Here is a 57671-nt window from a genome sequence, read left to right as displayed (position 1 = left end):
TGCTTCGCAATTGGTCAACTCCCGGTTTTTTCAAATGTTGGTTAAGGTTTACTGATTGTGTTGCCGCATTCAGGTTGATTTCAAGATTCTCGACTAGAATGTACTCTGTATTATCCCAACCGGTTATATAAATGGTAGAAACAACTCCTGCAGCAGTATTGGCAGGTTGTTCAGGTGTTGCATTTAATGCAACATCCAGAAAAATTCCTTCAACCATAACATCCGTAATTTCGCCATCGGTTTCAAGGTCTCTTATGGCATCCTGGATTTCTCTCACATCAATATCAGCAGATTCTGCAAACTCACCTTCATGATAAACAAAAGCAGTACCTGATTCGGTAAATGAAGGATAAAGGAAAACATCCTTATCTCCACAGCCAGCAAGAAGTAAGGCTGTGATAACTATTATAAAATTTATTTTCTTCATATTGTTTTGGTTTTAATTGTTACTTATATCCAAATCCAATACCTAAACCGGCAGAAATCGTACTTTGTTTAGCCAAATTGTATTCTGCATGCAAATTTACCGGACCAAGATTAAATCCAAACCCTGTGGTTAAGCGGATGGTGTTTCCGGGAGTCAGATCAAACCTGATTTCCTCGGTTTGACCATTTTCAAGGTTCTCATATTCATAGCTGATTTTCATGCTTCCCATTTCGTAACCCAGACCTCCGTATAATGTAATTACCTGAATTGAGAAACTTCCCTGAAGACTTATAATGGATGAGGAGGCATCCAGGTAGTCTCCAAACTTAAATCTCTGATTGTAAAAACCAATGGCGGAGCTGAAAGGAAGGGGAAGATATTGATCAATACTGTGCCTGAGTCCCCATCCAAAGAGTGAAATATCGCCAACATCTTCGATTTTTTTGGTTCCTGCAAATCGTATGGTTAAATCAGTTCCATAAACCGATCCTACAGTAAGTTGAGGGGTAATCATGGGCACATAGTTGATGTCCAAACCTCCGGGGAAAACGTAAACCAACCCGGTGTTTGGATCTTCAATTCTCTTTCCTTCTGACGGTCCAAATACGGTGGGAACATTTTCCACCCGTGTGGAGGGAAAATAGTCACCTTCGGTGGTAGCGGTCATAAATTTCTGACTAGAAGGAATAACTGCCAATTGCGTTTCAATTCCAAGATAAATCTGAAATCCAAGTTTATTTATCCCTGCATTATGAAAAAGACCGCTGTTCAGATTTGCCGAAAAAGCATCCGCAAATGGCTGCATATATTTCTGTCCGTTTTCTGATGTGTATTTCGAAACCAGTTCTTCAACATTTTGCGCATTTGAACTAAATGATACAAACCATCCAAAAAGACAGAAAAGAGATACAATCTTTATTTTTTGCATAGAGAATAGTTTAGATGAATAATAATTAGTTGGCCAATTGAGACGACAAAATTCCAATCCAATCTCGTCATGGCGCTTCACAGAGGCAATTTACCACCAAAATCAAATAATGGGAATAATATTTTGACCAAGGAAAGAAATGTGGTGTTGGTTGATTTAAAAACCGGGGGGAATTATTGTTCCTCAAATGCATACTTCACCGCCTTATTCAACCAAGTGTTAAAAGCAACGGTTTTGCTGAATGCTTCAATGGCATTGTCCAGAAGTTTTTTGTCCAGAATGAACTCTTCATTCACCTGTTTGCAAAGAATGGGGTTTTTAAGCTTGAGATATTCAGCGTATGGGGAGTCGGCAGGATATCCGCGTGGTATTCGTTTCAAAGGCTGATCGTCATCAAGCACAAAACCTTTGGCTGCTTTGATGGTCTCTTCAAACTGGTCGCCATTGAGATAGATTTCCTCCCGAATGCTGTTGATTATCTTTTGTTCGGGACGATAAAGTCCCGTATCAAGTTGCGAGCCACCCAGAAACCCTTCTCCTTTGGGTTCAATGTGGAAATAGTAACCTGAGTATCCCGATTTTTTCCCATGAGGACAGATATAAGCTCCAAAATGCGTTTTGAATGGCATTTTATTGGCCGAAAAACGAATGTCCCGATAAAAACGGTATGTACAATCCTTAACCGTCAACCCCTTAATTGATGGGTCAAAGTCGGCAATACCGACTATCAGTTTCTCTACAAAACTGTTAAAGATGTCCCTTGCTTCCAGATATTCATCTTTGTTCGCCTCGAACCACTCTCTGTTGTTGTTTTCGCTTACTTTTCTTAGAAAATTCAGGACTTTTTGCATTTTGGTATCTCAATTTGATGGTTGGTTTTAATTTCAAAGGTAAAGATTATTTGGTTTATTGGGGGGTTGTTTTTTTTGTTAATTTTCTGGGGCATATTCATTTTTTTTCTCCAAATCCTCGTAATTTTAGCAGACTATTCGACAATATATGGATATGAATTCTAAAACCAATAACCGTGATATGACCCATAACATTGCTCTTGTGCTGGAAGGGGGAGGATTCAGAGGGATTTTTACTGCTGCTGTGCTTGATGCTTTTCATGAATCGGAGTTGTTTTTCAATTATCTGATTGGAGTATCTGCCGGTGCCGCTTACAGCGTATCATACGTGGCTCGGCAGTACCGGAGGAATTTGGAAGTCAATCGTTTTGTTAATGACCCCCGATACTGTAGTTTGGCCAATTTTGCCAAAACCGGCAATTACTTCAACTGGAGCTTTATATACCATGAAATTCCTCTTCAATATGTTCCCTTTGATTATCAGGTTTATAGTCAATCAGATTCACGATTGAAGGTGGTGGTTACCGACATAGAAACCGGACTTCCTGAATACTATGAGTTGCGCACAGATTCACCCGAAGAGTTTCGCGACTGGCTCTCTGCCACCTCAGCATTGCCGATGATTTCTAAACCCATCCGTATTAACGGTCATCGATATATGGATGGCGGACTTTCGGACTCCATTCCTGTTGCCAAGGCTCTGGCTGATGGAAACGATCGGGCAGTTGTTGTTCTGACCCGTCCCAAGGGTTATCGTAAAAAACCAAGCCGATCTTCATGGCTTTTGCGTTTTAGGTATCGCCATTACCCTAAACTGATTGAATGCATTCATAAGCGAACAGAAGAGTATAATGCCACCTTGGATTTGATTGACCGCTTGGAAGTAGAGGGGAGGATTTTTGTCATTCGTCCTGCCAATGGAAATTTAGTCTCACGATTGGAGAATAATCCACAAAAGCTGGAATTGTTTTACAATTCCACTTTAAAGCAGATGAAAAGTGAATTGCCAAGGCTTAGGAAGTGGTTGGAGGATGGAGTCTTGTAGGCAGATAGGAGCATTCAAAATATTTCTTTTATATTAATTTTTTCTGAGATCTCTGGAAAGTTTTGAAAGCAAAAAGGGGCCCAATGCCCCTTTTTGTATTTACTGTAAATGCTCGTTCCAGCTTGTGATACTTTGCGAAGCAAAGTATTCAAATAACTCACACAAATTATTCTTAGAAATCATTTTTCTTCAATCATCAATATCCTGACCAAAATCCGGGAAGCCATCTTCTGTCCAAGTGATTACACGAGCACGAGTGTGACGATTAGGATCGCTTAATGGATTTCCTTGTAATTCCATATAATCTCTGGCATGATATATCATAATGTCTGTTTTACCATCCTCGGCAACAGTAAAACTGTTATGCCCTGGCCCAAACCTGTTAAATTCAGGGTTCGTATAGAATACGGGTTCTGGTAACTTATTCCATGACGCTGGATCAAGTAGATCAGAATCTTTATAGGCCCATAATAATCCTATCGCATAGTTATGGTCGGTGGCACTAGCTGAGAAGGTTACAAAAATCCTGTTGTTTCTTTTTAAAACAGCTGGCCCCTCGTTTACCCAATGCCCTTGTATTTCCCAATCATACTCAGGCTTGGTTATGATTACCTCGCGCTCATCAATTGTTACGTGATCCTTCATTTCAGCAATCAACAAGCCTGTACCTCTAAAATCGTTTAGCCCGTTTTCAGTCCAGATTAAATAGCGCTTACCACGATGTTCAAATGTTGTTGCATCCAAGGCAAATGCGTCTCTTTGAGTGTGAATTTGTCCTTCTTCAACCCACTCGCCTTGGGTAGGATCTTCAGAATCATTCGATAAAACCCACATTCGAATTCTCCAAACATCTTCTGATCTTCCTGCTGCAAAATAGATATACCATGTATCGTTGAAACGATGAAGTTCAGGTGCCCAAATATGATGACTCATGGGCCCGCTGGCGTGCTTGCTCCATACTACATGTGCTTCTGCATCAGCAATTCCGTTAATTGTTTCGGATTTACGGATTTCAATTCTGTCAAATTCCGGTGAGGTTGCTATAAAATAATAGATTCCATCATCGGTCTTATGAACCCAGGGGTCGGCTCTTTGCAATACCAGAGGATTGTTAAAACGAATTTCCTCCTTCTTTTCGGTGCAAGATTGAAAAAACGCAGCAATAGTAAGCGTAACTATTACAATTCTAAATTTCACAAATGTATTCATACTCTTAATTTTTATTATTGTTTGATCATCATCTACAGCAACTAATGTAACTCCGGCATCCCATCATATTTATGAATGAGCTCTGTTTTTCCTGCCAAAAAGAAACTGTGATTCATATGGTCACGCTCATCCAAAGCTATACGACGAAATACATCTGCCCAGTTTTCGACCTCAATATAATACTTTTTTACAAATTCATTGTTCATGGGCTGGTTTTCCCACTCCGGATTATCCTTAACCATATTGGCATAAACCAGTTCTGCATGATTTTCGAATTCAGCATTGAAAAGATACGCACCTTTTTGACTAAAGAAAGCCGTTATTTTGGCAATGATAACATACGACAAAACGATGAAAAACCTCATAAATGCTGAAAGATACCACGTATCTTTCATTCCATCTTCCACCATTTTCTGATGGATAACCAACAAATGCATATACTCATTATCCTGTGCATCCCTCGACCAGTCTATCACTTCCTGATAATCCCTTACTCTTGTCAACTCTTTATACTTGCGTGTTTGTTTGGTATAATGTCGAACTTCCCAGGCACGGTAGGGAATACTGGCAAGAATCTCCAATAGTTTGGCTTTGGGCAGAGTGTCTTTTTTTCCAGCTAACAAATCCATTGAAAAAAAGAAAAATTTTGCTGCCAGACTATATTTATATCTTGGTGTTTCAATTGAGCTTTGCTGCTCCGCTTTTAAGTCAATCTTTGATTTTTCCATATCTTCAGGTTATTAAAACAATTTCAATCTTTTAAACTACTCCGCCTACAAAAATACTTTTTTACGGAAATTCACAACAATCAACGTCTTATATTCGGTTCGGAACTCATTAATATAGACCTATTCTATATAAAACTCTTATCAACGGAGCAGTTTAGAAAAATTTATTACTGTTAACCAACGAATTTAATACAGATTTCTCGCTCTGCTCGAAATGACAAAACTTTAAAGAGGCGAAGATGGGTGATGGCGGCGAAGCCGCCATCACCCTCTCAAATCGCAACAGCCTTTTATTTCGAGCGAAGCGAGAAATCTATTACATGATTATCATTATAAAAAATACTGAGTCGGACAGAAGTGAAACTTTTTATTATATTGCATGTTGAATATATAAAAAGCTTTATAGCATGATTATTAAATTGAATATTCTTCTATTGGCTTTGATTCTTTTTTTTTTGTACCGGTTGTAAACAACAGGTACAAAGAAGAGAATTAGCCCGAATTCTGAGTGAGCGCATAGAACTGATAGCAGACTCTGCAAATATTGAATTGCTTGATGCCTATTATCAGCCTGATTTAATTTCGGAACTCTACAGAAAGAGCGGGAAGATGTTCTCTCCTTTATGGAGAGAAAGAGAAAACATAGACCAACTGATGGATTTCCTCAGAGAGGTTCATCTCGAAGGACTAAATCCCGAAGACTACCATATGTCGAAACTGGAGTTGTTGATGGAGAAAATAGTGGATAGTAGAACCCCAGATACGGAAGATTTGGCAGAACTTGAGCTTCTTCTTACAGACTCTTATCTGCTTCTGGCTTCTCATTTGGGGAGCGGTAAAACCGATTCAGAAACCATTGACCCTCAATGGCATGCTATACACCGAAACCCCGATGTTGACTGGGTCAGTTTTGTGGATAGTACATTAAGGCACAGAGTGGTGAAAGAGACGTTACAATCTTTAACACCCTCACACAGAGAATATTCGAACCTTAAAAAAGCACTCGCAAAATATGTGGCCATTGAAGAAAAGGGAGGCTGGGATTCATTTAATACATCGTTAAGAAAACTCGAAAAAGGCATCAATCATCCGGATGTGGCTTTGTTGCGCACACGACTATCCGTTACTCAAGGGGATATTACGTTTGACAGCATCAATGAGAATTATTTTGACGAAGCGTTGCACCAACATGTCGTTCTGTTTCAGATGCGCAATGGATTAACAGCCGATGGCGTGGTTGGAAGAGGCACCATTGATGCTTTAAATATTCCTGTAGAAGAAAGAGTAGCCTCAATCAGAGCCAATTTGGAAAGATGGAGGTGGCTGAGTGATGATTTGGGCGACAGACACATTTTAGTGAACATTGCCAATTTTGAATTATTACTTATTGAAAATGGTGAAACCATTTTCAAAACTGAAGCAATAGTCGGCCGGCCATACAGAAGAACACCTGTTTTCAGTTCCAGAATGACATACCTGGTGTTTAATCCGGACTGGACCATCCCCCCAACCATTTTACGAAATGATGTTATTCCAGCTGTCATTAACAACCCAAATTATTTGAATCAACGAAGAATGCGAGTAATAACCAGAAGTGGCGAAAACGTTGACCCATCCGCAATTGACTGGCAAAGAGCTGCCACTAGTGGTTTTCCATACATGATTCGTCAGGATCCGGGACCGGATAACGCATTGGGTTTGGTAAAATTCATGTTTCCCAATCATCACAATGTATACATTCATGACACTCCATCGCGTGAGTTGTTCAGGCAAACCGAACGGTCATTCAGTTCGGGATGTATTCGTATAAACCAACCCATGAAATTGGCTGAAATCCTATTGGACACAAATCCGGGATGGGATATGCAAAGAATTAATCAAACACTGGCTGAAAAACGGTCAAGAACGGTTCATTTGCAAAGACCTGTGCCGGTACATCTGTTGTACCTAACCGCATGGGCCGATGACGAAGGCATTGTCTATTTCAGACGAGATATTTACAACAGAGACGAACCATTGCTGATTGCACTCAGACAAAGTACAAAATCGGATGAAGAGATTTGAATACCTTATTGTAACAATTGAGCCAATAATGGCCACATGGTGTAATCGCGCGTAAATAAAGGAGATTCCTCGAGGAACTTAATCATTCCGGCCATTGCGTTTTCAGAGGTTAGCAGTGCGGACTTTTTGGTGTAGCTTGCTGTTGGATGGTAGATAAACAAACAAGTACCGCGAGCCAATAAGCGAATCACATCCTCATGATTCTCCATAGGAATGGCCGGGCATCCGTGACTTCTTCCCAAACGGCCATGTCTTCGAACAAAATCATGGCTCACGTAATCTGCGCTGTGCATCACGATGGCTCGCTCCCGGGCTTTATCATTTATGCCGGGTTCCATGCCGTTTAAAAAGAGTGACATGCCGTGTCGGCCATAGTAGATGTCACCAGTAACGTAAAACCCGAGACTGCTCTGATAGGATGATGGGATATTACTGAACCGGGTAGCGAACAGCTCACCGCTGTTCTGTCCGTGAGAGACAAGCATCTGGTCAGTGATTTTCATTTTATCCAAATCAATCACCCACATGCGTTCATGCTTGGAGGAAAGTGAGAAGTCAATGACAACCAGAAGGTTTTTCTTAGTTTGTGATTCTTCTTTTAATTTAAAAAAGCCTGTAAGTGCTTTTTTAAATACTTTTCGTTCAGGTTTGTCAAATGAGTTAATATCCAGATTATCATAAAACCAATTGATGTAGGTTTCGAAATAAGTATCATTGAAAGAAGTCTCTGATGAAATTTGCTCATCGGAAAGATGAGTATATCCGGTAGGAAATATAAAAAAAACAGCCGCACAAATAAAAATCCACCTCTTCAGCATATATTCCGGTTTTAAAATAAGTTTGCAATATAACCATAATACGCTATATATCAACTTAAAGTTTCAAAAATAAAAGTTAAACATACAAGACACATAATTAGCCCCTTGCTTCAATCAACTGATGACATAAGGTCATCAGTTGAGATAAATACTTATCACATCATCGTGAACAAAATAAAATATAATGTGTTGATTAGTATATATAAAGCAAAATAATTTTAAATTTTAAACCCTACAAACATATGAATATGAAAAAATTAAATGCAGCACTATTATTACTGGCTTTGATTTTTGCCGCATGTGCAACACCTGCAGCAGAATCTAACGAAAAAGAGAAAGAGAAACCATTAAAAGAGTACACTGGAGAACCAGTTGAACACGTTTTTCCAGACCTTCCGTATGCTTTCGATGCGTTGGAGCCTTATATTGATGCGAAAACCATGGAGATTCATTACGACCGGCACCATAGAGCATACTACAACAACTTCATCAATGCCATTAAAGGTACCGAGTTGGAAAATGCCTCTTTGGAATTTATTTTCAGTCAGATGTCGAAGCTAAGTGCCACAATTCGCAATAATGGAGGAGGATTATACAATCACAACCTGTTCTGGGAAGTGATGGCTCCGGGTGGACAAGGTGAACCATCCGAAGAACTAAAAAATGCCATTAACCGCACCTTTGGAACGATGGATGCCTTTAAAGAGAAGTTTAACAATGCGGCACTTACGCAGTTTGGTAGTGGATGGTCGTGGCTGCTTGTGAAAGAAGATGGTTCACTTGCCGTTTCAGGCACAGCCAATCAGGACAACCCGCTTATGGATACTGAAAAAGTGAGAGGAACTCCAATTCTTGGGCTTGATGTATGGGAGCATGCGTATTACCTTAAATATCAAAACAGAAGAGGTGATTACGTGCAGAACTTTTGGAATGTTGTTAATTGGGACGAAGTGAACAGAAGATATAGCAAGGCAAAGAAATAAGATTTAAAGTTATTGTTTCAGTTTATGTCCAAATGAGAAAGCCGGTTGAAAAACCGGCTTTCTTTTTGCTTTTAAAGCAATATTATACGGAGAATAAATTTCATATTTTTAAAGTGCTCAAGCCGCACGGGCTCTTACTTTTTTTACTCATTTTGTGTTTTCTTTTTAAGGTATTGCGTGATCCGCTTCGCTCCGCAACAGCAAAAAAAAGTAAGCAAAAAATGCCATCGCTGTCATGAAAAAGGCTAAAAATCGATATCTTTTTAACCTCATTATCACAATTGATTTAAATTGCATTCGGTTGAACACGTCATAAGCTGTCTCAATACTAAAGAATCAAATTACAATAATGACTCGTTTCTAAAAACCGTGAACTCGCTTCGCTCAAACAGCACGGTTTTCTTAACGAAAAAAACATAGATTTTCTTAACGCCTTTTTCCTGAGGCGGAAAACAAGCCCTCCTTTTCAAAAAAGTCATATAACTTAACACTCGCAGCGCATACGGGACTTTTTAAAAGTTCTTACTGGGCACTAATGCTTTTAAATAAAGTCTTATGACTTTATTTATTAATTCGCTCCATATACATTTTTCGGACTTCCATTAAATACTCCAAATCCATCTTGGGATTATAAATCCTAATCATGTCCTGAATGCCAAAATTTACATGAAAATGTCCAATGGCCGCATCAAACATCGGTTTCTCCCAATTGTACTTGATCTTTTTGGTAATATCCTCAAAATATTTCCATGTTAAATACTTTGGAATGGTGAAATAACCATGGTCCTTTTCGGTTACATCGAAGTAAACACCGGGATGCTTCTCTTCGAGGATAAAGAACTTTTTGATGCGAATAACTGCCGGCCCGGCAGGTTTCCCTCCGGGTTTCTTACGAAACTCAATGCCTTCATCCATGTAACACGCTTGAAGCTCGGGTATCAGATTGTAATCATTAAGGTGTCGCACCCTGATTACGTGAAACTCCTTATTATAAATATTTACAACACCGGCAGCAGCATTAAATTCCGATTGAAAATACTTTCTGATGTTTTGTGTTGCACGAGTAACCTGCTCCACCGTGTAAAGTTGCTTCAACACGAAATAAAGGTAGAGCGGTTTGGTGTCAATTGGATGGTCAGAGTAATAATCATAAAATCCCGGAAATGGTTCCGGAGCCTCTAACACAAAAGTGTTGGGCATAATCTGCTCATCCAGTGTCTGGAGAGTCTCCTGCTTCAGAAGATTCCCATAACGTTCAATGTAAGGTGACGGGCTCATAATATATGGTTTTTATTTATTGTTTCATTTTTGAGAAAGATAGCCATAATCGTACGCTAAATCAACCATTCAAAGTTTTTTATCTCAGCTACCTGCGGGTAAAAACCAATTCTTTTCCTTTAGACAATTCATTATTAAAAACATAGCCATCCAGATCAAAAGCTTTCAAATCCTCGGGATTTGTAAGCCGGTTTTCAACAATGAAACGGGTCATTAACCCCCTTGCCTTTTTGGCATAGATGGAGATGACTTTATATTGTCCATTTTTGAATTCTTTAAATACCGGTGTGATGATTTTTCTCTCTATTTTTTTCTCATCAATGGTTTTATAATACTCCTGACTGGCAAGATTAACCAATGCCTGATGATTTTCTGACTGCAAATCATCATTGATGGCTCTGGTTATTTTATCTCCCCAGAACGAATATAAATCTTTTCCTTTAGAATTCAGCAGTTTCGTTCCCATTTCGAGCCGATAGGGCATAATGGCATCAAAAGGACGCAAAACGCCATATAACCCTGATAAAATCCTCACGCTTTTCTGGGCGTACTCCACTGCTTCAAATTTCATGGTATCCACTTCAAATCCGCTGTATACCTCACCTTTAAACGCATATATCGAAGCACGAACGTTGAAATCGTCAAAAGGCCAATGCCAAAGCAAAAACCTCTCTGCATTGAGTTGTGCCAACTTATCACTGATGTGCATCAACTCCCTCAAATCCTTAACAGATTTGGTTTTTAGCAAACCTGCCAACTCCTGTGCCTCAGCTGAAAAGTGAATTTCCGTGGTATTTACATCAGGAATTCTACGTTCAAAATCCAAAGTTTTCGCAGGTGATAGAAGTATAAGCATATTTATTTCAGTTAGCAAATGGGAATATAATTGATGGTTTTGAACATTATTTTTGCCTTAATGGTGATATACTCTCCAATAAGAGTAAGTTTTATCTGTTTATGTTTTTTGGTGTTCCCGAGGTCTCGGGACGAGTTTCATGTCACCACTCTTTAGACAAATATGCAGATTTTAATGCTATTGTCGATTATTCTTGTATTAAAATAGTTCGTTAAACTTTATAATTTACTTGATTTTTAGGTGGACGTATTCACTCTTGTTGTGTATAAGTGTCAAAAATTCAAGGATATGCATATGTCTTGTATCTAATCCCGAATGTCTTGGGAAAAGTTTAACGATCTAGTTAGTTAAAACTCTTAAGTTTAATTTTAATTTGAATATTGATTTTCTATTCTCCCAACATTTGCCACTTACGATGGCTGTATCTGATTTTCCTAAAACATTGGAAGTACGTTTTTCTCTGTTTATTGAATTAATAGTCACTTAACCTAACAAGCCTTAATCCGCCTTGCGTAATTCCGCTATGCATTATCTCCTGTCTCCGATTTCCGATTTCCGATTTCCGGTTTCCTGTCTCCTGTTTCCGTGTCATATCCCCCTCGCAATCACCAGCCGTAGAATTTCTGAAGTTCCTTCTCCAATTTGCAGAAGGCGTTGGTCCCGGTAGAATCGCTCTATGGGATTGTCCTTGAAAAGCCCTGAACCACCAAAAACTTGAACAGCTTCATCGGCAATTTCTCTTGCAATTTCTGAAGTATATAGTTTTGCCATGGCGGCTTCGCGGGTATAAGGCTGGTTATTATCCTTCAGCCAGCATGCTTTGTACAGAGTATTTCGTGCCAGTTCCAGTTTCATATCCATATCGGCCAGTTTAAAGGCAATGGCTTGGTATCGGTTAATGGGTTTGCCAAACTGTTTCCTGGTTTTGGCATGTTTTGCTGCCATTTCAAAAGCTCCCTGTGCCAGTCCAAGTCCCATGGCTGCTACCGAGAGGCGACCGCCATCCAAAGTCTTTAGCATATAGCGGGCTCCTTGTCCTTCCTGACCCAGTAAATTTTCTAAAGGTACACGGCAATTGGTAAAGGACGCTTTTCCGGTGTCGGAAGCGCGCCACATCATTTTTCCCAGCAATCGCTGAGATTCAAAGCCCGGTGTCCCTTTCTCTACCAAAATGGTAGTAAGCTGTGATGGTTGGTCCCCGTTTTGTGTCATTACCTGAAGCGTAACCCCCAGTGTAAGAGGGTTTGATATGTTGGTAATATATCTTTTACTGCCATTGATAACCCACTCTTCGCCTTCGATTATTGCAGTGGTTTCAGTTCCTCGTGCATCCGAACCTGCATTCTCCTCAGTTAAACCAAATGCCCAAAGATGCTCTCCCGTGGTCAATTTTGGCAGATACTTCTCTTTTTGCGTATCGGTTCCGTAATCCAAAATGGGAACCAGTCCCAGACTGTTATGAGCTGCCACTGTCGCTGCCTGTGAACTATCCACACGAGCCAGTTCTTCTACGGCAATGATGTAAGATAAAGTATCAAGTTCGCGACCACCGTATTTTTTGGGAATATTGATTCCTAATATTCCTTCTTGTCCCATTTTTCGGGTTAACTCCGGGGAAAAGCGTTCTTCGCTGTCAAGTTTCTCTGCCTCCGGTGCAATTTCTGATTCTGCAAAGTTTCTGATTCTTTGACGCAACTCTTCGTGTTGCTTCTCTGTAAATGGGTTCATTTATTATTTATATAAATATTAATTAGAATTTATTTTATCAGATAAACACCAGTTTTCGGTTCTTGTTTAGTTTTTAAAGGTGAAAATATTAACAAAAAAGGGTTGCCATTCGGCAACCCTTTAAAATAAAGTGTTTTGGTAATTTTTGGCTTATTTCTTTCCGCCACCAATTTCAAATCCAAATTTGAAAGAAAGGTAGTTTCTTGATTCAAGAGCTGAATCAATACCGGTTATTACATTATATTCCATCCCAACACGGAAACTTCCTAAAACAACTCCAACACGTGGTGCAAAACCAAATTTGGTACCGTAATCCAAGCTCATCCCTAACTCATCTCCCCAAATATCATTTGGATCGTTTACATCGGCTTTGAAATCAACACTACCTAATGAATACAATCCTACTCCTAATCCGGCAAAGGGACGTACTCGGTTAGTGTTGAAATAGTAATCACCTGTTAACTGATATGTTCCAATTCCTGATACAGACACATCCATTCCTTCCACATCACTTGAACCAAGAATGGCCCATTCCAATTTTAAACCTAAGGCAATGTTGTCGGTGTAGTTGTATTTTGGTTCAATGTAGAAACCAATACCTCCACTTACGTCATCTCCACCCATTGGGCTTGCATAAAGAAAACCAACATCAACTTTAAATGGCTTGTAAAGTTCGCTTTGCGAAAATGCGCTGGTAACTGATACCAGGATAGCAATTACTAAAATTCCAATTTTTCTGTTCATAATAGTTTGGTTAGTTATTAAATAAATGTTACGCAAAAATAGAAATATATCATTAACAAAATTATAATCATGGTAATTTGTAATTTTTCTAAATAATAATTCAGAATTCTGTATGAAATGCTTTTTATTACGACAATATCGCATCAGGGTTACAAAAAAAATAATTTATTGTAGTATTATTAGAACTTTCCACTGATTGTCTGGATTGTGTTGTGTGATTTAACTGCCAGTGTTTCAGAAATAAATGAATGTTACTGTTAAGCAGGAAATTTGATTAGTTGAAGTATTTAAAACTTGTTGTTAAATTTAAAGTTTGAATGCAAAGTTAAAATATGCTAAAATCCGGTAGTTAACTGAACTAATTGTTTGCTTGACCACAACACAACACGGCAGCCAAATTGCAATGAAATGAGTTTCCGAACTTATTGTAAATTTTTTAAAGTTTTAACTCCATAATTACTTCATTGGCTTTAACTTGAGTTCCAGGGAGTGTTCTTATTTTTTCAATAACTCCGTCATGTGTTGCTTTAAGCAGATTTTCCATTTTCATGGCTTCAAGAATGGCCAGTGTATCTCCTGCTCTAATCATATCGCCTTCGGCAACTTTAATGTCGGTAATTTTTCCGGGGATGGGGGCTGTAAGGGTGTTGCCAAAGTTTAGGTTTGTGGATTTTTTTCGGGCACAATCCTGTTTGTTGGGAAGAATCCATGATGGGATGACATGCAGCTGAGAAGCCTCATAACGCAGAATAAAACTGCCATCGGGCAGTTCTGTTGAATTGAATTGGAGCTGTTTTTTATCTGAAAAGAAACTTATTTTCTTATGGTCATCATTAATGTCTCGAATCTCAATGGACGATTGTCCGTTAACTTCAATTTTTAATATATCATCTACATCTTGCCATTGAATTTGATACAATTGTTGATTTATTGAGAATGAGATGTTTTGTTGCAGTCTGAAATATCCGATTTTTTGCCACGTGCTTTGATTTTTCGTTTGATTAGGGCGCAGAATGTGAAGCAATGCAGCAGCGGCAATTGCTTTTTCATCAGGTGATTGGGGCTTGGTGTAAAAGAAATTGTTGCAGAATCCGGTTGTGGTTTCACCTTTAATAAATGCTTCGCTTTTTAATACCTCTGAGAGATAGTGAATGTTGTTGGTAATACCAAGAACAGCTGTGTTATTAAGTGCGGCAATGTTTTTTCGAATGGCTTCTTCGCGATTTTTCCCATGGGTGATTATTTTCGCCATCATTGGGTCAAAATCGGGTTTTATTTCCACAGGTTTCTCTATCCAGGTATCAGTTCGAGCCAATTCCTGTTTCGGCCAGTTTACCTCATATAGTTGTCCCGGGGCGGGGGAGAAGTTGTTGCCGGCATCTTCGGCATAAATGCGGCATTCAATGGCGTGGCCATTGAATGAGATGTCATCTTGTTTAATCTGCAACGGCAAACCTTCAGCTATCCTAATCTGCTGTTCTACAATATCTACTCCAGTAATTTCTTCAGTAACCGGATGCTCCACCTGAATACGGGTGTTCATCTCTAAAAAATAGTGATTCCCCTTATTATCAACCAAAAACTCAATGGTTCCTGCATTGTAATAGCCAATTTCTTTACAGAGTTTTATGGCGTCGTTCGTAAGGGTTTTTCGGAGTTCTTCCGTGAGAAATGTGGATGGTGCTTCCTCAATAATTTTTTGATATCGTCGCTGAATGGAGCACTCACGTTCAAACAAGTGGATATAATTATGGTGTTGGTCACCTAAAATTTGCACTTCAATGTGACGGGGCTCTTCCAAATATTGCTCTGCATAAACGGTTTCGTTGCCAAAATAGCTAACGGCCTCTCTCGATGCGCGGGCTATGATTTCAGGCAGTTTTTCGGGCTGGTTAACTTTGTACATTCCTTTTCCACCGCCGCCTGCAGCAGCTTTTACAACGATTGGGAAATTAAGTTTGCTGATGTTTTCCAGTACTTCATTCGCACTCCCTGAGATGGATGGAGTTATCGGTATTTTAAGTCTTTGAGCAATTCCACGGGCGTTTAATTTGTTACCCATTTGATGAATTGCCTGATGAGAGGGGCCGATGAAAATCATTCCGGCATCCTCCACGGCTTTGGCAAACGTATGGTTTTCCGAAAGAAAGCCATAACCGGGATGAATGGCATCAGCCTTAAAAGCTGATGCCAACTCTATGATGGCATCAATATTCAGATATGTTTCAGCGAGCGTATGGCCTTGAAGAAATGATTTTTCGTCTGCATCACACCAATTGTCCATTTGAGTGGTTAAACCGATGGTTGTGATACCCATTTTTCGCGCGGTTTTGACTATTCGTGAAGCTATTTCACCACGGTTAGCTATAAAGATTCTCTGTATTTGCTTTGGTTTAAAACTTTTTGTCATTCCAATTTGGTTTTCGCTTTTCAAAAAACGCTTTAACCCCTTCTTGTCCGTCGGCCGATATGCGTGCTTTGGAGATGAGTTCAGCGCAAAGTTCCTGCATGTTTTTATCAACAGAAACAAGTGAATCCCCCAACCGGTTCAAAAGAAGTTTGGTTTGCTGAACAGCCTCGGGGCTGTTGCGTGCCAGTTTAACGGCCAATTCTCTGGTTTTTACAGCAATGTGCGTGGCCGGGAATATTTGTTGAACCAGATTGAAGCGATAGGCATCTTCTCCATTGAAGGGAATGCCACTCAGCAATAGATATCGTGCATTGGCCAGTCCGGTTTTTTTAACGATGTATGGGGCAACAGTTGCCGGTACCAATCCCAAACCAACCTCACTGAATGCAAACAGGGCATCGGGAGAGGTAATGGTTATATCGGCACAGGCCAGAATTCCAATGGCGCCGCCGTAGGCGCCTTTGTCGGCTCTGACAATGATTGGTTTGGGGAATTTTTCCAGTTCGTGATACAGTTGATTGAACAGGCGTGCGTCCTCCAGATTTTCTTCATAGGTTTGTTCCGTGGCTTTACGCATCCAGTCCAAATCGGCACCGGATGAAAAAAAACCATTTTTCCCCGACAAAACCAGTGTTTTGTATTGTTTGGATTCTGCAGTATCCTGCAAAAATGCTATCAGTTCCAATATCATGGAACGGTTCAGTGCATTGCGCTTATCCGGCCGGTTTAACTCCAGATAGCAAATGTTTTCGGCAAATTTCTTAATAAGGGTCATAGATTCTATATTTACTTACATCCTGAAAACACCATATTCAGCTTTTCTGAAAGGTGCATTTAGCGAGGTTTCGATGGCCATTCCTAAAACCGTTCGGGTATGAATCGGGTCAATGATGCCATCGTCCCATAATCTGGAGGTGCTGTACCATGGTGACCCCTCGTTTTCATACTTATCAAATATACTTTTTTCAATCTCTTTTGTTTCGTTTTCGGTCAGAATATCTCCTTTGGCTTTTTTCTGCTCTGCTTTAATGGTGCATAAAACTCCGGCGGCCTGTGCAGCACCCATCACTGAAATACGGGCATTGGGCCACATGAATAAAAAGCGAGGTTCGTAGGCTCTTCCCCCCATGGCGTAGTTGCCAGCTCCATAAGAGCCGCCGATGATAACGGTGAAAAACGGAACACCTGAATTTGCCAGTGCGTGTACCATTTTAGCACCATCTTTTGCAATTCCTTTGTTCTCATACTCTTTACCAACCATGAACCCGGTAATGTTCTGAAGAAAAATCATGGGAATCCCTCTTGAGTTGCACAGTTCAATGAAATGTGTCCCTTTTAATGCCGATTCTGAAAACAGAATGCCGTTGTTGGCTAAAATTCCTACCTGGTAACCATGTAACCGGGCAAAGCCTGTGACCAATGTTGTTCCGTAGTTCTTCTTGAATTCCTGAAATTCGCCGGCATCGGTGAGCCGGTTTATAATTTCTCTTACGTCAGGCCATGGTTCTCCATGTCCCGGAATCAGATGATATAAATCTTCGGGAGAGTAATCTGGTTCAGAAAACTCTATTTTATCCAGATTATGTTTTTGAGGTTTGGGCATATTGGCAAAAATATCTCTGCAAATGTGCAATGCATGGTCATCGTTTTCGGCAATGTGGTCAGCCACTCCCGATATTGAAGTGTGAACTTCGGCACCGCCGAGTTCTTCGGCGGTAACTTCTTCCCCGGTGGCTGCTTTAACCAGTGGAGGTCCGGCCAGAAAAATGGTTCCCTGGTTTCTGACAATGATGGTTTCGTCGCTCATGGCAGGAATATAGGCACCTCCGGCAGTACATGAACCCATTACGATGGATATTTGTGGTATTCCGGCAGCAGACATGCGTGCCTGATTGAAGAAAATTCTTCCAAAATCATCTTTATCTGGAAACACATTGGCCTGTTCGGGCAGAAAAATTCCTCCTGAATCGACCAGATATACGCATGGGATGTTGTTTTTTTCTGCAATTTCCTGAGCTCTAAGGTGCTTTTTGATGGTTTCATGCACATATGTACCTCCTTTAACGGTTGCATCATTGGCCACAATCATCACTTCCCGGTTGTGGATAAGACCTATGCCGGTAATAATTCCGGCTCCGGGGAATTCGTTGTCGTATTGGTTAAATGCGGCTAAAGCAGAGAGTTCCATGAATGGAGTACCGGGGTCAATTAGCCTGTCGATTCTGGTGCGGGCAGGGAGCTTTCCTCTTGCAATGTGCTTTTCCATAAGAGATTCAGAGCCCCCCTGGCTCTGTTTTCTTAGGTTTTGAAGAAGCTCTTCTGCCAGAGCTTTATTGGATTGATGATTCTTTATATTTGAGGTTGTCTTTTTTGAATTGGCCATAATCAGCTTTTAATGGTGTTGGTTATTTTTAATGATACAGCAATTAATCTCGTTTTGTTAAGCTTGAAGTACTTAAATTCCAACAAACTCCGATGTAATTGGAGGGGGGTAACTTCATATTATTAAGAACCCTGAAGGTTCAACCTCATTCGGGGTTGAATATCTTGGGTGTGTATTAACCGTGAGTGAAACTCACGGTTATTCACATATAACCCCTATCGGAGTAATTTATATTTCATAAAATTTTAACTCAACGACATTAATTCATAAATTGAAATAACTTCAAATAATGCATATTGTTTAATTGAGGAATCAAATGTTTTCTGATTTTTCCATCATAAATTACGAATATTTTACCAATACTTCCTTAATTTTGGAGAAACATTTATGAAACGAGCCATGAGAATCGTCAGATCGACGAAGTCAAAAAGTTCTCACACAGGAGGATGATTATTGGCGAGTTCCATGTGATTACTTAAAAACAAATTTTAGACACATGAAATTGTCTGTATCACCAATAAAGCAATCCAAAATGGGATATTTTAGAATAAAATTACTTCTCATTATCATAAGTTCATTTTGTATCGCTTCATGCGCACAAAAATCAGCGGAATCAGAAGGACCCTTGATTGATTTTGAGGTTTATTCAACCTTACAGGATACTGTGATTTTTAATGAAGTGATGGCAGAGTTCAGATTGGCCGGGGACACATCCGGAAATTGTGCTTCCCGCATCATTGCAGTGGCTGAGTTTTTTGCCGGAACCGAGTATGTGGCCTCAACACTGGAGTTAGAAGGGGAGGAGCGATTGGTGGTTAACCTGCGAGAGCTGGATTGTACCACTTTTGTTGAGTATGTTTTGGCCATGGCCTGTTGTCAGTCTTCCGGACGTTTGGATATTGACGATTTTTACAGAAATTTGGCTTTAATCCGCTACCGTCATGGAAAACCGGAGGGTTACCTTTCGCGGCTTCACTACTTTACCGAATGGTTAAAAGTGAGAGAAAAACAAGGGAGTCTGATTCTTATCAGTGACTCTATAGGAAATGAAGCGTTTAATTCAGAGGTGCATTTTATGTCTACAAACCCCGGGTTTTATCGTCAGCTGGAGGCAAACCCGGAGTATATTTTCCCTTTGCAGAGAATTGAGGGCAGAATTGCGGGGTATTCTATGAAATACCTCACCAAAGATATTATTAAGGATAAAGAATCACACATCAATAAGGGCGATATCATCGCCTTTGTCACCACCATCGAAGGACTTGATGTTTCGCACACAGGGTTTGCCGTGCATCATAATGGAAGGGTTCATTTGCTGCATGCCTCCACTCGCAGCAATAAAGTAGAATTAACACCCGTTCCGTTGCATGAATATCTGGCAGGTTTGCCTCGGGTGAGCGGAATTCTTATTGGTCGGGTGGTTAATTGTGAATAATTATAACTCTGAAATGGCTTTAAGTTTTGCTATCATAGGTTTGTTTGGTATAACAGCTCATTATATTTTTACAAAACTGCGTTTACCCGGATTTCTGGGGATTCTGTTTTTAGGTATTGCCATTGGTCCGCATGCGCTCAATTGGATTGATGAAAGTATATTGATTGCTTCGGAGGATTTAAGAAAAATCGCACTCATCATTATTCTTCTTAGAGCAGGGATGGGATTACACAGGCAAACCTTGAAAATGGTAGGTGCTCCGGCCATTCGACTTGGATTTATACCTGTTCTTTTTGAGGGATTTATGGTTCTGTTTGTTGCCTGGTATTTTTGGGATTTGGGTTTTGTGGAAGCTGGTATGCTGGGTTTTATTCTTGCAGCCGTTTCACCGGCAGTGATTGTACCCAAAATGTTATCGTTTATTGACCGTGGCAAAGGAAGTGAAAAGGGAATTCCAACCATGATATTGGCAGGAGCTTCACTGGACGATGTGGTTGCCATTACCATATTCTCTGCATTTGCCGGCTTTTATGGCGGACAACAAGTTAATATTACGGTGCAGGTTTTGTCCATTCCCGTGGCAGTGATTACCGGAGTTACACTCGGAATTGTGATTGCATTCATATTGTTATGGATTTTCAGAAAGTTTGAAACCCGCAATACGAAGAAGGTTTTAATTATATTGGGTGCAGCCATTCTGTTAACAACTCTTGAATCCGTTCAGTCGCTTATTCCATTGGCATCTTTGCTTGGTGTAATGGTCATTGGCTTTATTATTCTTGAAAAAGAACAAAAAACAGCGGTCGATTTATCTTCCAAACTCAATAAATCCTGGATTTTCGCTGAGATTATTCTATTCACACTGGTAGGTGCGGAGGTAGATATCTTTCTTGCTTTGGAGGCTGGAGTAGCGGGACTCTTAATCATTACCGCCGGCTTGTTAGCGCGTTCAGTTGGCGTTATGGCATCGCTTTTTAAAACCGGATTCAGTTTTAAGGAACGGTTTTTCTGTATTCTAGCATACAGTCCAAAAGCTACGGTACAGGCAGCAATTGGTTCAGTTCCAATGGCTATGGGGGTTCCGGGAGGAGATGTTATTTTGACCATTGCTGTACTTTCCATCGTTGTTACTGCACCATTAGGCGCCATTGCGACCAGTTTTGCAGGGGAACGAATATTAAAATAACCCCCTTTTTTCTCAATTTGACGATTCCGATAGATGGTTGTTGTAAAATCTGAAAGATTTTACCTAATTTAACTTCGGAAAAAGATTCTCTTAGATATGAAACGAGCCATGGTAAAATATGCTTATACAGAGAATGATTCTTCAGGCGAGTTGCATGTGACCTCAATAAACAAATTAATAAGCACATGAATTTTAAAAACGATATAATTGCCGAAGCTTATTCTTCATATATATCAGCAGTTTGGCCTGTTGTTAAAGATTTTGTAAATTCTCAAACCGGGCGGCAGGAAAAGTTGGTTGAGGAGTACTTCCATAGCTATCATCGTTTAAAGAAAGAGCTAAAAGAACCCGATGAAAGTGCTAAGTACGTTGAGTTACAACGAAACTTCCGGGTAGAAATATTTAAGATGCTCGAAGAGCACCTTAAAACCTGCAACAATGATGGTATTCATAAGCTTTCAGAAGTTTTTGAAAATGAGTTTCAGAAATGGATAGCCGAATTTCCTAAAAGAGTGACCGTAAGAGAACCATATACTTGGTACGAACTTTCTCTTCTTAAAAATCCGTTTTTATATCCGGCTGCAGTTTTTTGTAATTTCCGAGCATCTATTCTTCAATGGTTTAGGGGGATTTATAATGGTTTTCGGAAATTATTCCGAAAACCGCTTAGAGATAATACCGTTTTCAGAGTGCGACGCATTCCTCTTAATCAGATGCTGACACATCACATTTATGGCTGGTTGTATCAACAACAAATAGAGCTGTTAGAGGAATTATTGACTCATTATACCCATGATTTCTTGGAACTATGGGAGCAGGATATGTCATTGAGCCAGCACTGTAACGCAACTTTGAAAAAAAAAGAGGATAAATCTGCGTTGGATATTAAAGAGGTACTGCCTGAGATAATTAATGCTACCACAAAAAAAGAGCTTTTGCTGAAATTTGAACGCTCAGTTGAAGAGAATTTGAAGGATGTATTTTTACAAATTGATGCACTGTATAATTTAGCGGATACCTTATATATTTCAGGCGGCAAATACAAAAACAGAAAGGTTGATGCATATTGTAACCGCGTTCATAATCATTGTAATCGAATTCTTGGGGGATGGAACAGGTCGTGGTGCACACTTTTGGATGACTGGACGCTGGATGTTGAGATTTCATTGCTCTATCTGAATGTTTTTCATATATATTTTGAATTTGAAAAGGTTACCCATAATTACATACATGGGGAACTTGAAGACGGTTTTGCTGTGGTAGAACAATTTATAATCAAAAGCGGTAACCGCTTTGATAATTGTGAAGGACAAAAGAAAACTGTGCTTCAATTGGCGGCAAATGAGAGGAAATTAGCTGAAAGCGAATTTGTAGATAAACACATTGCAGGCTTAACTGAAAAATTGGCCATTTGTTTTAAAAGCGACTACAGGCGACTATTACAGAGTTTTAAAGCAGAATTAAATAAAGTCTCGGAAAAACGCACGTTTGTTTCTGAACGTAAATATGCAGCTCCGATACAGGAAAAAGATGTAAATACCATATCTCCCCTTGGTTTGTTAAGCTTTGAAGCACTGCCGGTATTTGTTACCGATGCCGGGAAAATAATGGCCACCGTTGAGCAAAATCTTGAAGAAGCAAGAATAAAATTGACAGGACTTGGTACTGTATGGGATTTTAATCTGGAGTCGGTTGCGATGATGCTGAATGAAAAAAAGGGAACCGCTCGCGAGGCATTAATCAGTGCGATGGAAGGCACGGTTCGTTCTTTGGAGTTGCTTTCCGAATCTCATAGGATTGTTAATAATACCGGGAAAACTTTTAGTGCCGATTTTGCTGTCACCATTAACCGTTTTAACGACCAGATTCAGAAACTCACCAACAGTGAATCCATTTTTGAACTCAATCTCAAAATAGCTCGTATTAAAGCCCTTGAAAGGTCAAAGGAGTTTCAGGAAAAATTATTTAAAGGATTTAAAACAGCTATTCCTCTGGCTTTTGAGTATGTGAAAAACAGCTATACAAAATTCAAATCCGGAGCTGATAAATTTCAGTATAAAATAGGGTTAAAACATGAATCGGCAAGTCTGGCTTTCGAGTTATCTGAATTCATAAATGAGACAGCTGATGCCTTGAAAAAACTGCCATTTGTCTACCAAAGGCTTTACCAGTTAACGCCGGTTAATGAGTCGCGTTTTTTTGTTGGCAGGGAGGATGAACTGAATGAATTAACTGAAACCCTTAATCATTGGCGAAAAGACCGTTTTATAACCATTGCTGTGGTGGGTGAAAAGGGCAGTGGGGTGACTTCCTTGCTCAATCGTTTTTTGAAAAAGGAGAATCTGGAGAATGATATATACAGGGTTACTTTAAGCGAAAAAATACATACAGTAAATCGGTATTTAGATTTTTTTAGCGAGTTGTTCGCAGTTAAAGAGCACTTTGATTCTAATGAACAAATTATTGAATATCTTAATAATAAAGATAGCCTGAGTGTAGTTGTTATTGAAAACCTACACCATTTTTATTTAAAAAAGGTAAATGGGTTCGATGACCTGATGATGTTGTTCGACCTGATGTCGAACACCATGAAAAAAGTATTATGGATTGGTGCATTTACCCGGCATGCCTGGAAATATCTCGATAAAACCATTCATATTTCCGGATATTTTACTTCAACAGTTCACTTGCAGGATATGCAACCAGATGCCATGGAAGAGATAATTTCAAGGCGCAATAATATCAGCGGATACCAACTATCTTTTGAAGAAGATGATGATGTGGTTCATCAAAAACAATTTAAACAAGCTGACGCAAAAACTCGTCAGGAGATGCTAAGAAAGAACTTTTTCAGAAAGCTTACACGGTTAAGCTATGGAAACATAAGCCTTGCGCAACTCTATTGGTTAAGACTTACCCGCGAGGTGACCGAACGAGAAATAAAAATGGGAAAAGTGAAAGAGATAGATTTTTCCTTTGTTAATAATTTGTTCGCCGACGAATTATTTGTGCTTCAAACCATCGTGTTACACGATGGCTTGTCGTTGCATGACTATGTTCAGGTTACTGGTAAATCGGAAAATTCCGCTAGAAACATTTTAGTGCCCATGCTCGAGAAAGGACTGCTTATCCGGCCAAAAACAAAATACAACGTGAATCCCATAGTTTACCGGCCGGTTGTCAGGCATCTTCAGTCCCGAAATTTTATAAGTTGATTCAAAATATACGATAATGTCAAAATATATCATATCCATTATTTTCTTTCTGTCTGCTTCGCTGATATTAGCTGAACCTGATACGTTGCCAGCCCGCTTTCCAAATATTGACACATTAGAGGTTGCACTTCCCGATACATTCACGGTGGTAATTGGTAAAGCCCAAGTTGATACCGTATCATTAATTACGAAGGAGAAATCTAAATCAGAAACAGCAGCTGACTCCGCTCAAAAGCGAGTGCATGTCCTCCAGGAGATGGGAACCCCGGGAGAGGTCATCAACGTTATCTCTTTCAGCAAAATTTTCTGGACACTTGTGATTATTGTGCTTGGCTATCTTATCATACGGTTTGTGATAAGAATTCTGGAAGCCATCGCTGAAAAGAGCAGCAAATTAAGAATAGGATTGAAAAGCATCATTCCGGTGGTGCGAATTTTACTATGGATGCTTATTGTATTTGTTATTATTAAAGGCATTTACAATCCGCCTATGGAAACCTATCTGGCCATGTGGGCCTCTGCAGCCATTGCCATTGGTCTGGCTGCACAAGATTTGCTTAAGAATGTTTTTGGTGGGATTATGTTGTTGTTCGACAGACCTTTTCAGGTTGGGGATAAGATAGAAACTGGAAAATATTACGGTGAAGTCATTGAAATTGGCCTGCGAGCCACTCGAATTGTTACACCCGATGATTCGGTGGTATCAGTTCCAAATATGGAACTGATGAATTCATCAGTTTCAAATGCCAATTCCGGAGAGCTGAATTGCCAGGTGGTGGCCGAAATTTATCTTCCCATTGATGTGGATACACAAAAAGCCCGAAAAATAGCCATTGAAACCGCCCAGATTTCACGTTTTATCTATCTTGAAAAGCCCATTGTAGTGGTGTTTTTTAACGAAGTTAAAGAGAGGCGTTCATACCTCAAAATGCGCCTGAAAGCTTATGTGATGGACATCCGGTACGAGTTTCAGTTTAAAAGCGATATGACAGAAATAGTCATTCGCGAATTGTTGAAGCAGGGAGTTATTCGTAAAGGAGATTTGTTTTAGTTTGTAAAAGATTGCTTGGTTAATGTATATTAATACACATAAAAAACTCACATATTTGTCTTAGATTTTTTTCTTAATTTATATGTCAAAAAAATTACTCATAGAAAAAGCTTCAGGTGAAATGCAACCCTTTTCGGTTGAGAAACTGGAGCAATCATTAAAACGTTCAGGAGCCGATGGCGCATTAATTCAGGAAGTGGTTGAAGATGTTGAGTCGTGGCTGAAGGAAGGAATGACCACAAAGCGAATTTACAACCGTGCCTTTTCTTTGCTTCGGCGAAAGCGGCGAAGCATGGCCGCAAGGTATAGCCTTAAGAAAGCCATTATGGAGTTAGGTCCGTCTGGTTATCCATTTGAGCATTTTATCGGGCAGCTCTTTAAATATCAGGGTTTTGAAGTGAGAGTTGGAGAGGTCTTAAAAGGGCACTGCGTATCGCACGAAATGGATGTGATAGCAACCAGCCAAACGCATCAGCACTTGGTCGAATGTAAGTTTTACAACAGTCCCGGAAAATTTGCCAGCGTACAGGTGCCTCTGTATATCAAGTCTCGTATAGATGATATTGTAAGAGAAAGGCAAAAAGATACTGCATATCAACGTTTCAATTTTCAGGGTTGGGTGGTTACCAATACACGCTTTACAACCGATGCCATAGATTTTGGATTATGCAGCGGGTTAAAGCTTTTAGGCTGGGATTTTCCTGAGAAAAGAAATTTGCGTCAGTTGATTGAAGAGATGCGGATTTTCCCCATTACTGCTATTACCCAGCTTTCAAAAGCCGAAAAAGCACAATTACTGAATCAGGGCGTGGTGCTTTGTCGCCAGTTGCTTGAAAAACCTGAGGTGTTAGACAATTTGCGCCTAAAAGGAAATAAACGTGGAAAAATTCTGGATGAGGTGGATGACCTTTGCCATGGATGAAAATTGATGTAAAAAGTTTTTTTATCAATTAAATCTCATTAAATAATGATTTGCTTACTGAGTAGTTGCATGTGTTTGCAATATACGTGTTTTTTGAGGTTTAGTATAACTACTGCCTGACTGAGTTTTTTTCATTATGATAATCATATAATAGATTTCTCGCTTCTCTCGAAATGACAAGATGTTACGTTGTGTGAGGTGAAGGGGTTATTGCGGCGAAGCCGCAATAACCCCTTCACCTGTCTTGACTTCCTGAAAGTTTTGTCATTTCGAGCAGAGCGAGAAATCTAAATTAATTATCAGGTCAGCAGTGTTATTGAGTAAATACAAGTAATACTCCATGTCAGAAATATCATAAATGACAGGCTTTTCTTCCCCTACTTACTTTGCAAAAACTTTTAGGGAGTTCTATGGGAACCCTTCTTCTTATTACTTATCTTAAAAGCAATATCTGAAATTGTTTTATTAGGAAGGATAAAAAAGTCTGGAAAATGAAAGAATTCAACACCAAAATTTTATAGCATAGAATGATTGCATAGACTTAATTGATAGCAATATTTCTTCATGAAAATAATTGTATAATAAGCAGTTGTCGTTTTGTGATATTTATTGGCGAAATAATTACAGGCATTATTTCTATGGATTGATATTTTGGTGCAAATGTTTAAGAAGCATTCTACTAAATCTCAACGATAGTTAAACATGTAAAACACATGTTTAACTATCGTTGATAAGTGTGTAATATGCATATTATCAGTTGTATAACGGTTAAGCCTTTGCTTAAAGGCAAACTTTTTTTGTAATTCATGTAATAACTTATTTTATAGTTTGTTAGGTCGGATTTCCAGACTGTCAGAGATTATCAGATAAATACCAAAAGAGAATTAATTATCATTATCACGCCTTTTGGGTAATACACCTTCTTGTGTTTAGGATTTATATACATTATTAATAATTAGTGAATTGGAATGATCTAATCTTAAACTGTCTGGATTTTTTAAATTAAAATTAGAACTATGATTAAACATCTATTTTTATCAAGTTGTAAGTTAACGTTTACATTAGTATTTCTGTTGTTTGTAACAAATATTAATGCAACAAACTATTATGTTTCAACTACAGGGAGTGATGATGGAACAGGTGCTATTGATGATCCATTTTTGACAATAGCAAAAGCAGCATCAATGGTCGATCCTGGTGACACTGTTTTTGTTAATGAGGGAACATACATTGAGCATAACATTATACCTAAATCATCGGGTACCGAAAATGCCATGATAGTTTTTAAGCCCAAACCAGGCACAGGCGATGTGATCATCACGCACCCTGGAACTTCCATCACAGACAATACTGCCGTTTTCGAATTGACGAACAGAAGTTTTATCTGGATCGAAGGATTTCAGTTTAAAGATTTTCAGTTTGGAAGAGCAAGTATTTATATCAGGTCTGGCCAAGGCAATGTGGTGATCAACAATCGATTTGAAAACCTGGGGAATAGCCAGGTAGGCACTTGGAATGGCAACCAGATGGTGGCACTGTTCCACTCATCTCGAAATGTGGTTTCCAATAACTATTTCAAAAACATTACCGGCGACGGTATTAATGTTAACCAACAAACCTCGCAACACAACCTGATAATTAACAATACTTTTATCGATTTCAAGGGAAAACAGCGCAGCTGGGGTGGTACTTGGTTGTTTTCTAGGGCTATTGATATTCAAGACATGTCGAATGGGAATAATGTTATTGCATTTAATTATGGAGAGGATGTTGTAAACCATATTTGGCTAGATAGGGATGGAAGTCGTAATATCATCCTACGAAACTTTGGGAATGGTGGTGCCGGCAATGTATTTAACGAATCGCGTTGTAGAGCCAATGTTATTCAGGAAAACATTTCTGTTGGAATGCAATCCGGCTACATGTCTTCATATTATTCTGGAACTAATTGGACTTATTACCCACGATATATCAATAATGTGGCCTTCAATAATAGGGATGGTTTTGTTATTCATAAATCAGTGGAAGATGAATTAAGGAACAACATTAGTTTCAACAATACCAGGCACAATATTCAGTTTTCTCGTGCTGCAATGGATCATGGTCCTGATATCTTTCGAAACAACTTGTGGTTTTCTACTTCTATAACTAATTCCGTTTTGTATGATCACATCCCTGAAACTACCCCAACGCAAGAATTTACGGATAAAAATGGGATATTGGTAACCTTGCCTGCCTATAACAGCACGTCGCCGGGTAGTCAAGTAACGCCTGAAGCGTTCCATGATGCGATGGGAGATACCAATGGCTTGTCTACGGATCCTCTTTTTGTAAGCACCACCGACTTCAGACTTCAAGCATCAAGCCCTGCAAAAGGAGCCGGAGATAATGGTTTGGATTTAGGTGCATATGCGTATTATGGACCAAGTCTTTTCGGTTGGGAGGCTGACAGACAAACAACAGGCACATTGGTATATTTTGATAGAGTTATTTCGACTGCAAACAGAGGAGAAACATTAGAAATAACCATAAAGCTCAACAAAGCACATTCACAAACCATAACAACAGAATTAGTACCTGTTGCTGGTGATGGTATTCCTGGCATAGATTTTAATATTCAATCTACAACAGTAACATTTGCACCTGGTGAAACTTCTAAAACAATCGGAATTGAGTTTATAGGCGAAGCAGATTTTGATGAATTGGTAGCTTTTCGTTTGGAAAATTCAACAAACGCAATTGCAGGAGCCAGAGACCTTCACATAATAAGAATTAATAAAACCCTTAAACTAAGAGCCAATGCAGGAAACAATCAGACTGTATGGGATAATAGTAATGAAGAACCTAATGTTTTCTTAGATGGTTCCTGGAGCGATAATCCTTTTGGAGAGATTGAAACTTATGAATGGAGTGTTTCAGGAGATCAGATTGCAACAGGCATGAATCCTTCTCTATATATGCCGACTGGTGAATACGTTGTAGTGCTAACGGTTTTTGATGAAGAAGGAAATTATGCAAGTGATGAAGTTGTTATAACCGTGAAGGAAGTATCCGGTATTTGGATCGAAGGAGAATGTGGAACTGTAGGTTCAATGTGGAATATCGTGTCTGACGAGAATGCTTCTGGTGGTAAATATGTAACTGTACAACCAGGAAATAATGCCCTCAATAGTGTCCCATCAGTTGAGTCAGGAGGATTAATAACCTATACTTTTGATGTGGAGGAAAGTGGTACTTACAATATGTATCTACGTTTAATATGTCCGGATGCAAACGCAGACTCTTTTTGGATAAAAATGAACAACGGCTCATTTTTTAATTGGAATAATATCGGGCCTTCTTCTTCTTGGACTTGGTTTCAATTCCCTAATACATTTGATTTGGATGAAGGACAAAACATTCTAACCATCGGATATCGAGAAGATGGTGCAAAACTGGATAAAATCTATCTTACATCAGGAAGCACTCCTCCTACAGGGGAAGGTCCTCCAGCATTGGCTTGTGATATCACAAACGTAAATTATCAAGAAGCCAAAAAGGTTAATATTTATCCAAATCCTGTGGCAGATAGCTTCACCATAGAACTGCCCGGATCGCAAGTAAGCATAAGTGTTTACAATAGCATTGGCCAACGTTTATTAAATCAGATTGGAAGCGGTTCATCGCATACAATTGATATGACAGGTTTCAATCAGGGTATTTATTTCGTGAAAATAGAATGGCCAGATGAAGTTATAGTGAAAAAAATAATTAAAAATTAGCAAATAGTTAGTTATAAACGAATTAAGAGCTGATTTCTATTAGGATTTCAGCTCTTAATTTATAGTTTTAATAGAAAGATTCAGATTTTTGTGTTTTCGAGAAGAATATTTTCTATGTTTATTTCTTCAAAATTAGGATTGCGGTAAGATATTTTTGAAGTCTATTTGTAAAATTGAGCCTCTAAGTAGTTGATAGCAGTTAGTATAATGTTAAGCTATATTCTATTTTGAAAAGGATGCGAGTTAACAATTGTTTAAATACAAATCACATCAGTACAATTACTTATATGCTTATTTGGTTGCTGCAATGTAGCGAATTATTCTTGTATTGTTTTTTTTTATAAATTTGTCTACATTTTGTGAAACTTGGTAATATGAACATTATATCGGGTATAAGTTTCTTTGTTTACTGCCGCTATTTATCTCTTTTTTTATTGAGTTGTATAACACATTCATATGCAACTTCTGCTACCTCCATTAGCTTCAGATCAGTTAATGCCACAAATACACTATCTCAATCATCTGTATTATCCATGCTTCAGGATAGCACAGGTTTTTTGTGGGTGGGAACGAAAGACGGATTGAACAGATTTGATGGGTACGAATTCGTGAGCTATAAATACGATCCTTATGACAGTAATTCATTGTCGAGCAATGAGATTAGTGCTTTGGAAATGGAGGGAGACCGATATTTATGGGTTGGGACCAGGAGCGGAGGTTTAAATCGCCTTGAGTTGCATACTGGAATCATACAGCGTTTTAGTAATCTGACATATGATGATCTAATCAGGGATATATATTGTGATTATGATGGTAATTTATGGGCAGGAACCTCTGAAGGCCTATTTTTAAAGGAAGAGGTTAACGGTCAGATTGTTTTCAGAAACCTTACACCGAATGCCATATATAGAAGAGATACCAATGAGCCCTTCATTCCAACCCGAAAGAATATTTCTGTAACGGCTATTTATCATCACGAGCCAGGATTTATGCTGATTGGCGCCGAAGAGGGATTATTTGTGTATGATCTTGAACGTAACGAATTTAAATCGCTTTCACAACAAACTATAGGGTTTACAGTTGTCACCAGGTTTTTAAGAGACAGTAAGGGGCGTTTGTGGGCAACAACTTATGATGGTCTTTTACAAATTAGCAAACGACCAACTCCATCACTTTATGAGGTTGTTGTATATGATTCCAATGCACCCATTGAAAGACGTCTGCCGGTTGATTGGGTAGAAGATATTCGAGAGGATCATCGTGGAAATCTCTGGTTAGCAACACGTGGAGCAGGTATGGTATTGATATCACCTCAGGCAAAAGTTGAAAGGGTTTTTAATTACTCTGTGATTGAATCCGGAACCATTCCCGATAACATTATCAATTGTTTACTAATTGATCGAACGGGTGTTTTGTGGATTGGGACTGAGAGTAGAGGACTTGTTTTTTCTGATTTATACGCCAAACAGTTCAGGTCCATAGTTCCAGGCGTTTCTCCGAATTCAGGTTTGAGTGACCATCTTGTATCAGCAATTGTGGGTGAGGATAATGTTTTATGGGTAGGCACTTCCTCTGCTGGAATAGATGTATTTGATATTAATGGAGGCGATATAACTAAAAGAATAAATATCCCAAGAATCATTTTGTCACACGGTCAATGGAAAAGTGAGATTCTTGCACTTGCAATAGACGAACAAGGAGCATTGTGGATTGGTTCTGCCACCAATAGTTTGGTGCGCTATACAGAAACCAAAGGATTTGAAAGCTATATTGTAGAGGGTTTTGTTTTTGCATTAATGGAAGATAACCGTGGAAACATTTGGTTTGGAACCTGGGGGCAGGGGTTGGGATATATTAATAAGTCGACGCGGGAAATTATTCAGTTTAATGAAGAATCCGGTGAGTTACTGGGTTTAAGCAGTGACAAAATCCTTAGTATATATTTAGATTCCAATGATTTTTTATGGGTCGGCACTAAAGGTGGTGGCGTAAATGTTGCACATATTGATGATGTCATCAATCAAACTGCTGACTTTACAGTTTATCGTCATATACCTGAAATTGCAGGATCCATTTCTTATAATGATATTTACAGTGTGTTTGAAGATGAGGCCGGAAACATTTGGCTGGCTTCCGGGAGAGGCTTAAACAGGCTGGACGTGAACGAAACTGAGAGTTTTCACAGAATGGTGCTGGAAGGTGATGCCCAATTTTCTGTTATAAGTGAAAGGAATGGGTTACCCGGTGGCTTGGTTTATACTATTTTAGAAGATGAAAATAATCATTTATGGCTGGGAACGAATAACGGTTTAAGCCGTTATTCTCCATTTGATCAGAGCATTATAAATTATGGGGAGAATGATGGACTTCCATCCGTTCAATTCCTTCAAAACAGTGCATTTTATGATAAAGGTTCGGGGTTGATGTATTTTGGTGGAGTTGGTGGTATAACACTCTTTAATCCCGACAGTATATCTATTAATCCGTTTCACGCCAAAGTACGAATAACTGACTTTCGATTACACAATCGTTCAGTAAAACCAAAACAACGAGTTGGAGGTCGAAGAATTCTGGAGAAAGACATTGCGAATACAAAGCAGTTAAGGTTGGCACATTCTGATAATGAGATTTCCTTTGAATTTTCGGCCATGCATTTTTCGAGCCCTGAAAAAATCCGATACAGTTACCGACTCTTAGGATTTAATGATGAATGGCAAAATGTTGGAAGTCAAAACAGAAGAGCCACATATACCAACTTGAGTTTTGGAGAATATGTTTTTCAGGTTCGTGCAACGAATAACGATGGAGAATGGGCACCCGAATTCACTGAGTTACACATTATAATTAATCCACCTTTGTGGTTAACCAAGTGGGCCTATATTTTTTATGCAGCGCTGTTTCTTTTTCTCTTATATGTGTTCAGAAAATACTCTCTTATTGCTGTAAAAAAGAAGAATCAGCTAATTATTGAGAGTCTGGAAAATAAAAAGGAGACTGAGATTGCCGAGGCAAAAATGAGATTCTTTACCAATGTTTCTCATGAAATACGAACCCCTTTAACGCTAATAAATGCTCCCCTTCAGGAAATGATAGGCAATAAATCTTTGCCTACTGATGTTTCCGAATCGCTTAATATGATTTATAGAAATGTCAAAAGGCTTCTGAATCAGGTAAATCAGTTGCTGGAACTTAGGAAAATGGAGAAGGGGCAGTTCAAGTTAAGGCCATCGAGGTTTTCTCTTGATGTTTTGATCCAGGAGGTTTTATTAGATTTTGAATCCATTATTAAACAAAAAGAGATAACGGTTTATCATGATCAGGGAGATGAAGCTTTTATTCATGCTGACAAGCGCCTAATTGGGACGGTTTTATACAACCTTCTTTCCAATTCTCTAAAGTTTACACCGCAAAAGGGTGAATTAAGGATCTCAATTAATTGTTCCGAAAATGCTGAGATTAATGATTTGAGTGAGCAGAGAGTCATTCTTCGGGTATGTGACTCCGGTCCCGGAATCCCCGAAGGTGAACTGGAAAATGTCTTTAACCGGTTCTATCAATCAAGAAACCAGCAGTTTGAATATATGGGCGGATCTGGCATTGGCTTATCGATCGTAAAGGAGTTCATTGATCAGCATAAAGGCACTGTAACTGCATGGAATTTGCCTGAAAAGGGTTGTTGTTTTGAGGTTGTCCTGCCAGTTAGTCAGAATGAAGCAATCGATTCTTATAAAGATACACTGTTAGGAAATGATTTCGATCAGCCAGAAGTTGGGGCTGATGTTATTTCTGATTCCTTGATGATTAAAGACTCAGGGTCAGATTCAGGTTCAGATTCAAAATTGCCCGTTTTAGTTGTGGTGGAGGATGACCTAGATCTTTCAGGTTATTTGAAATCATTTTTCAGTAAAAAATTTGTCACTCATCTCTTTATGAATGGAAAGGATGCGTTTGATGAAATTGTTAATATCATGCCTGATTTGGTCATTTGTGATGTCATGTTGCCAGGAATGGATGGCGTACAATTGACTGGAAAACTCAAAAACAGGGAAGAGACCAGCCACATCCCTATTGTAATGCTTACGGCGCGGTCCGGTGAAGATAATATTGTAGAAGGATTGTCCATTGGAGCAGATAGTTATATAACCAAACCTTTTAGTATCAGCGTACTGGAGGCTCAGGTGAACTCTCTTTTGAGCAGTCAGAAGGCATTTAAGTTGAGATTTAGCAAAAAAATGGTTCTTGAACCAACCGAAGAGTCCATTACTCCCATGGACGAAAAGTTTCTCAAGAAGTTGATTGAGGTTACTGAAAAGAATATGGCTGATCCTATGTTTGATGTAACCACACTGATTGACGAAATGCATATGAGTCATTCCATTATCCTTAAAAAAGTCAGGGCATTAACTGGCTTATCGCTTGTGGAATTCATTCGGTCCATGCGCATTAAGAGAGCTGCACAAATCTTTCGTCAGGATAAACTATCCGTTTCTGAGGTCAGTTTTATGGTAGGATTTTCAGATCCCAAGTATTTTAGTCGCTGTTTTTCCAAAGAAATGGGAATGAAACCAACCGATTTTTTAAAGGAAATCCATGGGTAGTTTTCATAGCTCTTTCATGTGTCTATAATTTGTATTTTAAGGATCCCGAGTACTCGGGAGAACTCGCCAATCCAGTCATTCTTACTTCGACTGGGCTCAGTACTTCGCCTGTGTGAGAAAAGCTTTCTCATGGCTCGTTTCATCTCAATTGAAGTTTATTTGCCTTTTCAGCTAGGCTTGAAATAATTTAAAAGTAAATTAGGGTCAATTGCCTACATCAAATTGATCATACTCGTTTACTTTTTTTAACAATGCAGGATTGTTTTTTTGAATGATAGTGTAAAATTCATCCAATTCAATGAATTTTTACTGTTTTTGATATAAAATTACACCTTTTCTGCAAAAATATACTCCATTTAGGGTGTCGACTTTATTATTTTTACATTATGCAAAACTATGTTTAACAAGGTATTCAGAATTTCTGTGATGGAAACTCCTGATATGGATTTCTAATATTATATAGAAATAGACAGTCCAAATGTTTGTAAATAGTTTAAGCACATTTGATTCATATTGCTTCAAAACCATGTTTTATAATAAAAATCGATATATTAAAATTAGAAATGCAGAGTCAGTTTATTTTAACATGGCGTTTTGAACTTTAAAGTAATGGCAAGGTATTAAGTTGAGTGAGAATTATTATGTAAACATAGCCTTATTAGAAATTATGGTCGATTCTTTAAACATTGGACAAATCAGGGGGAAAATCTGCATCATCATATCATTTTTGATGATATTTTTTTTAAGTTCCTGTAATCAAGAAAAAATGGCGTTTATGGATACTTCATTAGACAATGAAGAACGCGTGAAAGATTTGGTTTCCAGAATGACTCTGGAGGAAAAAGTTTTTCAGATGCTACATGAAGCTCCCGCTATTGAAAGACTCGGCATTCCGGAATATAACTGGTGGAACGAGTGTTTACATGGAGTCGCAAGAGCAGGATTGGCCACAGTTTTTCCACAGGCCATAGGGATGGCTGCAATGTGGGATGATCAAATGATGTTTGATATTGCAGATGCAATATCTGATGAAGCAAGAGCTAAGCATCATGATTTTGCTAAACAGGGAAAACGCGGTATGAATCAGGGATTGACTTTCTGGACACCAAATATTAATATTTTTCGCGATCCCAGATGGGGCAGAGGCATGGAGACTTATGGTGAATGTCCGTATCTAACAGGAGAACTCGCCGTAAATTTTATTCGTGGCCTTCAGGGTGATCACCCTGATTATCTCAAACTGGTGGCAACAGCAAAGCATTTTGCTGTTCATAGTGGTCCTGAACCCGATAGACACAGTTTTAATGTCCATCCTTCGCAACGAGACCTAGTTGAGACCTATTATCCTCATTTTAAAAAGGCTGTTAAAGAAGCCGGTGTATATTCTTTTATGTGTGCATATAACAGGCTATTCGATGAGCCTTGTTGCGGGAGTGAGTATTTAAACAGTTTACTAAGAGATGAATGGGGGTTTGAAGGTTACGTAGTTTCTGATTGTTGGGCAATACTCGACTTTTACAATCCGGGTGATCATGAGGTGGTTGACAATGCTGCACAAGCATCTGCTTTGGCTGTACGATTTGGAACAGATCTTAACTGTGGTAGTTCATATCCGGCCTTATTAGAAGCTGTTGCAAATGGTTATATTACAGAAGAAGATATTGATGTAAGTGTTTCCAGACTTATGCTTGCCAGAATGAAGTTGGGTATGTTTGATCCTCCGTCAATGGTTCCTTTTGCTCATATACCGTATGATGTTGTAGATAGTGAGTCGCACCGAAAATTGGCATTGGAAGCTGCCAGAAAGTCTATGGTGCTTCTTAAAAATGATAATAACACTTTACCATTCAGTAAAAATGTAAGCAATGTGGCAGTAATTGGGCCAAATGCCCACAATATTGATGCTTTATTGGCAAACTATAATGGTTATCCCTCTGAACCAATTACTCCTTACAAGGGAATTTCCCGGAAACTTCCATCTGCGAATGTACAATATGCGCTTGGTAGTCGTTACGCTGAAGAGTTTCCGTATATGACCGTAATACCATCGCACATACTTTTTACCGATGAATCCCTGTCTGAAAATGGGTTGCAATCAGAATATTTTAACAACATTGATTTTCTTGGAAATCCTGAATATTCAGGATTCGATCAAAAAATTGACTTTCAATGGTGGACTGACAGCCCAAAACCGGGTGTTTCAAATGATGAGTTTTCAGTACGTTGGAGCGGTTATCTTGTGCCAGATGTATCAGGGAAGTATGCACTTGGTGTTGAAGGATTTTCCGGATTTCGACTCTATTTAGATGATGAGTTGATTGTTGAAAACTTTAGTCTTTACCATTCAATGACTGATTTTAAATTCATACAATTGGAAGCTGGGAAAAAGTACAAAATCGTTCTGGAGTTTTATCAAGATAATAATACTCATCCTATGGTTAGGCTTTTGTGGGATAAACCCGGGCAAAACTTAAAACAGGAAGCCATCGAACTTGCAGCTCAATCAGATTTGGTTATTCTCTGTATGGGATTAAGTCCATTGTTAGAAGGTGAGGAGATGGCTGTTGATATTCCTGGTTTCTTTGGTGGTGACAGAACTGATATTGTTTTGCCTGCTATACAGACAGAGTTGGTAAAGGCCATCATGGAACTGGGGAAACCGACTGTACTGGTTCTTTTGAATGGAAGTGCCCTGGCATTTAACTGGGAAGCTGATAATGTTCCTGCCATTTTAGAAGCCTGGTATCCGGGACAAGCAGGCGGTCAAGCAATTGCTGATGTTTTGTTTGGGGATTACAACCCTGCCGGACGACTACCAGTCACTTTTTATAAAAGCATTAATCAAATCCCTGATTTTTCTGATTATTCAATGGATGGACGAACATATCGTTATTTCAAAGGAGAGCCTTTATACGAATTTGGATATGGGTTGAGCTATACCACTTTTGATTATTCTGATTTGAATATTGAGACCCAGGTAATGGCAGATGAAAACTTTGATGTATCCGTATTAGTTTCCAATACAGGAGATATGGATGGAGAAGAAGTCGTACAATTGTATGTTTCATATCCGGGTAATCATATGGCTCCACTTCGATCGCTTCAAGGATTCAGAAGAGTGTTTATCCCTGCTGGTGAGTCGCGTGAGGTGAAATTTAATATATCTCCCGATCAAATTGGGCTATTTCATCCAGAGTATGGTAAAGTTGTTTCTGCTGGCAAAATACATATTTATGTTGGAGGTAAACAACCCGACAGTAATTCATTGAGAAATGGAAATGTTGTGATGAGTGAAGTTGAAGTACTTGGCGAATTTATTTGTAGATAATTTTCCATCGCAATATATTAAAACTAGGGTCAAGGCAATTCCGATTTGACTTGACACTTGTTTTAATGAGGTTAGATCTGTTTTTGTATTCGTTGTACGCTTTTATATGGCTTTATAATTTAATTTAAACGCTGATTACAAGATAATTATAATAATCTATTTGAATATATTTTAACATTCAATTATAAATAAAAAATTATGAGTGGAAAGATTTGTAGTTTGCTAGTACTGTTTTTTCTATTGCCAAATGTTATCCTGGCTGAATCGGGTGAAAAGCTTTGGTTGCGGTATTTGCCCCTTGACAATGCTAAAGTAGTTGATTATACCAATGCTATCCGGTCTTTAATTGTGGCAGGAGATGATGCTGTTATATCAGCTGCTGCCGAAGAGTTTCAAATGGCTTTTAATGGTTTAACCGGCAATGACCTTAGAAAAGTTAATCGACCCGGTGCAGGAGCTCTTCTAATCGGGACAGCAGAGAACCGGCTGATTAGGGATCTCGAACTTTCTAAAGATCTTGAAAAATGTGGCCCGGAAGGCTATATCATTAGAACGGTTCCTGTGCGTAATGGCCAGATGACTGTAATAGCCGCAAATACATCGGCAGGCGTTTTGTATGGAACTTTTGATTTGATCAGAAGAATGCAGACAGGTGAATCCATCGCTAAACTGGAAGTAATCGAGTCCCCGGCTTTTAAAATAAGAGTACTTAATCATTGGGACAATTTAAATGGAACAGTTGAGCGTGGTTATGCTGGTCATTCCATTTGGTTTAACCGTCCTGAGGATTGGTCGGTCAGAAGCGCTCAATATAAGTTTTACGCCAGAGCTAATGCTTCAGTAGGAATTAATGGAACCGTGATAAACAATGTTAATGCTGATCCAAATGTACTCACTGCTGAGTATATTGAAAAATATGCAAGAATTGCAGATATTTTCAGACCGTATAACATGAAAATTTACATGTCTGTAAATTTTGCTTCACCCGCTGTAATAGGGGGGCTTGAGAATTCTGATCCTTTTAATCCTGCAGTGCAACAATGGTGGAAAGATAAAGCAGCTGAGATTTATCAATCAATACCCGACTTTGGCGGATTTTTGGTTAAGGCGAATTCTGAAGGACAGCCAGGTCCAATGGATTATGGTCGGACACACAAGGATGGAGCGAATATGATGGCTAAAGCGTTACAAGCTCATAATGGTATAGTTATGTGGCGAGCTTTTGTTTATGAGCCTGGTGATGATGAACGCTCAGTTCAGGCCTATAATGAATTTATGCCGTTTGACGGGGAATTTGAAGATAATGTAATTGTTCAGGTTAAAAACGGACCGGTCGATTTTATGCCTCGTGAGTCATTTAGTCCTCTGTTTGGTGGAATGCAAAAATCACCGGTGATGATTGAGTTTCAGATAACACAGGAGTACCTTGGTCACTCCAATCATCTGGCTTATTTGTCAACTATGTGGAAAGAAGTTCTTGATGCCGAGACATTTGCAAAAGGTGTCGGTTCTTCCGTCGCGAAGACAACAGACGGAACTCTTTTTAATCACGAATTAACTGCCATCTCTGCTGTATCAAATATTGGTAGGGACATTAATTGGACAGGGCACCATTTCGGACAATCTAACTGGTACGCTTTTGGTCGCTTAGCCTGGGATTATGACTTGCTTTCTGAAGATATTGCCGAAGAGTGGGTAAAGATGACCTTTGCACATGATCAAAAGTTTGTTGAGCCAGTTGTGGACATTATGATGCGATCCCGAGAGGCTGTTGTTAATTATATGAATCCGCTGGGACTTCATCATATTATGGGATGGGACCATCATTTTGGACCTGAACCATGGACTGACATTCCGGGAGCACGTGAGGATTGGTTACCCAGATACTATCATAATGCAAGCGAATTTGGTATCGGATTTGACCGAACAACTAATGGAAGTAATCTGGTATCCCAATATCATAGTCCTTTAAATAAAATATACAACGATCCACTTTTAGTTCCTGAAAACCTGTTGTTGTGGTTCCACCACTTGCCATGGAATTACAGATTGCAGAATGGCCTTAAGTTGTGGGATGCTATGGTATATAAATATTATGAAGGTGTGGATGAGGCCCGGTTATTTCAAAACATATGGGATCGGTTGGAAGGATATATTGACGATAGAAGATTCAAGGAGATACAATTTAAATTGAAATTACAAACAACCGAAGCTATTTGGTGGAGAGATGCTTGTGTTTTATATTTCCAGACTTACTCTAATTTGCCCATTCCATCTGAACTTGAAAGACCCATTCATGACCTGGATGAGCTTAAGGAGTTAAAATTTGATATGAAACATCATAATTAATAAAGTATTATTTACTATATTTAAACAGTGAAACCACGGATGAGAAATAGCTCAATATAAATGTTAGGTGTGAAATTGTGTTTATATGCTCTTTATAGGTGCTAATGAGATTATTTCACTCCGTGGTTTTCTTATTTTTATGTTGTTTTTACCCCTTCAGTCCTTTTAAACATTTCTGTTATGAAAAGTTTTTACTCCCTGATTATCCTTTTTTTTCTGCTTGCTCCCCTTTTTGCAGATAATCCATTGTATTTAGATCCCAATCAAGAGATAGACGTAAGAATCAACGATTTGCTATCACGAATGACACTGGAGGAGAAGGTTTCGCAGATGGCAAATACCAGCCCTGCTATTCCTCATCTTAATATTCAGGAATATGAGTGGTGGAACGAAGCATTGCATGGGGTTGCTCGAAGCGGTATAGCCACCGTTTTTCCACAGTCTATTGCTATGGGTGCAACCTTTAACCCGGAGTTGATAGAAAGAGTTGCCACAGCAGTATCCGATGAAGCACGAGTTTTGCATCACGCTGCGGCTCGTCGGGATATTCGTTTGAGATATGGCGGTTTAACTTTTTGGGCACCTAACATCAACATTTACAGAGATCCCAGATGGGGGAGGGGTATGGAAACATATGGAGAAGATCCTTTTTTAACAGGTCTCATTGGGACTGCTTATGTAAAGGGATTACAGGGTGATCATCCCCGATATCTTAAAACTGCTGCTGGAGCAAAACATTACGCTGTGCATAGCGGGCCAGAGCATGGAAGAAGGGAATTTAACGCCATAGCTTCTACAAAGGATTTGTATGAAACATATCTGCCTGCCTTTAAGACCTTGGTAGATGCTGGAGTTGAAGCCATAATGTGTGCTTATAACAGTACCAATGGAGAACCTTGTTGTGCGCATAACTATTTAATCAATGAAGTATTAAGAGATAAATGGGGGTTCAAGGGACATGTTGTTACAGATTGTTGGTCTCTTAACGATTTTTTTACCAGCATAAATGTTGCAGAAGATGCTGTTGAAGCAGCAGCATTAGCACTGATAAATGGTGTCGATTTAGAGTGTGGGTCAGTATATAATCCAAATCTAGTAACTGCTGTAGAACGAGGATTAATCACAGAAGATCAAATTGATGTGGCCTTATCACGGCTTTTATCTACCCGTTTTCGGCTTGGAATGTTCGATCCTGAAGAGATCAACCCTTATGCCAATATCCCTGATACCGTTTTAAATTCTTCAACCCACAGGGCTTTGTCTCGTGAGGTCGCAGTTGAATCAATGGTTTTGTTGAAGAACAATGGCATTTTGCCTTTGAGGGATGATTTATCGCGCTATTTTGTCACAGGTCCCAATGCAAGCAGTATACATGCTCTAATAGGTAATTATTATGGAGTAAACGACCGATATGTAACAATTCTGGAAGGCATTGCAGGAAGGGTCCAAATCGGTAGCCAAGTACAATATCGACCCGCCATTCTTCTGGACAGGCCTAATGTGAATCCAATTGATTGGTCAACCGGCAGTGCAAGTGTTAGTGATGTAACAATATTAGTTTTGGGTATAACAAACTTACTGGAAGGAGAGGAAGGAGAAGCTATCGCTTCACCCTATTACGGTGATCGTTTGGACTATTCCATCCCGGAAAATCAGTTGGACTATTTAAGAAGACTTACCCGAAATGAGAATAATAAAATCGTCGCAGTCATTGTTGGAGGGAGTCCAATGAACCTTAAAGAGGTTCATGAACTGGCTGACGCAGTTCTGTTGGTCTGGTATCCCGGGCAAGAAGGAGGAAATGCTGTTGCCGATGTTTTGTTTGGCGATGCAGCACCTGGAGGGAGACTTCCTGTTACATATCCAATGTCCCTGGATCAACTGCCGCCCTATGAAGACTATTCAATGGAGGGGCGCACATACCGATATATGAAAGAGTCACCTATGTACCCCTTTGGTTATGGCCTTAGTTACACCAGTTTTGAATATTCTGACATTAGCCTTGCGGACCGTCGCATCAGACGTGATGGAAAGACAACAGTAAGGGCTACTGTTACAAACATTGGAAACATGGCTGCTTCTGAAGTTGTACAACTTTATATAACAAATCCGCCTTCCAGGGTCACAAGAACGCCATTGTTCTCCCTTAGAGGATTTGAAAAGATCTTTCTTGAGCCTGGAGAGTCGCGCGAAGTAGTATTTGAAATAGACAAAGATATGCTTGTTTTAATTGATGACTACGGGAAGGAAACTATAGATGCCGGTGATTATACAATAGCTATTGGTGGTGCTTTGCCCACTGAGCGGAGTGTGGAATTGGGAATGCCGGTGCCGGTAAGAACAACTTTAAATGTTCGATAGAACTCTAAATTCTTTTAAACATTCTTTTTTGAAATATAAAAAGAATGTTTTTTCTTTTTTAAACTTATTACATGGCACGTAAAATCGTTATCATACTTTATGGGCTAAAAAAAATATAGAATTACTCACGTCTGCGAAACTTAAAAACTATTTGTTATGATATTTAAGAAAGCTAAAACATTCTTGTCGTCATTGTTAATTATTATTGCGTTTACAATGTGTACATCACCATTTGAAACGGTTGAGGTAAACAATCCAATTTTACCTGGGTTTTATCCCGATCCCAGCGTATGTAAAGGCCCTAATGGTTATTACATGGTACATTCAACTTTTGGATATTTTCCGGGGATACCAATTTTTTACAGTCCTGATCTGATCAATTGGGAACAGATTGGTCATGTAATGCACAGACCGGATCAGATGAAACTTGATAGCCTTAGTTTAGCAGGTGCTGGAATGTTTGCGCCAACCATTGAATATCATGACGGAACATTTTATGTTGCTTGTACTGAAGTTTATGGACGTGGGAACTTTGTAGTGACTGCCACAAATCCAGCCGGCCCATGGTCTGACCCCTATTTTTTTCCGGAAGTAATAGGAATTGATCCATCACTTTTCTTTCATGAAAGTGGTAAAACTTATATGATTTATAACAGCGATGCGCCTGATGATCAACCTCTGTATGAGGGTCACAGAACAATCAGGATGTTTGAGATAGATATTGAAAAAATGCAGGTGGTAGGCGATCAATCGATTCTTGTTGATGGAGGCGTGGATATTTCCGAGCAACCGGTTTGGATTGAAGGGCCTCACATTTATCGAGTTGGAGATTATTACTATCTCTCTGCTGCCGAAGGTGGAACTAGTGTGAACCATCGTCAGGTGATTTTTAGAAGTGAAGATATTTGGGGGCCATACATCCCTTGGGAAAACAATCCGATTTTAACCCAGATGCATCTGGATCCAAATCGCCCAAACCCCATAACTTCCACAGGCCATGCAGATATGATTCAGGACTTAAAAGGAAATTGGTGGGCCGTTTATTTGGCTTGTCGTCCTTATGATGGTAACCACTACAACACAGGACGCGAAACATTTATGTCTAAGGTGGAATGGACCGAAGATGGTTGGCCGGTTATCAACCCTGAATCGGAAGTGATTCCTTTCCAATTTGAGTTTGATGCAGCTTTGAAGGATAAACGCGTCGCCAAACCTTTACATGGAAATTTCACGGTGCGTGATGATTTTGATCAACCAAGTCTGGGCTTCAAATGGGTGCAAATTCGCACACCAAAGTCTTCATGGTTTAATTTAATCCCTGAAAAAGGAGTTTTAAATATGAGCCTTTTACCTGCATCAACAATAAAACATTTCAACCCTTCATTTCTGGGAAGAAGACAACAACATATGGTTTGTAAGGCAACCACATCACTTGAATTTAAACCGGAGGGTGAGGGGCAGCATGCAGGTTTGGCTGTTTTGCAAAATGAACATCGTTATTATTATCTTGCTCAATCGTTGAAGGACAATCAACCTGTTATTAGCTTGTATAAATCTGTACCAAATGCCATTGAAGACGAGATGGTCGTTCTGGCCACACAAACACTGTCTGACTCTTTAGCTGAAAAATTGTATCTTCGAATTGATTCTGACGTTGATGTATACCGGTTCTTTTTCTCCTATGATGGGGACACATGGTTCCAAATAGGTGAAGAGCAGGATGCTCGTTTTTTAAGTACGGAAACTGCCGGCGGTTTTATCGGAAGCATGTTTGGACTCTACACTAAAACAACCGAAAGTTCTGAAGGTGGAATTAGTGCTAATTACCATTGGTTTGAGTATACCGGTAATGATGATATATTTAAATAGTGCTTCATTTTTATTTGCGGTAATTTTTTAACTTTGAAAATCGTAATTAATAATTTTACCGAAAATTTCAGATAATGAAGTAAATGGCTAAAACAACCATCACCATAAATGATATTGCACGGGAATTGAATGTGGCTCCATCCACAGTTTCCCGTGCATTAAATAACAGTAATAAAATCAGCGAAAAGACCAAGGATCTGATAAGAGATAAAGCTGCTGAATTAGGATATGATCTTAATATGGTGGCTTCCAGTCTCTCCAGAAAGCAGACCAATATCATCGGGGTGATGGTTCCTTCGGTTAATCGTCATTTTTTCAGTCAGGTTGTTAGCGGTATCGAAGAACTTGCTTATGATGCGGGCTACCGCATCATTATTGCACAAACAAATGAACTGGCCGAAAGGGAAAAGGACATTCTTACTTTATTCAACTCAACCAGAGTTGATGGTATCATTGCTTGTTTGTCGCTTGAAACATCAGATGTTACTCGCTTTTCAAAAATTCTTAAAAACGGAATTCCTCTGGTTCTGATTGATAGGGTAAGTTATGAACTAGATTGTCCCAAAATTGTGGTAGATAACCATGAAGGTGCGTTTCAGGCTGTTTCACACCTTGTTCGATCCGGCTGCAAACGCATTGCACACTTGGGAGGTCCCATGGGATGCCCTGTTTTTAAGGAGAGATCTAAAGGATATTTAGACGCGATGCAAAAGGCAGGTCTTCCGATACATGCAAAATATCATTTGTCGACAGACTTGTCAACAAGAGATGTGCAGGAAGCAATGAAAGTTTGGATGTCAATGCCAGAACCTCCTGATGGAATTTTTACTTCGGATAGTCACACCGGATTAGTAGCAACTAAAATAGCTACAGAGTCTGGTTTAAGAGTGCCGGAAGAGATCTCTTTTGTTGCTTTTGGAGATGATCCGGCTCATGAGTACATTGTACCTTCACTTTCGTCTATTGAAGTGCCTGGAAATGAAATGGGTAGGAGTGCTATGCAGCTAATTCTTGAACAGTGCCTAGGTGAATCAATTGATGTTCAAACCATCATTAAACCTATTCAACTTATTATTAGAAGCAGTTCTTTTAGGTAATTAACCTAAATCAGATTGTGTTAGCTTTTCCTCCATTATAATTCTTGACCATATTTCTTCTTAGGATATCACTACTGACCGGCTAATTAATTTAGATTTCTCGCTCTGCTCGAAATGACGAAACTTTCAGGAGGTCAAGGCAGGTGAGGGGGTTATTGCTGCTTCGCCGCAATAACCCCTTCACCTCTCACAACGTAACAGCTTGTCGTTATAAGCGAAGCGAGAAATCTATTATATGATTATCAAAAAATAATCTTAGTCGGACAACAGTGATATTGTTATTTGAATTTAAACCTTCTGTATTGTTCTATGAGCATACGAACAGATCTTGAATAAATTAAGCAACTTAATCTATTGGGCTCGAACTGATAGCATGAGATTGTGTCGTTTGCGAGAATACAGAGAGGGCGATGTTTAAAAATTTTGCGAATCTTCTGCAATGTAACATTCAATTATACAGCTTCTTTCGTGGTCACATAATTTTAAAGACCTTCTACTATACATTTAACTAAAATAAATTGGAGTCGACTATTTAGTCTGCATATTAATATAATTGATAAAGGTTTTTCTTGTATGGACTTCATAAATATCTGAATGATTTAAAAATTATAAATCATGAGTTCCGGATGATTTATTTTGTTGATTTCGTAATGCCCACATATTTAGCAGCATGGATGTTTTGTTTTTGTAATGTGGGTGTCTCACTATTAAAATTTAAGTGTTATTCATAGTTATCCTTTGACTTTATAATGTGCAAACATTCAGGTTTTTAGCACGACAAAAAAATACGTTTTGAAATCAGGTAACCTAAAACTCTTTCCTAAATTGATGTTTTAATATGAGTACGCTAACCGGAAAACAGCTAACAATTACAAATTGTTTTTTAATAAAGTGCAAGCGCTTGCATATTTGTAAGTTCTTTTCTATTTTTGTAGTACGAATACAATTTGAATGGATGAAACGAACCTTGAGAATCAATTCTCACACAGGCGATGTACTGAGCCCAGTCGAATTAGTAATGACTGGATTGGTGAGTTCTCCCGAGTAATCGGGATCAACTGAAAAACAAATTTTAAACAGATGAAACGAGCCATGAGAAAATCTTCTCACACAGGAGAATGACTATGATGGCGAGTTCCATGTGATTACTTAAAAACAAATTTTAGACACATGAAAAGAGGTCATTTAGAATTGATATTGAATATGCTTAATAGCTTTTTTAATACGCAGGATAATTTCTTGATATTAGCTGGAAGGCAATGAACAAACTAAATTTTTACATATGAAAAAGAAGTCTATTTTTTTACAAATTGCAGCGGCAAGTTTTTTTATGCTGTTTTCTTGTACTCCAGATTACAATGAAAAAGTTTTTGAAAGAAACCTTGACAAAGGCTGGCAAATTTTTTCTTCTGATGAAGTGAATGCAACCGGTTCTGAAATATCGGGAGCAGACTTTGATCGTTCGTTTGGGTATCCGGTAACATTACCGGCTACCGTGATGCATGGATTGCAGCAAAACGGAAAGTTTCCCGATTTGTTTGAATTCGGTGTACTGGAGCAAATGGACACAGTACCTTATCAGGTACCATGGTGGTACAGAACCACATTTAATGTAGATAAAGAACCAGGAAAGAACTTTTTCCAGATCACATTAAATGGAATCAACTTTAAGGCCAATGTCTGGCTCAATGGACAAAAAGTAGCCGGAGATGATTTAATCCAAGGTTCATACGGGATATGGAACTTTGATGTAAGTAAATTAATAAATCAGGGAGAAAACCATCTGGCCATAGAAATCATCCCTCCGGTATTCGGAGTAGATGTAAGCAAAGGTTTTGTTGACTGGAATCCTAAACCCGCAGATAATTTAATGGGTATTTGGCGTGATGTAACCTTAAAGCAATCAGGTCCTGTATCAATGCGCCACTCAAATGTTGTTACCAAAGTAAATAAAGAGACTTTGGATGAGGCTGAGGTAACCATTTCAACCTATCTTACCAATCATTCCGGGGTTGAGCAAAGAACTGAAATAACTGCAAAGTTTGATAATCTAAATTTGAAAAAGGAAGTTCGGTTAAACCCGGGAGAAACCAGAGAGATATTTTTTAGGTCTGGTCAATTTCCGGAACTGCATATGAAAAACCCAAGGCTGTGGTGGCCTAATAACATGGGTGAACAGGCTTTATACGACTTGGAACTGGAAGTTTTAGTGGATAATAGGCTGACCGACAGGGACGAATTTCGGTTTGGAATTAGGGAGATTGAGGATTTTTGGAATGAGAACCGATATAGAGGCTTTAAAGTGAATGGTCAGAAACTGATTGTTAAAAGTGCCGGATGGGTAGATGATATTTTGCTTGCAGATAGCGATCAGAAAGTTATAGATCAGTTGAAATATGCGCAACATGTAAATCTGAACTCAATTCGTCTGGAGAGTTTCTGGGGCAGAAACAGAACCATTATGGAAACTGCCGACGAACTGGGACTGCTTTTGATGCTGGGATGGACTGCCCATTGGGAATGGGAATCGTATATTGGAATTCCGCATGATGATTATGTCTCAATACGCGGGGAAGAAGCAAAAACATTGCATGCCAACAATTACCGAGACCAAGTGCTGTGGCACCGTCGTCATCCGAGTGTCGCAATCTGGACTTATGGAAGTGACAAACTGCCTCGCCCTTCTCTGGAAGTTATGCTGAATGAAAGAATGGCCAAAGCTGATACCACCCGACCTATTTTAAGTTATTGCGGTGGTGCCATGCTCATGGGAGATTCTGATCCCAGGCAGAGTATTATCAGTGGTCCTACCGGGGTTAAAATGGAGGGGCCTTATGATTGGGTTGCACCGGTTTATTGGTACATAGATGAGCGTTATGGAGGAGCTTTTGGTTTTAATACCGAAGTTGGTCCGGGTCCTCAAATTCCTCCTCTTTCCAGTATCAGGAGAATGATTCCTGAGGAGCATTTATGGCCGGTGGACGATGTTTGGTTATACTACAGTGGTCGAAACCAATTCGAAAATCTGGATCGTTATTTGGGAGCATTTCATGCCCGCTATGGCGAGTTTAATAATCTGGAGGATTTTCTGTTTGTTAATCAAATTGCAAACTATGAAGCCATTCGTCCGATGTTTGAAGCTTTCTCTGTAAATAAATATAACAGTACGGGGGTTGTTCAATGGATGTTTAACAGTGCATGGCCTACTTTTTACTGGCAACTATTCGACTATTACCTTATGCCAACCGGTGCATTTTATGGAACACGCAAAGCTGCTGCACCCCTTACTCTTATTTATAATTATGGCAACGGTAATATCTATCTAAATAACGATTTTCTGGAATCTCAAGAAAATTTGAGCGTTGCGGTTAAAGCTTTTGATTTGAATTCAAACCTAATGTTTGAAACTGCTCTTACCACCAATATTGATGCAAATTCAGCAAAAATGGTTGTTGAAATGCCCGGGTTAGATATTCCATCAACCACCTGGTTCCTGGATCTCAGGTTGAAAGATGATGCTGGTAATGAAATTGCCAATAATTTTTACTGGTTGTCAACAGTGGATGATGTTCCGGATTTTGATCGTACAACATGGTATTGGACTCCTAATAAGCAGCATGCCGACCTCACGCAGATCCAAAACATGCCTCATGCAAACGTCAATTTTAGCTACGATGTAATAAAATCTGGCGATGAGTTCATTTTTACCGTTAATCTTGAAAATCAGGCTGACGTAATTGCCTTTTTTGCTGAGTATCAAATTGTAAATAAAAATACCATGGAGCCTGTTTTACCAGTATTTTGGGATGATAACTATATTAGTTTATTGCCCGGAGAAAAAAGAGTTATTAAGGGCTCTGTTGGAGCAAAAGGGATTAGTAGTGATAGTCTAACTGTTACATTACAGGGAAGTAACATTATTGTACAAGAAAAATGATTGCAAATTTTGTGGGAGTTTTTGGTTAGGGGTATGAACGTAAAGAATCATAAATGATTCTTTACGTTCAATTTCTTACTCAAAAATAAACAGGATGGAGTCATAGATTAAAAGATACCATGAATGAAAAATTTAAACTTATAAATTTTTCGTAACTTAGGATATTAAAGCATCACATTCATAGTTAGTTGCATTTAATCATGGCTGTGGGAATAACTAAATGATAAAAAGATGGATAAAAAACTAATTGGAGTAGATCTGGGTGGCACTAATATGCGCGCCGGTTTGGTATATGATGGCATTATTGAGAAGGTCTTTGCCTCACCTGTTCCGGTAACGGAAAACTGGAAAGAGGTAATGGATCAATTGATAGAAGTTATATCAAATGTTTTTTCTACTGAGGTGGAAGGAATTGGAATAGGTGTGCCTGGTGTGGTTGATTCCAAAACCGGGGTTGTTTATGATATTCAAAACATCCCATCATGGAAAGAGGTTGCTGTTGGTACCATATTATCAGATCATTTTAAGGTGCCTGTTTTTGTGAATAACGATGCCAACTGTTTTGCCGTTGGTGAGCGATTCTATGGGGCAGGTAAGGAGTTTGATGATTTTGTGGGCTTGATAACCGGAACTGGACTAGGCGCCGGAATTATAAAATGGGGACATCTTTTACCCGATCAAAACTGCGGAGCCGGGGAATTTGGCATGATTCCATATTTGGAAGAGAATTATGAATTCTATTGCAGTGGCCAGTTTTTTAAAAACAAGGCTGGTTTGGATGGAGCTGAGGTAGCAAGAAGGGCAGATAGCGGGGATGAACAGGCGCTTAATCTTTTTGCAGAATATGGAAAACATCTGGCCAATGCTATTAAAAGTATTATATTTGCCATTGATCCTGCTGCCATTATTATTGGAGGATCGGTGTCCAAATCTTTTTCATATTATGAAAAAGCCATGAAAAAAGAGTTGGCAACTTTTCCGTACTCGGGCGTTGTTGAGAAACTTGTAATTAAACCTTCTCAGATGCCGGAAATTGCCATTTTGGGAGCAGCTGCTCTTAATTTTAATAAACAGCAATTAATAGAAAACAACTATAAATATGCTTAGGGATTTGTCGCATACAAATAAGCCTGTGGTTGGTGTTTTTCTGGGAGGAAAAATACTTAAAGTCGGGAGGGTTTCCAATGATACTGTAGAGGAGATGGTAACAGTTGAAATTGATAATTACGCCGGAGAAGAGGATGTTCTTAACCAACTGATTAAAACCATTGAGTCGGTATTTACGCCTGAAATTGCCGGTATTGGTATTGGGGTTCCAAGTATGGTTGATGTGGAGCAGGGAATCGTTTACAATGTTGAACACATCCCATCATGGCGAAAGGTTTATTTGGGCGACTTATTAAAAGCACATTTTAAGAAAGAGATCTATGTGAACAATGATGCCAACTGCTTTGCTGTTGGCGAAAAATATTACGGTAAAGGATGGAAATATAATAATTTGGCTGTCATTTTTGCCGGAGAAGGACTGGGAGTGGGCATCATTGCCGATAATCGGTTATATTCCGGCACTAACTGCGGCGCAGGAGAATTCGGTTATATTTCCTACCGGGATCATAATTATGAATACTATTGTACTCAAAGTTATTTTGAATTGAAGTATGGCTTAAAGCCCAATGCGCTATTCAAAAGAGCAAAAAAGGAGGATAAAATTGCTCTGGCAATTTTAGAACAGTTTGGTTATGATTTCGGAAATTTTATTAAAACCATTTTATTCGCTGTTGATCCTGAGTGTATCATAATAGGGGGCGATATAACCAGGTTTTTCCCCTATTTTGAACCGTATATGTGGAAGACCATAAGAAAACATCCATTCGATAAAGCCATAGAAAAGTTGCGAATAGACGTAAGTGAAAAACAGGATGTTGCTGTACTTGGAGCTGCCGCTCTTTATTTCGATGCCGAAAAGAAAATTTAGATAGTCATGTCCAAAAGAAATCGAAAATTTTCCGGTGGGATCATTTTTAGCACCAACCCCGATTATGAGTACGAAGAGGAGAAAGAGAACATAGAAACACCTCCTCCGTCCCAACAAAAGCTAAAAGTTTGGCTGGATAAAAAGCAGCGAAAAGGTAAAGTTGTTACCCTGGTTACTAATTTTTCAGGCCATCCTGATGATTTAAAAGATTTGGAGAAATCTTTAAAGAATTTGTGTGGGGCGGGTGGAAGTTCAAAGGATGGGGAAATCCTGATTCAAGGCGATTGCAGAGAGAAGATTCTTTCATGGCTCTTATCAAAAGGATATAATGCAGTTAAAGCCGGGGGATAATTTTATTAGTACATATTTAAAGCCTTAAATTCACTGAGTTTAAGGCTTTTTTTATGATTTTTCTTTATCTATTGCTAACGGCCAGATTGCGAAATGCATAAAGCTATAAAGGTTTTCGGCAAAAATGGTCTCTGTAATCAGGTGTGGTATTTAGAATGATTGTAAATAACTTTAATCTCCGGCATAACTCATGTATAAGAAATGAATATTCACTAATTTTGCATGATTTTTATGCGAATTGTCATTGGAAATATATTTTTCAATAATATTTTGTAACTACATTATAGTACTCCTACCACATGGTTTGTAGGGCTGAATCCTGATGAAAACAGGGTTCTGACACTGAAAAGAAAACTTTATAGAAATGAACAAAGTCATAAGTAAGCATTATTACTCCGAAAATGTAGTCAGTCTGGAAATTGAAGCTCCTCGGATTGCGAAAGCACGACGTGCCGGACATTTTGTGATGGTTCGGGTTGGAAATACCGGTGAGAGAATTCCATTGACCATTTCAACGGCGAATGTTGAAAGGGGAACAATCACCTTAGTGGTCCAGAAAGTAGGCGTTTCCTCGCGAAAAATTACTGAACTGGAGGTGGGTGATGAGGTGACTGATTTGGTTGGACCTCTTGGACAGGCCACTCATGTTGAAAATTTTGGAACCATATTGGCTTGTGGAGGAGGTGTTGGAGTAGCGCCTTTGTTACCGATCGTAGAAGAGTTGAAAAAGGCTGGAAACAAAGTTATTTCAGTGATTGCTGCCCGTAGTAAGGATTTAATTATACTGGAGGATCAGATTCGTCAGCATTCCGATGAGGTGATTGTAATGACCGATGATGGCTCTTATGGGAAAAAGGGGCTTATAACCGAGGGGATGGAAGAGGTCATCAACAGGGAAAAAATAGATCAGGCTGTGATCATTGGCCCCGGTATCATGATGAAGTTTGCAGCATTAACCACTAAAAAGCACAATATCCCATCCATAGCCAGTTTGAATACCATCATGGTTGATGGTACCGGTATGTGCGGAGCTTGTCGTGTAACGGTTGGTGGAAAAACCCGTTTCGTATGCGTGGACGGACCTGAATTTGATGCCCATGAAGTTGATTTTGATGAGATGTTGATGAGGTTAAGCGGATATCGTGAAGATGAAATCAAGGCAGACGAGCAATATCTCTGTGTTTCTAAAAATAAAGGAAAGGCATGAACAATAGCGAATATTTAAAGCAGGAGCGCGCAGCTGCCTGGAGAGACGACTTACGTAAGGCTAAAAAGAATAAAGAGAGAACCTCATTGGCAAGGGTTAAAATGCCTGAAGCTCCTCCTATGGAGCGGGCGCGATCTTATGTTGAAGTAAACTCAGGATTAACCCCGGAGCAGGCCATAAACGAGGCAAGCCGCTGTATTGATTGTGCCAACCCTACCTGTATCTCAGGATGTCCAGTTGAGATTAACATACCAAAATTTGTTAAGAACATTGAACGAGGAGAATTTTTAGAGGCTGCCAAAGTTTTAAAGGAGACCAATGCGTTGCCCGCTGTTTGCGGACGGGTATGTCCCCAGGAAAAACAGTGCGAGGCCAACTGTTTTTACCAATTAAAACTTAGCACTGAACCTGTAGCGATTGGTTATCTGGAGCGTTTTGCTGCTGATTTTGAACAACAAAGCGGAAAAATATCAATTCCTGAAGTCGCTCACTCAAATGGAATTAAAGTGGCCGTTATTGGCTCTGGGCCTGCGGGTTTGGCTTTCGCTGGTGACATGGCCAAACTTGGATACGAAGTTGTCATTCTGGAAGCACTACATGAGATTGGTGGAGTTCTGAAATATGGAATACCTGAATTTCGTCTTCCAAACAGCATTGTGGATGTTGAAATTGAGAGTTTACGAAAAATGGGGGTGAAGTTTGAGACCAACTTTATTGTTGGAAAGACTGCCACAATTGATGACTTACGCGAGGAAGGTTTTAAAGGGTTTTTCGTGGGTAGCGGTGCCGGATTACCTCGGTTTATGAATATTCCCGGCGAAAATTTGGTGGGTGTATTAAGCTCAAATGAATACCTCACCAGGATAAACCTCATGGGCGCTTCGTCTCAAGGGATGGATACGCCTGTTGTAAGAGGTAAAAAAGTAGCCGTTATTGGTGGCGGAAATACCGCCATGGACTCCGTTCGAACCGCTCTTCGCCTTGGAGCTGAAAAGGTCTCAATCATCTATCGTCGTTCGCTTGAAGAGATGCCTGCAAGAGTTGAAGAGGTGAAACATGCACAGGAGGAAGGTGTGGAGTTTTTAACCCTCAACAACCCTGTTGAATATATTGGTGATGATAAAGGTAAGGTTAAACAGATCCGGGTTCAGAGAATGGAACTAGGGGAACCGGACAGCAGCGGACGGCGGTCGCCGGTGGCTGTTGACGGATCGGAATACATCATTGATGCCGACACCGTTGTGGTGAGTGTTGGTGTATCTCCCAATCCAATTTTACCGCAATCATTACCCCAGCTAAAGGTTAGTCGTTGGGGTACCATCGAAGTGGATCCTGATACTTTGCAAAGTTCCATTCCGGATATTTTTGCAGGAGGAGACATTGTAAGGGGAGGGGCAACAGTGATCCTCGCCATGGGCGATGGACGCAAAGCTGCTGCATCTATGCATCAGTACCTTACTAATCAAACCAAAAAATAACACATTATGGCAAATCTCACTACTAAATATCTGGGTATCGAGTTAAAAAATCCATTGATTGTTGGAAGTTGCGGGTTAACCGCAACTCCTGATTCCATTGCCCGTTTGGCAAAAAACGGCGCTGCAGCTGTTGTGTTGAAATCCATATTTGAGGAGGAGATACAACTTGAATATCAGAATACATTTAAAAATCAGTTGGGACATCAGGAAAACAATCTGGAGTTTTTTGATTATTACGACTATCAATTGAAAAATGATATGCTTGAGCGTACCACTCAATTGATCAAGAGTGTAAAAGAGGAATCTGACATAAAAGTCATTGCAAGCATCAATTGCCGCTCGGTGGGTGAGTGGTTCTCATATGCAGCCAAGCTGCAGGATGCTGGAGCGGATGCCATCGAATTGAATGTATTCAGGCTACCTGTATCAATTGATGAGGATGCTGCAACCATCTCGGCCAGATATATCAACATCATAAAAAAAGTGAAGTCGCACGTTTCGATTCCCGTATCCATAAAGCTGTCGCCATTTTTCACCGATACCGCCCACATGGCTAAAAAGCTCGAAGATGCCGGAGTGGAAGGGTTGGTTCTTTTTAACCGTTATTATAACCCGGATATTGATCTGGTTAATAATAAGATTGTATCCGGATCGGTTTATTCTGCTCCTTCTGACTATGTTTGGTCGCTTCGGTGGATCTCTATCCTATCCGACAAATTAAACTGTGATCTGGTGGGCTCAACGGGCATTCACACCCCTGATACCATGCTGAAAATGTTGATATCCGGTGCCAAAGCAGTTCAGGTGGTTTCAGCAATTTATAAAAATGGCCCCGATTATATCATGGATTTCTTGCACGGACTCGAAAAATGGATGGATCAAAACAAGATTGAAACAATTGATGATCTGCATATTTATGGAAGAAAAATGATGCCAAACAACCCTGAGATGTTTGAAAGGGTTCAGTTTATGAAATACTTTGGCGAGCATTGATAAGTTTCAGATTATTTGTCTGTATATCAATTGGAAATTAATTAAACCTCTCATAAATATTTGAATTCAAATATTTATTTTATAATTTTGCGGCTCAATTAATGTAAATCTTTAATTTAAATTTGTTTCTATGTTAAACAGTTATGAAACCGTTTTCATTTTAACTCCCGTTTTGTCTGATGTTCAGATGAAGGAAGCGGTGGAAAAGTTCAGGAACATGATCCTGGAGGATGGAGGCGAAATTGTCCATGAGGAGAATTGGGGCCTTCGTAAATTGGCTTATCCTATTCAGAAGAAATCCACAGGTTTTTACAATCTGTTGGAGTTCAAGGCTAAACCTGAATTTATTCAGAAGTTAGAATTGAACTATCGTCGTGATGAGCGTATCATCAGGTTTTTAACTTTTAAACTTGATAAGTATGCGCTGCTTTACAGTGAAAAAAGAAGAAGTAACAAAAAAGAAAAGGAGAAATAGGCCATGGCACAAAATCAAAGTGAAATCAGATATCTTACACCTCCGTCGGTAGAGATTAAGAAGAAGAAGTACTGCCGTTTCAAGAAGAACAAAATCAAATACGTGGATTATAAAGATCCTGAGTTTTTGAAAAAGTTCCTTAACGAGCAGGGTAAAATTTTACCACGTCGTTTAACTGGTACTTCTTTAAAGTACCAGCGTAAAGTTGCCCAGGCAGTAAAGAGAGCTCGTCATCTGGCCCTGTTGCCTTATGTAACCGATTTAATGAAATAATTTAAGGAGGAAAAAGACCATGATGGAAGTAATCTTAAAAGAAGATGTGACCAACCTGGGTCACAGAGACGATATTGTAAAGGTAAAGCCCGGTTACGGCCGAAATTATCTTATTCCCCAGGGACTTGCTGTTTTGGCAACAGAGTCGGCTTTAAAAGTTCACGCTGAAAACCAAAGACAAAGAGCTCACAAGGAAGAGAAACTTAGACAGGAAGCTGCAGCTGTTGCAGAAAAACTGGAAGGTTTGAAGCTGACCATAGGGGCAAAAGCCAGTTCAACTGGAAAAATTTTCGGTTCTGTTAATAACATTCAGATTGCCGAAGCTCTTGAAAAAGATGGATTTAAAGTTGAGCGCAAAAACATCAGCATTAAAGATGCAGTTAAGGAGTTGGGAACTTATACCGCCAACGTAAAATTGCATCGTGATGTGAAAGTAACCATCGAATTCGAAGTGGTTGCTGAATAATCAGAAAGTAATAACAATTACGTTTTTCAAACAAACAGAAAAAGGAACATCCACGGATGTTCCTTTTTTATTGCAATCAACTATTTTATTGCAATGGTCTCTATCTCAACCAAAGCACCCATAGGAAGAGCTTTTACTGCAAAAGCAGCTCTTGCCGGCGGATTCAAACGGTAATAACTTCCATATACATCATTCATTGCTTTGAAGTCTTCCATTTCAGTCAACAAGCAGGTTGATTTTACTACATCGGAAAATTCGTACCCCGCCTCTTTCAGAATGGCTCGGATGTTTTCCATTACCTGGGTGGTTTGTTCGGTAATTCCTCCTTCCACTATTTGTCCGGTGGCCGGATTTACCGGTATTTGTCCTGAAATATACAAGATCCCATTCTTATCTATGGCCTGACTATATGGCCCAATGGCTGCAGGAGCATTCTCTGTTTGTATTATTTTTTTCATAGCGATAGATTTTTGTTTGAAGTTCAAAGTTTAAGGTTTAAAGTTCTAGGTTTGAAGTTCTAGGTTTAAGGTTCAAGGTTCAAGGTTCAAAGTTTTAGGTTTAAGGTTTGAAGTTTTGAATTTGGTGTTCGGGTAATAAATGAATTAACCAAAAATTTAAGTTTAGATTCCTCTCTTCGTTCGGAATGACAGCTACTCAGGTTTTAATTGGATGGAGTTAGTGACGGCTTTGCCGTCACTAACTCCATCCAAAGCAAAAATCCACGAAAGCCTTGTCATTTCGACCAAAGGGAGAAATCTCGTAAGTTTTACCTGACAACAATGATAGTTTTGTTGAACTGTGCCGTCCTGAAATAGGTTGACCGTTTTTGAACGATTTTTAAAACAATTCAAAAACTGAAACTTATGAAAAATAGACGGTCACAATTTAAGTT

39 protein-coding genes (1 of these 39 running past the window's edge) are annotated in these 57671 nt (G+C 39.2%); 25 read left to right on the top strand and 14 right to left on the bottom strand.

The genetic code is table 11. The annotated features are described in order from the left end of the window. The 3 genes from EV194_RS14205 to EV194_RS14195 all read right to left on the bottom strand — a co-directional run. Positions 1-427: the 5' portion of a hypothetical protein gene (locus tag EV194_RS14205; RefSeq protein WP_132434725.1), read on the bottom strand. 161 nt of this gene lie to the left of the window's left edge; 427 of the gene's 588 nt are visible here — the first part of the coding sequence; it begins with the start codon at positions 425-427; its stop codon lies beyond the left edge, outside the window. A gap of 19 nt (positions 428-446) precedes the next feature. Beyond that, positions 447-1355, bottom strand: a complete 909-nt coding sequence (locus EV194_RS14200) for a DUF6588 family protein (RefSeq protein WP_132434723.1) — start codon at positions 1353-1355, stop codon at positions 447-449. A 173-nt stretch (positions 1356-1528) separates the two neighbouring features. Continuing rightward, positions 1529-2206, bottom strand: a complete 678-nt coding sequence (locus EV194_RS14195; RefSeq protein WP_132434721.1) for a DUF2461 domain-containing protein — start codon at positions 2204-2206, stop codon at positions 1529-1531. A gap of 148 nt (positions 2207-2354) precedes the next feature. Between EV194_RS14195 and EV194_RS14190 the strand changes: the two genes are divergently transcribed. Further along, a complete protein-coding gene (locus EV194_RS14190) occupies positions 2355-3251 on the top strand; it encodes a patatin-like phospholipase family protein (protein ID WP_132434719.1) in 897 nt (298 codons plus the stop codon). A gap of 189 nt (positions 3252-3440) precedes the next feature. Here EV194_RS14190 and EV194_RS14185 read toward each other — a convergent pair whose 3' ends face one another. Beyond that, positions 3441-4460 carry a glycoside hydrolase family 43 protein gene (locus EV194_RS14185; RefSeq protein ID WP_132434717.1) on the bottom strand — a complete coding sequence of 340 codons (1020 nt, stop codon included), beginning with the start codon at positions 4458-4460 and terminating at the stop codon, positions 3441-3443. A gap of 41 nt (positions 4461-4501) precedes the next feature. Next, positions 4502-5188, bottom strand: coding sequence for an alternative oxidase (locus EV194_RS14180; RefSeq protein WP_132434715.1), 687 nt, complete (start codon positions 5186-5188; stop codon positions 4502-4504). A 549-nt stretch (positions 5189-5737) separates the two neighbouring features. Here EV194_RS14180 and EV194_RS14175 point away from each other — a divergent pair. Then, positions 5738-7252, top strand: coding sequence for a L,D-transpeptidase family protein (locus EV194_RS14175; RefSeq protein WP_262708677.1), 1515 nt, complete (start codon positions 5738-5740; stop codon positions 7250-7252). 5 nt (positions 7253-7257) lie between these two features. On the opposite strand, the gene EV194_RS14170 is transcribed toward EV194_RS14175, so the two are convergent. After that, positions 7258-8070, bottom strand: coding sequence for a murein L,D-transpeptidase catalytic domain family protein (locus EV194_RS14170; RefSeq protein WP_132434710.1), 813 nt, complete (start codon positions 8068-8070; stop codon positions 7258-7260). 248 nt (positions 8071-8318) lie between these two features. On the opposite strand from EV194_RS14170, the gene EV194_RS14165 reads away from it, so the two are divergent. Beyond that, on the top strand, positions 8319-9053 hold the full coding sequence (locus EV194_RS14165) for a superoxide dismutase (protein WP_132434708.1): 735 nt from the start codon (positions 8319-8321) through the stop codon (positions 9051-9053). Between the two features lie 561 nt (positions 9054-9614). Here EV194_RS14165 and EV194_RS14160 read toward each other — a convergent pair. From EV194_RS14160 to EV194_RS14130, 7 genes are all read right to left on the bottom strand, one after another. Then, complete coding sequence (locus tag EV194_RS14160; RefSeq protein WP_132434706.1) at positions 9615-10331, bottom strand: hypothetical protein; 717 nt, start codon at positions 10329-10331, stop codon at positions 9615-9617. 88 nt (positions 10332-10419) lie between these two features. Next, entirely contained in the window at positions 10420-11187 is a 768-nt protein-coding gene (yaaA, locus tag EV194_RS14155) for a peroxide stress protein YaaA (RefSeq protein WP_132434704.1), read from the bottom strand. Between the two features lie 588 nt (positions 11188-11775). Continuing rightward, positions 11776-12915, bottom strand: a complete 1140-nt coding sequence (locus EV194_RS14150; protein WP_132434702.1) for an acyl-CoA dehydrogenase family protein — start codon at positions 12913-12915, stop codon at positions 11776-11778. Between the two features lie 150 nt (positions 12916-13065). Continuing rightward, complete coding sequence (locus tag EV194_RS14145; protein WP_165921901.1) at positions 13066-13659, bottom strand: outer membrane beta-barrel protein; 594 nt, start codon at positions 13657-13659, stop codon at positions 13066-13068. A 436-nt stretch (positions 13660-14095) separates the two neighbouring features. Beyond that, the gene (locus tag EV194_RS14140) at positions 14096-16069 is read right to left on the bottom strand and encodes an acetyl/propionyl/methylcrotonyl-CoA carboxylase subunit alpha (protein WP_132434698.1); all 1974 of its coding nucleotides are present in this window, start codon (positions 16067-16069) and stop codon (positions 14096-14098) included. After that, a complete protein-coding gene (locus EV194_RS14135; RefSeq protein ID WP_132434697.1) occupies positions 16053-16844 on the bottom strand; it encodes an enoyl-CoA hydratase/isomerase family protein in 792 nt (263 codons plus the stop codon). Before EV194_RS14135 ends, EV194_RS14140 begins: the two co-directional genes overlap by 17 nt. 15 nt (positions 16845-16859) lie before the next feature. Beyond that, the gene (locus tag EV194_RS14130) at positions 16860-18452 is read right to left on the bottom strand and encodes a carboxyl transferase domain-containing protein (RefSeq protein ID WP_132434695.1); all 1593 of its coding nucleotides are present in this window, start codon (positions 18450-18452) and stop codon (positions 16860-16862) included. Between the two features lie 496 nt (positions 18453-18948). Between EV194_RS14130 and EV194_RS14125 the strand changes: the two genes are divergently transcribed. The 22 genes from EV194_RS14125 (at position 18949) to rplI (ending at position 56779) form a co-directional block, all read left to right on the top strand. Next, complete coding sequence (locus tag EV194_RS14125; protein ID WP_132434693.1) at positions 18949-19887, top strand: N-acetylmuramoyl-L-alanine amidase-like domain-containing protein; 939 nt, start codon at positions 18949-18951, stop codon at positions 19885-19887. Beyond that, entirely contained in the window at positions 19880-21073 is a 1194-nt protein-coding gene (locus EV194_RS14120) for a cation:proton antiporter (protein WP_207916063.1), read from the top strand. The genes EV194_RS14125 and EV194_RS14120 overlap by 8 nt, the downstream gene beginning before the upstream one ends. Positions 21074-21258: 185 nt before the next feature. Then, positions 21259-24288 carry a P-loop NTPase family protein gene (locus tag EV194_RS14115; RefSeq protein WP_132434690.1) on the top strand — a complete coding sequence of 1010 codons (3030 nt, stop codon included), beginning with the start codon at positions 21259-21261 and terminating at the stop codon, positions 24286-24288. Positions 24289-24304: 16 nt separating this feature from the next. Beyond that, on the top strand, positions 24305-25339 hold the full coding sequence (locus EV194_RS14110; protein WP_207916061.1) for a mechanosensitive ion channel family protein: 1035 nt from the start codon (positions 24305-24307) through the stop codon (positions 25337-25339). A gap of 82 nt (positions 25340-25421) precedes the next feature. Next, a complete protein-coding gene (locus tag EV194_RS14105; protein ID WP_132434688.1) occupies positions 25422-26261 on the top strand; it encodes a restriction endonuclease in 840 nt (279 codons plus the stop codon). Positions 26262-27277: 1016 nt separating this feature from the next. Continuing rightward, positions 27278-30022 (top strand): T9SS type A sorting domain-containing protein, encoded by a 2745-nt coding sequence (locus EV194_RS14100; protein ID WP_132434686.1) that lies wholly within the window; start codon positions 27278-27280, stop codon positions 30020-30022. 374 nt (positions 30023-30396) lie between these two features. Continuing rightward, positions 30397-34620: a hybrid sensor histidine kinase/response regulator transcription factor gene (locus EV194_RS14095; protein ID WP_132434684.1), complete on the top strand. Its 4224-nt coding sequence runs from the start codon at positions 30397-30399 to the stop codon at positions 34618-34620. Between the two features lie 775 nt (positions 34621-35395). After that, positions 35396-37948 carry a glycoside hydrolase family 3 protein gene (locus EV194_RS14090; protein ID WP_243699423.1) on the top strand — a complete coding sequence of 851 codons (2553 nt, stop codon included), beginning with the start codon at positions 35396-35398 and terminating at the stop codon, positions 37946-37948. A gap of 198 nt (positions 37949-38146) precedes the next feature. After that, positions 38147-40297, top strand: coding sequence for an alpha-glucuronidase family glycosyl hydrolase (locus EV194_RS14085; RefSeq protein ID WP_132434680.1), 2151 nt, complete (start codon positions 38147-38149; stop codon positions 40295-40297). Positions 40298-40477: 180 nt separating this feature from the next. Beyond that, entirely contained in the window at positions 40478-42658 is a 2181-nt protein-coding gene (locus EV194_RS14080) for a glycoside hydrolase family 3 N-terminal domain-containing protein (protein ID WP_132434678.1), read from the top strand. A 156-nt stretch (positions 42659-42814) separates the two neighbouring features. Beyond that, a complete protein-coding gene (locus EV194_RS14075) occupies positions 42815-44527 on the top strand; it encodes a glycoside hydrolase family 43 protein (protein WP_207916059.1) in 1713 nt (570 codons plus the stop codon). 83 nt (positions 44528-44610) lie between these two features. Continuing rightward, positions 44611-45624 carry a LacI family DNA-binding transcriptional regulator gene (locus tag EV194_RS14070; RefSeq protein ID WP_132434676.1) on the top strand — a complete coding sequence of 338 codons (1014 nt, stop codon included), beginning with the start codon at positions 44611-44613 and terminating at the stop codon, positions 45622-45624. Positions 45625-46906: 1282 nt separating this feature from the next. Beyond that, complete coding sequence (locus EV194_RS14065) at positions 46907-49561, top strand: glycoside hydrolase family 2 protein (protein WP_132434675.1); 2655 nt, start codon at positions 46907-46909, stop codon at positions 49559-49561. 231 nt (positions 49562-49792) lie between these two features. Then, on the top strand, positions 49793-50668 hold the full coding sequence (locus tag EV194_RS14060; protein WP_132434674.1) for an ROK family protein: 876 nt from the start codon (positions 49793-49795) through the stop codon (positions 50666-50668). Next, the gene (locus tag EV194_RS14055) at positions 50661-51536 is read left to right on the top strand and encodes an ROK family protein (RefSeq protein WP_132434673.1); all 876 of its coding nucleotides are present in this window, start codon (positions 50661-50663) and stop codon (positions 51534-51536) included. Before EV194_RS14060 ends, EV194_RS14055 begins: the two co-directional genes overlap by 8 nt. 6 nt (positions 51537-51542) lie before the next feature. Beyond that, a complete protein-coding gene (locus tag EV194_RS14050; RefSeq protein WP_132434672.1) occupies positions 51543-51887 on the top strand; it encodes a translation initiation factor in 345 nt (114 codons plus the stop codon). Positions 51888-52251: 364 nt separating this feature from the next. Then, positions 52252-53094, top strand: a complete 843-nt coding sequence (locus tag EV194_RS14045) for a sulfide/dihydroorotate dehydrogenase-like FAD/NAD-binding protein (protein WP_079558755.1) — start codon at positions 52252-52254, stop codon at positions 53092-53094. Beyond that, positions 53091-54572, top strand: coding sequence for an NADPH-dependent glutamate synthase (gltA, locus tag EV194_RS14040; RefSeq protein ID WP_132434671.1), 1482 nt, complete (start codon positions 53091-53093; stop codon positions 54570-54572). Before EV194_RS14045 ends, gltA begins: the two co-directional genes overlap by 4 nt. Before the next feature lie 6 nt (positions 54573-54578). Further along, positions 54579-55565 (top strand): dihydroorotate dehydrogenase-like protein, encoded by a 987-nt coding sequence (locus tag EV194_RS14035; RefSeq protein WP_132434670.1) that lies wholly within the window; start codon positions 54579-54581, stop codon positions 55563-55565. Positions 55566-55695: 130 nt separating this feature from the next. After that, on the top strand, positions 55696-56040 hold the full coding sequence (gene rpsF / locus EV194_RS14030; protein WP_132434669.1) for a 30S ribosomal protein S6: 345 nt from the start codon (positions 55696-55698) through the stop codon (positions 56038-56040). 3 nt (positions 56041-56043) lie between these two features. Then, positions 56044-56313 carry a 30S ribosomal protein S18 gene (gene rpsR, locus EV194_RS14025; RefSeq protein ID WP_079558751.1) on the top strand — a complete coding sequence of 90 codons (270 nt, stop codon included), beginning with the start codon at positions 56044-56046 and terminating at the stop codon, positions 56311-56313. Between the two features lie 19 nt (positions 56314-56332). Then, on the top strand, positions 56333-56779 hold the full coding sequence (gene rplI, locus EV194_RS14020; protein WP_243699422.1) for a 50S ribosomal protein L9: 447 nt from the start codon (positions 56333-56335) through the stop codon (positions 56777-56779). A gap of 80 nt (positions 56780-56859) precedes the next feature. On the opposite strand, the gene EV194_RS14015 is transcribed toward rplI, so the two are convergent. After that, positions 56860-57237: a RidA family protein gene (locus EV194_RS14015; RefSeq protein ID WP_132434668.1), complete on the bottom strand. Its 378-nt coding sequence runs from the start codon at positions 57235-57237 to the stop codon at positions 56860-56862. Between the last annotated feature and the right edge of the window lie 434 nt (positions 57238-57671).

Origin of the sequence: Natronoflexus pectinivorans, from assembly GCF_004345615.1 — a bacterium.
In the GTDB taxonomy this organism is placed as follows: Bacteria; Bacteroidota; Bacteroidia; order Bacteroidales; family Marinilabiliaceae; genus Natronoflexus; species Natronoflexus pectinivorans.
This window is presented reverse-complemented; position numbering and strand designations above follow the sequence as displayed.

Bases quoted from the DNA above. Each gene is read 5' to 3' on its own strand.
- EV194_RS14200 (WP_132434723.1), bottom strand. From the start codon at position 1,355: ATGCAAAAAATAAAGATTGTATCTCTTTTCTGTCTTTTTGGATGGTTT.
- EV194_RS14195 (WP_132434721.1), bottom strand. From the start codon at position 2,206: ATGCAAAAAGTCCTGAATTTTCTAAGAAAAGTAAGCGAAAACAACAAC.
- EV194_RS14190 (WP_132434719.1), top strand. From the start codon at position 2,355: ATGGATATGAATTCTAAAACCAATAACCGTGATATGACCCATAACATT.
- EV194_RS14185 (WP_132434717.1), bottom strand. From the start codon at position 4,460: ATGAATACATTTGTGAAATTTAGAATTGTAATAGTTACGCTTACTATT.
- EV194_RS14180 (WP_132434715.1), bottom strand. From the start codon at position 5,188: ATGGAAAAATCAAAGATTGACTTAAAAGCGGAGCAGCAAAGCTCAATT.
- EV194_RS14170 (WP_132434710.1), bottom strand. From the start codon at position 8,070: ATGCTGAAGAGGTGGATTTTTATTTGTGCGGCTGTTTTTTTTATATTT.
- EV194_RS14165 (WP_132434708.1), top strand. From the start codon at position 8,319: ATGAAAAAATTAAATGCAGCACTATTATTACTGGCTTTGATTTTTGCC.
- EV194_RS14160 (WP_132434706.1), bottom strand. From the start codon at position 10,331: ATGAGCCCGTCACCTTACATTGAACGTTATGGGAATCTTCTGAAGCAG.
- yaaA (WP_132434704.1), bottom strand. From the start codon at position 11,187: ATGCTTATACTTCTATCACCTGCGAAAACTTTGGATTTTGAACGTAGA.
- EV194_RS14150 (WP_132434702.1), bottom strand. From the start codon at position 12,915: ATGAACCCATTTACAGAGAAGCAACACGAAGAGTTGCGTCAAAGAATC.
- EV194_RS14145 (WP_165921901.1), bottom strand. From the start codon at position 13,659: ATGAACAGAAAAATTGGAATTTTAGTAATTGCTATCCTGGTATCAGTT.
- EV194_RS14140 (WP_132434698.1), bottom strand. From the start codon at position 16,069: ATGACAAAAAGTTTTAAACCAAAGCAAATACAGAGAATCTTTATAGCT.
- EV194_RS14135 (WP_132434697.1), bottom strand. From the start codon at position 16,844: ATGACCCTTATTAAGAAATTTGCCGAAAACATTTGCTATCTGGAGTTA.
- EV194_RS14130 (WP_132434695.1), bottom strand. From the start codon at position 18,452: ATGGCCAATTCAAAAAAGACAACCTCAAATATAAAGAATCATCAATCC.
- EV194_RS14125 (WP_132434693.1), top strand. From the start codon at position 18,949: ATGAAATTGTCTGTATCACCAATAAAGCAATCCAAAATGGGATATTTT.
- EV194_RS14115 (WP_132434690.1), top strand. From the start codon at position 21,259: ATGAATTTTAAAAACGATATAATTGCCGAAGCTTATTCTTCATATATA.
- EV194_RS14110 (WP_207916061.1), top strand. From the start codon at position 24,305: ATGTCAAAATATATCATATCCATTATTTTCTTTCTGTCTGCTTCGCTG.
- EV194_RS14105 (WP_132434688.1), top strand. From the start codon at position 25,422: ATGTCAAAAAAATTACTCATAGAAAAAGCTTCAGGTGAAATGCAACCC.
- EV194_RS14100 (WP_132434686.1), top strand. From the start codon at position 27,278: ATGATTAAACATCTATTTTTATCAAGTTGTAAGTTAACGTTTACATTA.
- EV194_RS14095 (WP_132434684.1), top strand. From the start codon at position 30,397: ATGAACATTATATCGGGTATAAGTTTCTTTGTTTACTGCCGCTATTTA.
- EV194_RS14090 (WP_243699423.1), top strand. From the start codon at position 35,396: ATGGATACTTCATTAGACAATGAAGAACGCGTGAAAGATTTGGTTTCC.
- EV194_RS14085 (WP_132434680.1), top strand. From the start codon at position 38,147: ATGAGTGGAAAGATTTGTAGTTTGCTAGTACTGTTTTTTCTATTGCCA.
- EV194_RS14080 (WP_132434678.1), top strand. From the start codon at position 40,478: ATGAAAAGTTTTTACTCCCTGATTATCCTTTTTTTTCTGCTTGCTCCC.
- EV194_RS14075 (WP_207916059.1), top strand. From the start codon at position 42,815: ATGATATTTAAGAAAGCTAAAACATTCTTGTCGTCATTGTTAATTATT.
- EV194_RS14070 (WP_132434676.1), top strand. From the start codon at position 44,611: ATGGCTAAAACAACCATCACCATAAATGATATTGCACGGGAATTGAAT.
- EV194_RS14065 (WP_132434675.1), top strand. From the start codon at position 46,907: ATGAAAAAGAAGTCTATTTTTTTACAAATTGCAGCGGCAAGTTTTTTT.
- EV194_RS14060 (WP_132434674.1), top strand. From the start codon at position 49,793: ATGGATAAAAAACTAATTGGAGTAGATCTGGGTGGCACTAATATGCGC.
- EV194_RS14055 (WP_132434673.1), top strand. From the start codon at position 50,661: ATGCTTAGGGATTTGTCGCATACAAATAAGCCTGTGGTTGGTGTTTTT.
- EV194_RS14050 (WP_132434672.1), top strand. From the start codon at position 51,543: ATGTCCAAAAGAAATCGAAAATTTTCCGGTGGGATCATTTTTAGCACC.
- EV194_RS14045 (WP_079558755.1), top strand. From the start codon at position 52,252: ATGAACAAAGTCATAAGTAAGCATTATTACTCCGAAAATGTAGTCAGT.
- gltA (WP_132434671.1), top strand. From the start codon at position 53,091: ATGAACAATAGCGAATATTTAAAGCAGGAGCGCGCAGCTGCCTGGAGA.
- EV194_RS14035 (WP_132434670.1), top strand. From the start codon at position 54,579: ATGGCAAATCTCACTACTAAATATCTGGGTATCGAGTTAAAAAATCCA.
- rpsF (WP_132434669.1), top strand. From the start codon at position 55,696: ATGTTAAACAGTTATGAAACCGTTTTCATTTTAACTCCCGTTTTGTCT.
- rpsR (WP_079558751.1), top strand. From the start codon at position 56,044: ATGGCACAAAATCAAAGTGAAATCAGATATCTTACACCTCCGTCGGTA.
- rplI (WP_243699422.1), top strand. From the start codon at position 56,333: ATGATGGAAGTAATCTTAAAAGAAGATGTGACCAACCTGGGTCACAGA.
- EV194_RS14015 (WP_132434668.1), bottom strand. From the start codon at position 57,237: ATGAAAAAAATAATACAAACAGAGAATGCTCCTGCAGCCATTGGGCCA.